This window comes from Alkalibacillus haloalkaliphilus, from assembly GCF_007991275.1.
GTDB classification, from domain to species: domain Bacteria; phylum Bacillota; class Bacilli; order Bacillales; family Alkalibacillaceae; genus Alkalibacillus; species Alkalibacillus haloalkaliphilus.
Map to the genome: position 1 here is coordinate 57672 of NZ_BJYA01000003.1, position 57369 is coordinate 115040.

Below are 57369 nucleotides of genomic sequence, written 5' to 3' on the forward strand. Positions count from 1 at the left end.
GTTCCGTAATGTGGTTGCTATATAGTTCTTCAAATTGCCCACTCTCCCAAAGAGATATGTAATTAGACAACTCATCATATGGTGTAATCACTTCTTCTTCGTCATCACCGAAACAACCGACTAAAAGAAACGTTAAGCCAAGTAATAAAATCACTAACTTCTTCACTTAGCACTCCCCCCTCTATACTAATTATATAATAAGTTCTTCCAAAAATTAAATCTCCGAATTCGATCCGGAGATTTAATTTCATTTTATCGGTAATTATTAAGTACATTTTGCAATTTCAAAGCGTAAGTTAAGTCCCCTTTTGCTTTAATTTTACCCATCATAAAAGCTGAAGTCGCATTTAAAGTGCCATCTAACAACTTTTCAAAATTACTTGCGTTCATTCTTAATAAGCAATCAGCATCCTCTAGTAGAGACTCTGATAGTTCAACTTGTTCAGGTGATACTTTTACACCCCACTCCAAGTGATCTTCATCTGTAATGTCAAAAGAATAAGTCGCTTGTAACCCGTTTAATCCACTAGAGTCCTCGTTCATTTTCGTGACTAACGTCTTTAACTTTTCTTCAATAGCCATATAAACTCCCCCTATTTGTTTCTATCTATTATTTTATCAAAAAAGTAATGTAATAGAAGGAATTTTTTAAAAATTAGTTTTAAATTATAGTGCGTGGGAATTATATAATTAAGAGGTGATTAGATGCTTTGGACAATTATAACGGTCATATTAATCATTTGGTTAATAGGTTTAGTCCTAGAAATTGCTGGTGGTCTCATTCATTTATTACTCGTAATCGCTGGTATTATTTTTATTTATCAATTACTAACTGGAAAACGTAGCTTATAACGGCTAACTTTATGTTAGTCGTTATTTTAATATCGTTTACTTCCCAAAATGATTGTCGATTGCTATAATCGATTACAGTAATAAAGGAGTTGATAAACGATGAGTCAATTAAAGCGCGCGACTTTTGCCGGTGGCTGCTTTTGGTGTATGGTTAAGCCTTTTGATCAATGGGACGGTGTCCACAGTGTCGTATCAGGTTATACAGGTGGACATGTCGACCAACCAACATATGAGCAAGTTAAGCAAGGAACAACAGGCCATTATGAAGCGGTTGAAATTACATATGATCCAAATAAAATGGCTTATGAAACAATACTAGAATTGTATTGGCAACAAGTTGACCCGACTGACCCAGATGGCCAATTTCACGATCGAGGGCCGCAATATCGCACTGCGATTTTTTACCATGATGATGAACAAAAACAACTAGCTGAGCAAAGTAAACAACAGTTAGAAGCATCTGGAAAGTTTAACGCACCTATTGTCACTGAAGTCTTACCTGCCGCAACGTTCTATCCTGCAGAAGAGTATCACCAAGATTATTATCGTAAAAATCCTAATGAATATAAAGAAGACCGTGAAAAATCAGGTCGAGATGAATTTATCGACCAACATTGGTCATAAGAAAAGCCCCAGTTTAGTCATGTTTCTAAACTGGGGCTTAAATATTATTTCAAGTAACGATCGAACCATCCTACAATATGATTCAATCTTTCAATTCTTAAGTTCGGCTTACCTGTGCGTGATAAGTTGTGATCTGACTTTGGAAAGCGTACAAATTCTGTTTCTTTCTTTTGATATTTTAAGGCGATATATAGCTGTTCTGCTTGTTCAATTGGACAGCGAAAATCTAGCTCATTATGAATAATTTTAAGTGGCGTTTCCATCTGATCGACATAAGCAATTGGCGAATGCTTCCACATTTTATCAAGGTCACTAAAGTCAGCCTTGATCTGCCAGTCGTTAAAGTAATAACCAATATCACTTACACCGCGGAAACTGATCCAATTTGAAATACTTCGTTGCGTGACAGCGGCCTTGAACCGGTTCGTATGGCCTACAATCCAATTCGTCATAAAGCCACCATAACTACCTCCAGTAACGCCTAGACGGTTTTCATCGATCCAGTCGTATTCATTTAAGACATAATCAACGCCATTCATTATGTCTAAATAGTCGCCATTACCGTAATCACCACGTACAGCATCAACAAACTCTTGACCATAACTATGACTTCCACGCGGGTTTACATATAATACAGCATAACCACTAGCTGCTAAATACTGCATTTCATGAAAGAACGAATTGCCGTAAAAAGCATGTGGTCCACCGTGAATATTAACGACCATTGGATACTTTTGACCGTCTTCGAATCCAGCTGGTTTCATGAACCAACCGTGCACTTGCCAATCATCTTTACTTTTATAACTGATCGGCTCTGGCTCAACTAACTCAACTTCATTCATAAATGATTCGTTGAACTGAGTTAATTGTTTAAGGTTACCATTCGTTAACTCAAGTTCGTATAATTCACTTGGATTTGTTGGTTTACTGATTGTCAGTAGTGCTGTTTGTTCATTCGGATTAATATCAAAACCGAAAACGTGTAAACGCTCATTAATAGCTGGATACAAACTACCGTCAATGTGACCATAATATAAGAGTACATTTCCTTGATTTGACACTGGAAGATAAAACTCTTCATTACTCGTCCAAATAACAGGCTTTAAGACGGGTTGTTGTTGTATATCTGCAACGATATAGTCACCAACTGGTGCATCAAAACCTTCTGTTAGACAAGCTGTTACACCAGAAGATATGTGATAAGCATACAATTCAGCATGTGTTGCATTTTCATATGTTCGTCCCATATGAGCAAACAGAAGGTGTTCACCATTTGGCGATACTGTAAAACCTGATGCATACCCTTCTTCTGTAAACAGTTTTAAATCTGTTTTAGACTTTAAATTGTAAATGTATGATTCATGATTAAAGTTAAAATCTTGATCGTTTGAATCATCTGTTGAATAGATGATTTGTGAATCATTTACCCACGTCTGGAAAATGAAGTTTTGTTCGCCTTGTTTAATTGTCTCAACGTCTTCACGATCAAAGTTAAACAGTTTAATGACTTGATACTTTTCCTCAACTACTCCTGCACCATCTGCTTTATATTTCATGCGATTAATAACAGTCGGCTTAAGTAGTTCATCATCTTGCTTCTCTTCATCATCATCTTGTTTATTTAAATCATCTTTCTTAACAGACGTTTGAAGCATAATGCGTTTACCGTCAGGAGAAAACTCTGCACGGCTAACACCAGCTTCTTCATCTGTTAGCTTCTGTGCTTCGCCGCCAAAGCGTGCGATCTTGTAAAGCTGATTTTTATCATCTCGATTTGATAAGAATATAATAGAGTTCCCATCTGGTGACCAACGGGGATTAGATACTTTACCGTCTCCAAACGTCCATTGGTTTACTTCGTTCGACTTTATGTCAAAGTGAAATAAGTTTGATACGTATTTGTTTTCTTTCTCGTTAAGTTCAGTTTTTATAAATAGAGCTTCTGAATAATCCGGTGAATACCTCGGATCTGATACTGAACTAATGTTAAAGAGATCTTCTGCTTTTACGTTACGTTTAGTTGTCATCGTCTCCCCCTACAAACATTACTTTTATAGTGCTAGCTCTTTATATCTTTATTAAACTAGCAATTATACTTATCATAAAATAATTTGTTAGAATTGTCGAATTAAATTGAAAATAAGCAGAGATTACGTGTTCGTCAATGTTTCTTTCACTTGCTTTAGTTTAGATTTTTGTGATTCATCTTGATAGATTGATTGTTTAGATGCAATCATCGACTCAACATGGCTAAGGTAAACTTCGATTTGATGTTGTTGATATGACACAAACTGGTCATTGTAGTGTGATTTGAAGACTTGTTCAAACTGGTGTACAACTTTTGCTAAATATTGATCAATTTGCTGTTCTAATTGAGTAAACAACTCTTTAATGCGATTTTGTTCAAAGAAGTCTTTTTTATTTTTATAGATTGAAACGAGTTCTTTAAGACTAATTTCATCACTTAAGTTAGTTAACTCAGGCATTTCTACTTGATCAATCACTTGTTCTTCAAAATATAGTTGATCGAACTCACTATCTTGTTCGACATCATTATTAATATCTTGAATGAACGTATTCGCAGCTGAGTTAAAATGATAATCTAATAAAATATTTGTTGAATGAAATTCTTTATTCAACTTTTGCTGAACTTCAATAAACAGTTGTTTGATAGCTGTCTTAAGTTCTTCTTGACCCTTACGACCATTTTGAGTAATTGTAGCTGGATTAATTGTATCTTTCATTAAGTCGATTAATTGGATATTCGTACGTTCACGAACGTAATGGATCAGTTCATCAACTTGTTGGTGAATGTGCTGTACGTATATCGTTGGTTCAATGGAATTCAACCGCTCATGAAGTCGTGCTAAGTCGTCTTTATATTGCGTAATTAAACGATCTTGTTCTTCTTCGTTTTGATCGATTTCATAAACTGTTTTCTCAACAAAAGACGTTAACGTTTCTATTTCTGCTTGTAAGTTATGAGCAATCATAACCTTAGCATCATGTTCGATAAAGTGATTAAATCGATTAAAAAACGCAATGGCATCCTCATCTTTCTCTTTAAGTTCTGGTTGTTCAATTAACTGCTTACTAGATATAGGATACGTTTGTGGATATTGGATTCCATATTGTTGTAATTGATCTTGTAAATAAGAAATGACCATTTGTAATTCATTGTCATTTTGAGCTAGGTCAGCAGCATTTAACACGAAGAACATCTTATCCATTGTAAATGCGCCTTTAACACGGCCTAACTGTTTCAAAAATTCACGGTCAGCTCTTGCAAAAGCATGGTTGTAATAATTGACATAAACTAATACGTCTGAATGTTTTACGTAATGCATTGATACATTCGTATGTCTCGCATGAATTGAGTCTGCCCCTGGTGTATCAACTAAAGTGACACCAGAACGCGTTAATTCACAATCGTAATAAATAATAATTTCATCAACGAAACACGACAGTCTTTCAACTGTTACATACTGCCTGAAATGGTGCAGGTCAACATGTTTTTCTTCACCTAATAATGGCTCACACTCTTCTAAACCAGCACTAAATGCTTCAATAAATGAAGCGTCCGTTTTCGAAAGTTGCTCCGTAAGTTTCTTATTATTTTTATTAATAAACTTACTTAAGGCGGTTAATGAACGAAATGGCTCATCTGTATACGGTGCTAAAATTTGATTAACTTGGTCAACAATCGCTTGTTCTGTCTTAAAAGTCACAATGACATCTTCATGATTGAACTGCTCATTAATCGGAGCGATCTTATTAATGGCTGCCGTTGTTGGATTTGGTGAAACAGGTAATACGTTAGCTCCGATCCAAGCATTTGCAAATGAAGACTTTCCTGCACTAAATGCTCCGAATAGGGCAACTGTATAAGTCATATTTTGGATTTGTTGTTGCTTTTGTTCGACTTGAACTCTATATTGATCAAGAATTGGGACATTAACAGTTTCTGCTAAAATTTCTTCAGCTCGATCAGTCGTCTCTGTGACAGACAACGTGTAGCTTGAGCTTACATTTTCTTCATCTTGATTTGCCTCTTCTACTTCATCATGTTTAGTCAACATTTCATCGACGTTAACTTGATGGCGTTGTTCAACTTTCGTCTGTAAAGCTTGCTCTACATGTTCATCAGTTGAACCCTCGCTTAATAAATTGCCTTTCATTGACGATTCAAACTGTTTCATTTCTTTAGAGCTTTCATGAGATTGCTGTGACTGACCTAATTGGTCTTCTAACTCACTTAACTGCTCCTTTAATGGAGGTAATTGTTGATCAATCAACGGTTGCAACGACTTATAAATGTCGTTTAAATCACTCGTCAACTGGTGCTTAACTCCGTTTGAAATTGATTTTTGTAGCGATTTTGTAAATAATAATACATAATCCCCATTTACTTCAGCTGATGGGTTTACATTATCAAGTAACAATTGTTCAGTTACGACGAACTCAAACTGTTGTAATTGTTGTTTTAAGTCGTGGTCTTGAACATCGTGCTCATCTAAAATAGATACTAAAAACTCTCTTACATGCCAATTGACTTGGGTTTTCACACGCTCATTTAAGTCAGTTAAAAATTGTTCAAGGCGACGTTCTTTCTCTTCTAAAGTTTTCTTTTTAGAAAATAACCCGCCAACTTTGAACTTTGGCTGTACAGACTCTAAGTATTCTTTAGCAAGCTCACGCATTTCGAAGGTCATTAAATACGCCTCGTCAACAATCTTACTAACTGACTTCATGTATGAAGCGTTAAATTGTTGGTTGTCTTTATTCAATACTTCTACACGATCTTTAATTTTGTCATACTCTTCTTCTATTTGTTTTAGCTCTTCTTTTGAAGTATGCTCCGTATAACTGCCATACTTCTTTTCGGCGATGACTTCAATTAAACTTTTAAGTTCCGTTTTAACTCGTTCTTCAACTATTTCTTCTTTACGATCAATAATTGTTTGTAAATGCTTCTGTAATTCATTCAACTGATTATGTGGATGTTGATCGTCCATTAATGAGGTGAACAATGTTAACTGAGGCGATAAGTTCCAGTTCTCACAACTTTCTTCTAACGCACGCTTATACTGATCCATCGTTAATTCGTCTTCATTATGCTTATCGACTTGGTTAACAACAATAATATAAGGGATTGATTTCTTTTCAAGCTGTTGTAAAAATTGAAAATTAACCTCTGACTGAACGTGGTTATAGTCTACAACATAAATAAAATAGTCAATAAGATGAACACGAGATAATGTACGGTCGAACTCTTCATCGTCAGCAGAATCGATTCCCGGAGTATCCATTAAAACTGTATTTTTAATAGCTGGTAATGGTTTTTGAATCGTAATTGAATCGACTTCTTGACCATTCCGAGACAGCTGTTGAATTTGGTTAATATTAATTTCTGAATCATTAGCAAATTGCTGTTCATTAAAATGATAAGTAACTTTAATCGGGCCGTTGTTAATCTCTACAATGTTAGCACTTGTCGGGATCGGACTAGAAGGTAATAGATCCTCTCCAACAAGAGCATTAATCATCGTTGATTTTCCAGCAGAAAAGTGGCCTGTGAAGCCAATGATAGAAGACTTTTCTGACCACTTTTCATAAAGATCGATTAACTTTTTCTTTTCACTTTCCAAACCAAGCTGTTGTATCTCTTTATAAATTAAATCAAAGTTAAAATCCTGTTTAACAATCGTTGTCATCTACTATTCCCCTAGCTTTTAATTGCTTGTTTAAATGTTTCATCAAAAACGGCTCTGTTTCTTCCCGATGCCTTTGCCTGATGTAGACAACGGTCAACACGTCTTAATAACTCATCTCGATCGTCAGATTCCTTCAATGACGCAATGCCATAACTTAATGTGACGTACTCATCACTTAAGTCTTCAATCATTTGGACATGTTCTGCGAAATAATTATTCCATCTTTCAATGTTTTGTTCGATTTTACTTCGTTTTTGACCGAACAAAATAATCGTAAATTCGTCGCCATTATAACGGAAAGTATAGCCTTCTCGTGGCTCAATCCAAAAGTCTAACGTACTTCCTAAAATAGCTAACACACGATCACCCATTTCATAACCGTACGTGTCATTTAACTGTTTGAAGTGATCAATATTTAATTTAATAAGGGTAAATTCTTTATCTTTTTCCACTAGTTTCGTTAACGTGTTTTGAAAAGAACGATGGTTATAAAGCCCTGACACATAATCTTTCATCGCTTCTTCTTTATAGTTGATATGGTCGATCGATGAGGCTTCTTTTCTTGATGATAACAAGTAAGCAAATACGCCAATTAAACTAATGAAAATGACATGAGCACCAAACAATAATAAATAAGAATTTATAAATAATTGCTCAAAATAATACGCAATAGCTGCGTAACTTCCTATAGCTAATAAAGTAGCTAACAACACTCCTTTAAAGTGCCATACTAACGCTACATGCATAAGCCAAACCAAATAAAGTGGCATAAACAAGCTACCGACTCCACCAGTTAAAACAATTAAAGCCGATATGAAAAAGAAGTCAAAGACTACGCCCAATTGAACGAAACGCAATTTAGCTTTCGTATAAGTATTTAACTTCCATAAAGCGATTTGGATGGCTAAGCTATATAAAGCTCCAACCCCCGCTATGTAAAGTAGTTCAAGCAACGTTAAATTGAACACTAACCCACTTGGCAATGTGAAATATAGAGCAATGATGGCAACGAGTATTAGCCACCGAGTAACAGAAAAAATTTGTGCTACATAATCATCCTTCTTATTGAGCATGTCCCATTCCCCTACTTTATAATGACGCCCTCTATATATGATGGTCGCATTATTTTATCGTTTTAAATTGTTGCAAAAAAGAGGCTGAATACTTAAATCCAGCCTCTTGTGACGTATTCGTTATTCTTGGAAGAACTTCCTATTTATTTCAATATATGCGTTCTCTTCTTCTGGAAGCTCGTCCTCATGATAAATAGCCTCTACTGGGCATACCGCTTCACATGCTCCACAATCGATACAAATATCTGGATCTATATAGAACATGTCTTTACCTTCTTCAATACAGTCAACCGGGCATACATCTACACACTCTGCAGCTTTCTCGTCCTTACAAGGTGATGAAATAATAAATGCCAAGGTAATCCCTCCTATAATAATAATGTTTACTGATATAATATCATTTATTTCGTAGAATAACCACGTGTATGTAGAAATTCTACCCATCATTATAATGACTTTTCATAAAATGTGCAAATTCACCAGTCCGTAATCATACAATTATGATGTAAGGGGGACGACTATAATGAGACTTAATCGAATCATTCATGATGAACGTTTTTATACATTTAGACAGTTTGAAGAAGACTTGTTCACTCTTCAAGCCACATACCCTCAGTTTGCGTTAAATACGATTGGGCATTCAATTATGGGAAGACCTATTTATGAGGTCGTTATTGGAAATGGTGATCAACACATTCATATAAATGGATCTTTCCACGCTCACGAGTCAATTACAACTAATGTGATCATGCGATTTATTAATGATTATTTACACGCTTTATCAACTAATGAACCGATCAGAGGCCATAATATGCACCACTTTTTTAACGAAATCACATTAAGTATCGTACCTATGGTTAACCCTGACGGCGTCGACCTCTTAAACAATGGCCTACCTGAAAACGAACGATTTCGTGAACTAGTATTAGACATTAATAATCAAAGTACGAATTTCGATCAATGGAAAGCGAATATAAGAGGAGTAGACTTAAACAACCAATACCCAGCCAATTGGGAAATTGAGCAGCGTAGAAAACCAAAGCAACCCGCACCTCGAGACTTCCCTGGTTACGGTCCTTTAACTGAGCCAGAAGCGTTAGCTATTTACGATTTAACTTTAATGAAAGATTTTGACCGTGTATTAGCGCTTCACACACAAGGAGAAATCATTTTTTGGGGTTATGAAGGATTAGAGCCTCCAATTTCTCGTGATATAGCACAAGAGTATGGTCGTGTCAGTGGTTATCGCCCGATTCAATATGTAGACAGTCATGCTGGTTATAAAGACTGGTTTATTCAAGATTTTAGAAGGCCTGGTTTTACATTAGAGTTAGGCCAAGGTGTGAACCCATTACCGATTACTGATTTAGACCATATATACGAAGAAACACTTGGTATCTTTTTAGCGAATATATATGTTTAAAGATAAGTTTAACTTTAATCACCGCTCCATCAAAATGCTTCGCTTTTACCCACAGGGCACAAGTGCAACATCTGCTCAAACTCCCTACGGTCGTTTGTCGCAGTGTTTTCTATGCAGGGGCGGCTGGTGAGCCAAGCTACTACTTCGAGTGACTTCCTTGCGCTTTGCACCGAGGAAGCCTACTTCGAAGCTTAGCTAGAAGACGCAGGTGCATCCTGGGGTCTCACCCAGGCCTTTGCTCCCATGACGACCTGGACGGTCTAATGTCGGCGTTGGTCACAGGACGTGACCGTTTTTAGCCGACCAGGAGTCTACGCATTTTGATTCCGCTAATTAACTGCATAACTAACAAACAACTAAGTAACAATATGACTTCTTAAAATCCCAGTTTGGTTTGTTTAGTCTAAACTAGGCCTTTCACCAGCTTTACACTTCTTCAAAGTATTCTTTATAAAATCCGCCCATTTTGCCTGAGTCATCAATTACGAAATAAAATTCCTCTGATTCATTTTTTACATCATATGTCTTCTCTGTTGTTAACACATTGTTGACTGTAAACTTTTTAGCATCAGTGTGAACACACTTAATTTGTTTTATCGTTTCGTTGTTTTCCCACGTTTTATGGATCATCTTAACACCTTCCTAAAATATTTAATCAAACGTTTGATTAACTTTTGTTATTCAAACAATTGAATATATTTTCCATACCCTTCTTCTTCTAATCGTTCTTTTGGAATGAACTTAAGTGCTGCAGAGTTAATACAGTAACGCATACCACCTTGATCAGCCGGGCCATCGTCAAATAGATGCCCTAAGTGAGAATCAGCGTACTGACTTCTTACCTCTATTCGACGCATACCATGAGACGTATCTAGGTCTTCTTCTAAAGGCGCAATGGGTTTTGTAAAGCTTGGCCAACCACACCCTGCGTCATATTTATCTTGGGAAGAAAACAGTGGCTCTCCACTAACGATATCGACATATATTCCTTCGCCTTCATGATCCCAATATTCATTTCTAAAAGGAGGTTCAGTTGCATCTTCCTGAGTTACTTTATATTGCATTTCAGAAAGGTTTTGACGTAAAGCTTCTAAATCTTTGTCTTCTGACCAGTGATCTTTAATAAACCCTTGCCTGCCAGAGCCCTTTTTATAAAGCTTATAATGGAACGGATTTTTCTTATAATAATCTTGGTGGCCTTCTTCAGCTCGGTAAAATGTAGTAGCCTCACGAATTTCCACAACTATAGGGTCTTTAAACTTACCACTTTCTTCTAAAGACTGTTTTGATTGTTCAGCTAATTGCTTTTGCTGTTCATTGTGATAAAAAATTGCTGGCTTGTACGACTCACCGCGATCATTAAATTGACCTCCCGCATCTGTCGGGTCAATTTGTTGCCAGAACAGTTCTAGTAGCTGGTCATATGGAAAAACGTCCTCGTCAAATGTGATTTGGACAGCTTCCAAATGACCAGTCGTATTAGAACACACTTCTTCATATGTCGGATTAGTTGTATGTCCACCTGTATAACCAGATACAACTTCATAAATTCCTGGTCGGCGGTCAAATGGTTCAACCATGCACCAGAAGCACCCTCCAGCAAATGTAGCTTGACTTAATTTCGTACTCATCGAATCACTCCTATGAGACATCTAAATGTATAACTTTGGTTGAGGTAAGCCTTTCGGTTGATGTTTTGATTTCGATGGGATTTTAACTTCTTCTTTTGATTGTACTGCCACGTCCTCCTCATCGAGCATCTTCATTATTTGGTCTTCATCCAATTTATGATCATCAGCCGTTTGCTCTTTTCCTTCATCCTCTTCCATCATTAATTTTACCATATCAATGAACATCGGTGCATTCTTTATAAGTGGACCATACTGTTTCCATAAAGGTAGTACTTGTTGAACCATACCTAAACCTTTCTGAATATGATTTAAAGTGTCGTGGAAATTATGATATTTAGACGCCGTCATTTGAAAAGGGGCATGTGGTGTGTGTATTGGTGCTTTACCACCTGGACCTTTAAGTTTGGTTAACAACTGCTGAACAATGTTAGGTCTTTGAAAACCTTGATGCCTTGTAGGTTGGTGAAACCCATGCTGTGGCGCTTGTTGACTCCGATAATCATGATGCTGCCGTACAGGATACATACTTATTCCTCCTTCATTCAACTATTATAATGTACGGGATAAATGCGTATCCTGTATAGGCTAATGCTAATAACACCAATTAACGGGCGCTTGCCCATGCTCAGTTAAGGCTTGATTCACTTGACTAAATGGTTTACTTCCAAAAAAACCTCTATACGCAGATAGCGGACTTGGGTGAGGAGCATGTACGATTGTATGACGCTCATCGATCATCGCCTTATTTTTATAAGCTTGTTTTCCCCATAGAACAAAAACTACATGGTCCTTCTCTTCACTTACAATTTTTATAACTGATTTTGTGAATTCATCCCAATGTAACGAATGATGTGCATTTGCTTCACCTTTTTTAACAGTTAATGAAGTATTCAAAAGTAACACACCTTGATTTGCCCAATGAGTAAGATCACCATGTTCTGGATAACAGCCGCAATCTGATTCTAATTCTTTAAAGATATTTTTTAATGATGGAGGGAGTGCTTGGTCTTTATGTACTGAAAAGCTTAATCCATTCGCTTGCCCTTCACCATGATAGGGGTCTTGACCTACGATCACAACTTTAGTTTCTGAAAATGGAGTTTGGTTAAACGCGTTAAACATTTCTGAATAAGGTGGGTAAACCGTTTCTTGTTCATAACGCGCTTTCACATTTTTAATTAAACTATTAAAGTAAGGTTGTTTGAATTGTTCTGTTAATACTTCATTCCAATCGTTTTTAATCTCCATTCTTAAACCTCCCTAAAAATAAATTCAAGACATTTATACAAGTCTCATTATGATAGCCTATACACACGCACACAAGGGTGCATAAGTTAACAGTGAAAACAAAACAGGGCTAAGGAGTGATTCTTTTATGAGTAAAGGTTATTACGGAGGCGGTTTCACTTTAATTGTTGTTCTATTCATTCTACTAATCATTGTAGGTAGCTCTTACGCTTGCTAATTGAGCTAAACGAAGAACGATAAGTTAATCCGCTTACTTTCACCAATACCAAATAGACAAAAAGCCAGGCGAACTTTCACCTGGCTTTTTGTCATATTGAATTCTCTTTATAATCATCCCATAATTCATCAAACGTTTTTAAAGCGTTTGGAAATGGTACTTGCATTTCTAAATACCTTGTAATCTCATCATAACTGACTGATTGTTTTGGAAAATCATGATCATGAAACATCCAGTCGGCTAACTGTTTTCGTTCATCTTGTTTATTTTTGACTCCACGATATTGCATCGCAAAGTGATAAAAAGACTTCATTTGAACACCTGCTTCTATAATTCTTCATCAGATTGTTGGTTCAACTCTTCTAACTTTTTCATCCGTTTACGATAAACGATTCCTGACGTAATTATAGCGAGCTCATATAGAAAGATCAACGGAGCTGCTACTACTAACTGTAAAATAAAGTCAGGTGGTGATAACATCGTTCCAATAACGACAAGAATTAAATAAGCGAACTTTCTCGTCTTCTTCATAAAAGCTGGTGTTAAAATACCTAAACTCGTTAAAAACATCGCAATTAGCGGAACTTCGAAAAAGAAAGCAAAAGGTACTGTTATTTGAAGAATAAATTTAAAGTAATTATTTACAGTAAACATTTCATTTACTAAACCGTCACTTAAGTTTAGTAAAAAGTTTAATACTAAATCTTTTATGATGAAATAACCAAACGCTAAACCTAATATAAACAAAATAAAAATTGCGGGAATATATAGTAAACTTACCCTTTTTTCATGCTTTGTTAACCCTGGTTTTATAAATAGCCATAACTGAAACGCTAGAAATGGCACAGTTATAATTAAACCAACCATTGTTCCGATAATGACATAGACCCAAATAATATCAAAAGGGCTTAAAACTGTTAGTTGAAATGGGACGTCATTTGCAATATATAAGTATATTTCTTCACGAAAATAAAAACCAACACCAAATGATAACGCAAAGACAATGAAACTCCAGAAAAAACGTTTCCTTAGTTCACCTAAGTGCTCTGTCCAATCCATTTCATTTTGGCTAATTTGTTGGTCATTTGCCATCTCGTTCACCCTCTTACATTAACCAAGTTCATATTTTTTAAGTAAAAGTTCCATAAAAGAAGATGTAAGGGGCTCCCTTACATCTTAATCATGCAAGCTTATTGATTGTTCGAATCTGAGTTGTTTTTCTTTGAACTAGAATCATTTGAGTCCTCTGAAATTAAACCGTTCGTTGCCTTTTTAAATTCCTTTAAAGAAGAGCCGAACGCTTTTCCAATCTCAGGTAACTTTGATGGGCCAAATACTAGTAACAGAACAAGTACAATTAATATTAATCCCGGTAAACCGATGCTGCCAATGCCCATAATATCACTCCAATACTTAGACGTTATTGATGATCAATTGTCTTTTTCGATTGATCATCTTGATCTGATGTTAATTCATTAGTTGACTTTTTGAATTCTTTTAACGTTTGCCCTAAAGCTTGCCCTAACTCAGGTAGCTTTTTCGGACCGAATATAATTAATAGGATTAAAATAATTAATATTAACCCTGGAACTCCGATTGTCATCTAAACACCTACCATTCGTAGACTAGTCCTTACATTATTGTCGCTTATTTATCCTGTTTTTGCAAATATTAATGCATTCTGTTACAAAATGTTCACTTATTTACGCGACGGTATACTAAAAACGTATGATCATGTTTGTTCTTCTCATCTAGTTCTCCTAATTGTTCACTTACTAATGTCCAATCATCCCAATTGATCGTTGGAAAATAAGTGTCACCGTCAAATGATTCATATATTTTAGTAATATACATAAAATCCACTTGGTTTAAAGCATCTTTAAACAATTCTGAACCACCGATAATGAAAACTTCTTCTTCACCTTTCACTAATGGAGGTAACTCTTCCCAATGATGAACAACTGAACACCCTTCTTGAGTGTACTGTTCATTCCGCGTCATGATGATGTTATGACGGTTCGGTAATGGTCGTCCTATTGATTCAAACGTTTTTCGCCCCATAACAATTGGCGAGCCTGATGTTACTTTTTTAAAGTATTTTAAATCGTTAGGTAAATGCCAAGGCATATCATTATTTAAACCAATGACTTGATTGTCATCCATCGCTACGATTAATGAAAGTTTCATTCTCTACCTCCTAAACCGCAACTGGTGCCTTAATAGCAGGGTGCGGATTGTATCCTTCTACAGACAAATCATCAACTTCATAATCAAAAATTGACTGCTTCTCACTATTAAGTTTAAGTGTTGGGAACTGTTTCATATCACGGCTAAGTTGTTCATTAACTTGATCAAAATGATTATGATAAATATGCGCATCACCAAACGTGTGAACGAACTCACCTACTTCAAGTCCACATTCATGTGCAATTAAATGCGTTAATAGCGCGTAGCTTGCGATATTAAATGGAACACCTAGAAAAATATCACCGCTTCTTTGATAAAGCTGACACGACAATTTACCATCTTGCACATAAAATTGAAACAGCGTATGACAAGGTGGCAAGGCCATTGTCGGTATGTCCTCTGGGTTCCAAGCTGACACAATAAGTCTTCTTGAATTAGGGTTATTCTTAATATCGTGGATCACTTGCTGTATCTGGTCGATTGTTTCACCTTTTGAATCTTGCCAATGACGCCACTGTTTACCGTAAACATCACCGAGATGTCCGAACTCTTCAGCAAACTGATCGTCCTCCAAAATTCTCTTCTTAAATTGATCCATCTGTTCTTGATATTGTGCGTTAAATTGTTCATCTTGTAACGATCGGACTCCAAAATCAGTCATGTCAGGCCCGTCATATTGATCACTTTCAACCCAATTTTTAAAAGCCCACTCATTCCAAATGTTATTGTTATGTTGTAATAAGTAACGGATGTTTGTATCGCCTTTAATAAACCACAGCAGCTCACTAACGATTAATTTAAATGGGACTCGCTTTGTCGTTAATAAAGGAAAACCTTCTTGTAAGTTAAATCTCATTTGGTGTCCAAAAATTGATCTCGTTCCAACACCTGTACGATCACCCCGGTCACTACCATATTCAAGTACATGTCGACATAAGTTTAAATAGCCTTGCTCATTGACATTATCCATACTATTTCACCCCTATAATTTTTTCGTAACATTTTTGTAATTCATAGTTTTAAAAATCAGCACATATATTTCGAACAGATAACAATGAAATGAAAAGGTGTTGGTAAAATGATCAAACGGAAACCGACGAGAACTTTCATGATTGGCGCTATGGCGGGTAGTTTAGCACTAAGTTCTCCGTTTGTTTTTCATGTGCCAGTTGACGCATATACAAAACAACAAATCAAAGAAATGAATCAACTTTCATATGGAGACCATGGTGATTCAGTGGTACTACTTCACCGCAAGTTGAAGACTGCCAATTATTATCCAGGCGAAGAGACTGACCGCTACAATGCCTTAACTGAATTCGCTGTTAAAAGCTTTCAAGGTGATTACAATTTAACACCGAGTGGTGAACTAAATGACCAAACGATTGAAATGCTTAACCAAGTTATTTATGACCAATATATAAGTGTGATCAATGATTTGGCTGAAGATATTAACTTCGGAGAGCAATCACAAAATGTTAGACGTGTTCAGTCAGCTTTATCTGGATTGGGCTTATACCATGATCGTATTGATGGCGATGCAGGCCAAAATACGAAACGTGCGTTACTTTATTTTAATCAATTAAACGATAAAGAATTAGATTTATCTAGTTTGGATCAAATTATAACAGTGTCTCATCAAACGACGACTGAACAAACGAACCGATCAGCAAATACGAATACGCAGTCCAATCAGTCACAGTCAAATCAGTCAGAGATTCAAACATCATCGACTACATATAGCAATGCTGCTTCTACAGCAAGGTCTTATGTCGGAACCCCATATGCATGGGGTGGTACGTCACCGAGCGGTTTCGATTGTAGTGGATTTTTACAATATGTATATTTTCAACATGGGGCGTCTTTACCAAGAACAGTCAATGACATATGGAATGTAACAACATCAGTTTCTCAACCAAGTGTTGGTGACATTGTGTTTTTTGAAACTTACAAACCTGGCCCATCGCACGCTGGTGTTTACATTGGTGACGGGCAATTCGTACATGCAGGAACAACAAGCGGTGTAACTGTTGCGAACATTTCAGACCGTTATTGGCAAGCACGTTACTTAGGTGCTCGCTCCGTTAATTAATCAGTAAACAAATCAATTTGTTTAGGGTTTAACCCTTCATAAGTTAAATTTGACATTCGTTGGAACCTTTTAGCATTTTCATAAGCATGGCCACCTGAGTTATTGTTAAACAATATAGTCATTTGTTTAACTTTTTGCTTCAAAAGGTCAATTCGACTTTTCCATTCTTCTAGTTCTTGATCAGAATAATTATAAAGAAATCGCACTTCACGCCAATTATCTTGACCATTATTATTCCAGCCATAAATGTTACGGCCGTGAAAACGGATTAATGATTGTTCTTCGTTTGTTACTTCTGGAACAATTGGAACAGAAGACTTACCAGCTTGGGGTTCATCACAAATCGTATGAATCCACTGATCATCTTTTAAATATTGTAACGTATGTTCCTTAATATGCTCATCATACCAACTTCTATTGCGAAATTCTATAGCAATTGGATAATCTTTAAACTGATCACGAATAAATTTTAAGCGCCTAATATGGTCTTGATTCACATCAAACCAAGGCGGAAACTGAAATAAAATGTTTTGCAATTTCCCTTCTTTAACAAGAGGGGAAATTTGTTTTTGATATAGTGAAAATAACTCCTTCATTTCTTTTCGCGTATATTTTTTTCGGTCATGTCCAGTAAACGCTTGGTAAGCTTTCACGACAAACGAAAAATTGCTTGGCGTTTGATTAGACCACTTTTCATATTGACTATGATCGATAATGCTGTAAAATGCACTATCTAATTCAACGACCGGGAAGTGAGCCGCATAAGACTCGAGTTTATTTCGAGTTGTGTGCTCTTGGTCATAAATATCAACATGATCACCCCACCCTGTCAGCCCAATTAAAATTGTCACATTTCATCATCCTTACACATATATTACATATATTGTACTTCTTCTCTATTGACTTTTTCAATAAGTTTCAGTATACTTAAAAGTGCAATAGAGATGTGAAGAATCATAAAGAAAGTCAGGTAACTTCTATAGAAGTGAAAGATGCTTTTGTGATCCTTCATTTCTATAGGAGTTACCCTTTTTTTATCTTTACATCTATTGTGAAATAAACCATCTAGAATTTAGGTGGATAGTTTTTAGGAGGATTTTTTAAAATGCAAAACGGTGTAGTAAAATGGTTCAACGCTGAAAAAGGTTATGGTTTCATCCAAGTTGAAGGTGGAGACGATGTATTCGTACACTACTCAGCAATTCAACAAGACGGGTTCAAAACTTTAGAAGAAGGTCAAGAAGTTGAATTCGAAATCGTTGAAGGCGACCGTGGCCCTCAAGCTTCTAACGTAAATAAAAAATAATAAAAACCATATAAATATTCGGCAACCATTAAATGGTTGCCGATTTTTTGTTTAGCACTATTATTCCTCTTCAAAAGTCATGACTTCATTATCTTCATTTGTAATCCAGTCACTAAAGCTACCTACGTATAATTTCACATTATTGTACCCTGCTTCCCATAATGCAATTACATTCGGAGCAGCTGTAACGCCCGAGCCACAGTATACGATAATTTCTTTGTACATCTCTAAAGAACTAAAGTAAGTTTTTAGTTCGTCTTCATGTTTAAACAAACCATCTTCTTTAAACAAGTTCATCCAATCAAAGTTTTTCGCAGAAGGAATGTGGCCAGCTTTAACATCAATCGGTTCTACTTTCCCGATAAACCGGTCATAATTTCTTGAATCAATTAATGCTATTTGCTCATCTTCTATGTGACGTCTTACATATTCTTGTGTTGCAATTAAGTTTTCATCAAACACCCAACTTTGTTCACTTGTTTCAATAGAGCGTTCTACTTTTTCGGTACTCAAAGGGTAACCCATATTTCGCCAAGCTTTAATGCCTCCATTTAATATATAAACTTGTTGATGACCAATCGCTTTCATCATCCATGCAAAACGAGAAGCAAAGGCATGGTTATCGTCATATGCGATTATAACCGTTTCATCATCGATCCCTTTAGCCTTAAGTGTTTGAACAAAACTGTCTAGATGCGGTAACGGATGTCTTCCCCCTGTTGCTTCTACTGATCCGCTTAAATCTTGCTCTAAATGAAGGTAAACGGCACCTGGCAAGTGAAACGCTTCGTAATTTTGAAAGCCAAGTTGATCATCTTGTAAGTCAAACCGACAGTCAACGAAAGTAGCACCTAACTCCTCATACATCGTTTTAGCTTCTTGAACCGAAACAAGCATAATCCCCCACCCTTTTTAAACATTATTATTGAGTATACTTTTTTAAAGCTTCATTCTCTAACGGAATACGTTTTGTCATTAACAACACATGTGCAACCGGGAAGATGACAGTAGTTATATAAGCGCCAAATAGTAACGGAATGGTTAACAGTTCGAAAAAAACTACCCAATAATTAGGGTGTTTCACATACTTATATAGCCCTTTTTTCACTAATCGTCCACCGTTTGGATTAATGATTACTTTCGTATTCCAATAGCGCCCTAAAGATAAAATAACCCAAAATCTTAAAACTTGCAAAATTATAAAAATAATTAACAAACTAACGGATAAAGATTGATTAAACTGGTGTGACATATAGCTTTCAGTTATTAAACTGATAATAAAAAGTACATGAACTGTCACGATCAATGGATAGTAGCGGTCGCTAACAACAACCGCTCCACGGTCTATTTGATAACGCGCATTAGACTTAGCAATTGCTAGCTCCAACAATCTTAAGCTAATTAAATATATTAACAATAATATATAGATCATTTAAATAACCTCCATTAAAACAACTTCAGAAGCAAACCCTGGCCCTAGTGCCGACAATAATGCATACCCTTTTTCTAAATCTTTCTTATCCATCACTTCTTGTAAAACAAACAGCACTGTTGGAGATGACATATTGCCATACTGTTTCAATACATTTCTAGAAGGTTTGAGTAGATTTGGGTTAGGAGTTAACCGTTCAATTTCTTCTATAATTTTTCTACCACCAGGATGTGCTACAATATGCTTTATTTCTTCCATTGAGAGATCTTTGGCCTTTAATAAACGGTCTACATGCGGTTTCCAAAACGGTTCTATTAACTTCGGAATTGTTACGTCAAAGATAACGTGAAACCCATCATCTTTTACATCCCACCCCATGACGTTCATCGAGTGCATCTTCACTTTTGAATCCGTTGCCTTAATGACCATTTTCCTATTTAAGTCGTTTACTTTCGGATGTTTTTCACCAAGGAGTAACGTCGCCGCTGCCCCATCGCTAAAAATCGCTGCACCTACAATGTCTTTAGGTCTTAAATTGAAAGGGTGAAAAGCGACTGAAGCTAACTCACACGAAATCAGCAACACGGCTTGCTCAGGGTTTCCTTTTAAATATTCAAATGCTCTCGATAAACCAATAGCACCGCCAGCACAACCCAACCCGAAAAGTGGCATGCGTTTTATGTAAGGAGAAAAATTAAGCTCATTTAATAAGTGAACTTCCATTGATGGTGTTAGAATACCAGTACTCGTAACAGAAACAATAGCGTCAACGTCACTTAGTTCGAAATCGTCACCTAAACAACGCCAAACGGCTTCTTTAGCTAGTTTGACCCCTTCTTCGAGCCACAACTTATGACGCTTTTCTAACCCATGATTTGTTTTAAACCACTCCTCATTTGAGACGAAATATCTTTCTTCAATTGCTGCTTCATCAAATACTGATAAGTACTTCTTTAAAGAATTAGATTGTGTTAGTCCACTAACAACATCTTTAGCAAATGTTTGAGTAAATTTATTCTGAGGAACTGATGTACCAACTGAGGCAATAACCGCCATGGAAGTTTCATCCTTTTTTAAATTAAGTTACCCTTTCAGCCGTTTATTATGTATTAGAACTGCACGTATAGTTTAAGTTTAAACGATCAAAAAAAGTCCCGGTTTGCTACCGAGACTTTGAAATCCATTATTATTTTTTCTTTCCAAAAAACTGATAGTAGTCAGTTTTAATAAACCCATTAAATAACTTCCTCTTCTTAGAAGCTGATGTACCATAGTGTTTCTCGAAATCTTCATGGGAAGTCATGACATAGACACTCCATTTTGGATAATCCTTCATAATTCCACCAAGCGCATTGTAAATAGACTCGACTTCTGGTCGGTCTTTTAGCCTTTCACCATAAGGTGGATTTCCAACTAAATAGCCGACGTCTGTTTGTGGTTTAAAGTCTTTTACATTCATTTGCTTCCACTTGACTAAATCAGCAAGGCCAGCTTCTAATGAATTATTTTGCGCCATTTCTATCGCTCTATGATCAACATCAAAACCTTGAATGTCTAATGGTTGATCATAATTCGCTAAATCTTCAGCTTCTTCAAGAGCTTCGTCCCATATATTCGGAGGTAGAAAATCCCACTCTTCAGCTGCAAACTCACGGTTAAAACCGGGTGCAATATTTTGACCAATTAAAGCAGCCTCAATCGCGATTGTACCTGAACCTGTAAAAGGATCGACAAACGGCTGATCAGGTGTCCAATTTGTAAGTTTAACTAAAGAAGCGGCTAACGTCTGTTTAAGTGGCGCTTCCCCTTGCTCTATACGATAACCTCGCTTATGAAGCCCTGCACCTGTTGTGTCAATTGTCATAGTTACTTTATCTTTTAAAATGGCTACTTCTATCTTGTAACGAACACCAGATTCTTCAAGGTTCGTATAAACTTTATACTGATCTTGTAGTCGTGATACAATGGCTTTCTTTACAATTGACTGACAATCGGGTACTGAGTATAAAGTTGATTTATGCGACTTACCGACAACATGGATAAAAGCATCCTCAGGTAGCCAGTCTTCCCAAGGTAAAGCTTTTGTTTGTTCGAACAATTCGTCGAAGCTATAAGCGTTAAACTCTCCGACTAGCAATTTAACGCGGTCAGCTGTTCTAAGCCATAAATTACTTCGCGCAATTCCTTTATAGTCTGTTTTATATGTAATTTTACCGTTTTCACTTTTAACATCTGTATAACCAAGGTCCATAACTTCACTTTTCACTAAAGTCTCTAAACCCATAGCAGCTGTTGCGATTAGTGTTACATCATTTGTTGTCACTATAAGACAGTCCTTTCAAACCAATAGTAAACTTTATTATGTACAATTATTTATAAATTAAGGCATAGGTAAGAATGACCCATAAATGTCTTGTAAGCCATGTTCTGTCCTATCGTACTGCAAACGGCGGTCAACCTCGTACTCCAGGCGTAATCATCTATCTACAAGTGAAAGATCACTTGTCTTTTTGCTAGGTTGAATTCCCTGCAAAAAGTGCCCCTACCATAATTTGGGTTGCTCACTCGTGGGGTTTACCGCGTTCCACCTTAATTGTTTCCAATTAAGTTCGTCACTGTGGCACTTTAAAGGTAGTTTGACCATACTTTGAAAGCTACAGGTCATTTCCCTGCCGTTAGCTACCTCATTGTAGCTACCTTGACTTATCGTTTCGTCAAGCACGAACACTACGAGCATCTCAGCTCGTGTGAGCATGGACTTTCCTCTCAAATGAGTCATTTGAGCGATTACATAGACATTTATGAACTCTTACCTATGCCCGAATAAAACATTATAGCACAGTAGAACATTGTTTGCTAGTGCAATAATTGGCAATTACTCAGTGCGCTTTCTACCGAAAACAGCTTTTTCTAAATTAGATAACCTTTGAAGTACATCAGCATTAACTTGTGAACGACTTTGGTTATTTTGATATGTAGAATTAGTGTTAGACCCTGTTGCATTCTTCAGCCTTTCTAATTCTTCATTTAAACGTACAACCTCTTTTTCAAAGTAATCATAGTCTTGAATGACAACATCTAAAAATTCGTCAACCTCATCTTGATTATAACCTCTCATCGAAGTTTTAAACTCTTTGTCCAAAATTTCTTGATTCGTTAATTGTGCCTTTTTCATTATGAACATCCCCCTCAATCTTTTATTCTAACTGGCCGGATTCTTGTAGGTCCCGTGCCACTTCTTCTAATTCAAAAGAATTAATAACAGTGATTTCATAATCATGCTGTTCTTCAAATTGTGTCACTAAACGATGGAAAAACTTAGGTGAACCACCATACTCCTCTTCAAATAAGATCATGCAGCCATCTGTTTTTTCGATCAACCAACGATCACGTGTTTGATACTGCTTAGGGCTTTCATATTCCTTTTCACTTAAAGGTTTAGAGAAGTCAGCTTGTGAGATCATTTGTTGATATTTTCTCTGTTTTTCTTCATTCCATACTTTATCTTGATTAACAAAAGGTGGTATTACAGCTATTTTAACATGATAATCAGGTTTCAGCGATTGAATCACGTCAAATGCCCACATTTCAACACCAGGTTGTCCAGAAATGACTACCCATTCTAACCCTTCTTCTAGATACGGAACAAGTCTTCTTTTAATCGTTTCTTTAATAACTGTAATTTTAGTATCTTCTTCATTAAATATATTCAGTTCGTGTGGTTTATAACCGGTAATTGTTAAAGATTTCTTTTCCATATTATATAGTATATCAAAAAAAGAGCTAGTTTTGACTAGCTCTTTTAAAATCTTACTAAATTGTATTCAATTCATTTAAAACTATTCGCTTCCCGACTCTAAATCATCAGGTGTAAATGAAAATGGTAACAACTCCTGAACTGTTGTTTCTTTCACTTCCATGTCTTTACTTGTAATATAAACTTTCATACTAGGGTCGAAAAATTCGCTCATGACTTGTCTACAAGAACCACAAGGTGGCACTGGACGATCTGTGTTCGCTATAACTGCAAGGGCTTCGAATTCTCTTTCGCCTTCAGAAACAGCCTTGAAGATCGCGACACGTTCAGCACAACAAGTCACAGGGTATGCCGCATTTTCAATATTACAACCTTGATACACTTTACCATCTTTCGTCAATAGCGCTGCGCCGACTGGAAATTTAGAGTAAGGTACAAATGCTTTGTCTAACATCTCTTTTGCTGACTGTACTAACTGACTTTGCTCCATCTAATAATTCTCCCTTAACCTAATTTTAGTACTCATTATTATACATAAGTTATATTTATTTTTCATCATTGATAACGAGATCTAAGTTATACATAACTGACTGGTATAGTTCCATAAACCTCTTTTTCCTAACATCATGAAAATAGCTATGCAAAATCATAATCTCAAGGTTATCTTTTGTATTTTGAATTTGATTTGGGAAAATTGCGATTTTATGAACGATGGCTTGAGCTTCCTCCTCCCATTTCTCTATCTTTTCAAAGAGAGGCAAAGTTTCAGCTTTTACTTGATTAAAATCGTCATAATTTTTACGATCGAACTTCTTACCATGTTCATAACGATTCAAACAATCTTCTAAAATAACGTTTCTAACTTCATTTGTAAGTTGCATAAATTGTTGCATAACGACCACCCTTCTTTCCCCCTAAATGTATCATGAAATTATGCAACTTACTATAAATTTAATTTGCTTTTTCTTTAGTCGGGTCATAAATTCGTGTTTGTAATCGATCTAAAGCGATTTCTAGTTGTCCTAACGACTGAATTAATTTTTCTTTCGTGGAGTGTTCATGCTCTTTCGTATTCATATTCATGAGCAATCCTCCTTTCACTTTACTAATTCAGCCTTCACTTTAAATCTCCTTCACACATGACAAAACTAGAAATGATGATACAAAACTTCTATCTAGTTACTCTTTTTCGACAGGTGACGGGGTTAATTTGTTCTTAACGGATCCGATTTTTGTCATTTGATTTCTTTTTTCGTAAAATTCATCAGCAAATGGTTCAAGCACCTTTAAGTTAGGCTCTTTCCACCATTTTCGTTTAATTTTTGTATAATTAGACCAATCTGTTTGTGGGACGGTAATTTCATGTTCAGTATTTCGGTAAATATCAGTTAATGGTTTTGTAGTTAACGGTGACTGTATATTTAAAAATTGCTCATATTCTTTACGTTCTCCAGTTGCAGGAACATTGTTTGCAAAACTATGAAACAACGGATATAAATAAGGGTAAAACAAAATTGCGGCGATCTTTTTGCCAAACTTAATTCTTTTTGACACATGTGTAAAATGTGGAACAAACTCACCATAAACCTTCCCTTGTTCCGTTGGTAATAACACTGCGTTTAAGTGCAACAATTCTTGTAATCTGTAAGGCAATGATTTGAACACTGTTTGCCGATACGGATTATGTTTAATGATAGGTTGTTGAATAATGTTTTGTTCATTTACGATTTGGGAATACATTAATCTATTTAGATCTCTATTTTGATAAAATTCATACCATTCTCGTTCCATAAATGAAGATATGTGAAAATACTTAAAAAGAAAGAACAAAGGCTTTTGTTGCTCTTTTGACATTTTATAAATAAGTAATTGCGGATAAGCATCCTGGAATATGTACCAATTGATACTCTCATATGTTAAGTACAACGATTTCAGCTGCTTCTCTGAAAGTAGTGACTGATAAGCTTCAGAATCAAGGTCAGTCATATTCCATCCTGCATTTCTTGATACAATACTAGCTAGAAACGCCCATTTGATTTCGGGGTTTTCATTATAAAACTGTAAATATGCCTTTGTTCTCGTTACATTATTCATGTTATGATTATGCGTCTGTTCTTTAATATAATTAACCATTAAAGGGATCATAGTTACATTCCTTTATGTACTTTTGTGTCGTATATTGCTCACTATATTCACAGTATATCCAAATCTTTTTTATTTAAAATTTGATATAATAGGATTGTTAGGAGGAATCATGTTGAAGTACCCAAAAGGTAGTCGCCAAAAGCGTCAGAATCACACACCTAAAAAACAATCCTATAAAACAAACGACGCTTTTGCCAACAGGGGAATGACCCTCGAAAAAGAAATAGTAGAAACGAATAAATATTACTTAGAATCGGGTAAAGCAGTTATTCATAAAAAGCCGACACCGGTTCAAGTTGTGCAAGTCGATTATCCAAAACGAAGTGCAGCCGTTATTAAGGAGGCATACTACCAAAAACCATCTACCACTGACTTTAACGGTTTATATAAAGGAAAGCATATTGACTTCGAAGCAAAAGAAACGAAAAATAAACAGTCGCTTCCTTTTACCAATATTCATTCACACCAGGTAGAACATATGAAGCGGATTGAAGAGCACGGTGGAGTGACCTTCTTTATTATTCGCTTCACTGCAATAAATGAAACTTATTTATTGCCGCTTTCACCTTTTTTAACAAAGTGGGAAGAACAATTTAACGGCGGAAGAAAGTCACTTCCTTATAACTTTATAACTGAACATGGATATTTAATTCCATTTCAACTTCAAGCTAAAGTTAACTATTTACAGATAGTCGACGATGTGTACATTAACGGAGGAGATTGCAATGACTGAACAAGTTAAAAGTCGTAAAGCTAAAAAACAAAGCAAAAAACAAAATAGAAAAATCAACTGGAAAAAAGTCTTTATAAGTCTACTAATCATCGGACTCGTTACATTTGTGATTGGTTTAGGTGTTCTATATTCCTATATTAGTAATGCACCTGAATTAACAGCGGAAGAATTAGAAGTGCCTGCTAGTACAACGATTTTAGATCGAGATGGTAATGAAGTAGCTGACTTAGCAGCCGAAAATCGAACTATTATTGATTATGAAGACTTGTCCCCTATTATGGAAGATGCTGTGCTAGCCGCTGAAGACGTCAGGTTCTACGACCATAGCGGAATAGACATGCGACGTATTGGTGGAGCAGTTATGGCAAACATAACGGGTGGATTCGGTTCACAAGGTGCTAGTACGATTACTCAACAAGTAATTAAAAACTTCCTTCTTACAAATGACAAAAGAATGGAACGTAAAGTCCAAGAACAATATTTAGCATTACAACTAGAACGTGAGTATTCAAAAGAACAGATCTTAATGATGTATTTAAATAAAATTTATTACAGTAATGGTATTTATGGTGTTCAAAAAGCAGCTGAAGTCTATTTCGGTAAGGATGACCTTAACGATCTAACTCTAGAGGAAGCGGCATTGTTAGCCGGTATGCCACAACGTCCAAACGCATACAACCCAATCGAAAATCCTGACCTAGCTGAACAAAGAAGAAACACTGTATTAGATTTAATGGTAAGACACGAAAAAATCACTGAAGAAGAAGCTGAAGAAGCAAAAAGTGTCGCAGTTGAAGACATGATCCAAGAAGACTACGAAAGTGAACTTAAATATTCAGCCTTCATTGAAACTGTTTATGATGAAGCTGAATCGCTAATCGATGATGATGACATGAACTTGTATACAGCAGGTTTAACGATTCATACAACATTAGACCCAAATGCACAGGAACATGTTGAACATTTATTAAGTGATGAAGGTCCAATTGATCATCCTGAAGGCCAAGAAGCAGCTGTTGTTGCAATGGACACTACAACCGGTGAAGTACTGGCGATAGGTGGAGGAAGAAACAAAGATGACTTCCGTGGTTGGAACTATGCTACTGATAGTAACCGTGGGCCTGGTTCAGCCATTAAACCTATCGTAAGCTTTGGACCTGCGATCGAGCAAAACGAATTTTCCACTTACCATCAGTATAATGATAGTCAATCTGAAGCTTATTATTCTTGGGATGGTGAAGGTGAGCAGTCTTTCCGTAACTTTGGAGATAGTTATAACGGTTGGGTTACCATGCGTGAATCATTATACCGTTCATTAAACGTTCCGGCTGTACAGAATGTTCGTGATGAAATTGACCGAGCAGAAGCTGGGGAGTTCGCTAGGTCACTTGGAATTTCTTCAATTGAAAATAGTGTAGCCGAATCATACCCTATCGGTGGCGTGAATGATATTCAAACTAACCCATATGAAATGGCTGGAGCATTCGCTGCCTTTGGTAATGAAGGTGTTTATAATGAACCACACACGATTAAAATGATCGAATTTAGAGACGGTCAGACGATGGAAGTTGATCGCCAAGGAGAGCCAGCCATGTCTGATTACACGGCTTACATGATTAGTGATATGTTAAAAGATACAATTGCTCATCCTAACGGTACCGCAAGTGGTTTAAACTTCGGTGGCATGCCAGTTGCTGCAAAAACCGGAACCAATGAGAACATAGACTCATGGCTTGTTGGATATACAACAAACTATACGGTTTCAGTATGGAATGGATTCCCTTCAAATGATGAAGGTGGTGTTCAGAGTCGAACTAGACCACTATTCCAAAGTATGATGGAACAACTTTCTAATGGTGTAGAAACATCAGACTTCTCACGCCCTGATTCAGTTGTTGAAGTCGATATTGAAAGAGGTTCTCGTCCAGCGATGTTACCGAGTGAATTTACACCAGATGATCAAATTATAACTGAGCTTTTCGTAAGAGGTAATGAACCTTCTGATACATCGGATGAATACGATATGGTTGAACCAGCTGAATCACTCAACCTGAATTTCGATGAAGAAGAGCAAATTATTGAAGCTACGTGGAGTCATCCTGGCTCTGAAGACCGTGACATTGAGTTTGAATTAACGATCAGTGAAAACGGTAGTGAGATTGACCAAATTGACTTGTCAGAATTCGACTACACATTCACTGACGTTGAACTAGGTGAAACTTATACGTTTGAAATCGTTGCTTATGATGCCGATAATGATGAAAATCGTAGTGATCCTATCTCTGAATCCATCGATATTCCTGATGAAGAGTCCGACTTCTGGGAAGACTTCTTCGGTGAGGATGAAGATGAAGAAGAACCACCTGAAGAAGATGAACCAGGAGAAGGTAATGGAGACGGAAACGATAATGGTAACGGTGACGGTAATGATAACGGTCAAGGTAACGGAAATGAAGAAGATGACAATGGTGAAGGCGATGAAGAAGATGAAGATAATGAAGAAGATGAAGAAGATCCAATTGACGACGAAGATGAACCCGGTACAAATCCACCAGAGGATTCTGAAGAGGAAGACCAAGAGGAATAATATAATAGCGAGCAACCTATAAACTGTACCATAAAATGCGGACAGTACTAAAACACACAACTAAAAGGTGATCCCGATTCTATCAGGGGTCACCTTTTTTATGTTCACTATCGATCATAAACCTACTTGCTAAACAGGAAGTTTAACCTAGCAGTGGAAATACACGAAGACTCCAATGGGAACAGCGCGAGCTGAAAATCACCCAAAGCGACACGGCAGCGAGTTTGGGGAGTTGAGGCCATGCCAATGGAAAGTGAAGTGTATTTCCACCGCGTTATGATTAAGTCTGACTTTGATCAATTTGTTAATATTCCTATTAAGGAGCAAGACAACAATTGACATAACAAACCCCAGCTAGAGGACTTATTCGGTCTTGTCCCTAGCTGGGGTATAGATATAATATATGGCACTATCTTTTATTTTGCTTGATGTTTAAGTTTTGCAATCGCATACTTCTTCTTCATCTCTTTATACATTTCATTCAACTGAATGTAACCATGACGATGATGACATCTCGTCTCAATAAACTGTAATCTCTCACCTACATTAATCGGCGCATATTGTAACTGATCAAAATAATCCTCACTAACATCAGAAGGATTCAATTGATTACACAACAAGATGATTTGTTTTAATTCTTCCAAGTAAGTTAAAACATAACTCTTCGTTTCTTTAAACTGTCTAGATTCAGCTAACTCCTCTACATGAGTAGAGATCTCTTCCCAACTTGAGAACTTACTTTCGATTTCCTCCACATTCATAGGATTAGCCTCTTTTCTTCATTCGCTTCTGACCTTCGCGACAAATGTCTAATAAAGGACATTCAGGACAATTCGGTGTTTTCGCCTGACAATGATAACGTCCAAAGAAAATCATGCGATGGTGTGTTGCGCTCCACTCCTCTTCAGGCAGCTTCCGCATTAACGTTTTCTCTACTTCTAAAACGGAATCTTTCCAACGGCAAATACCTAATCTCTTTGAGACACGCTCAACGTGCGTATCAACTGCTATTGCTGGTTGCCCAAATGCAACTGATATGACGACATTTGCCGTTTTGCGACCAACACCAGCTAAATTAATTAACGCATCATAGTCGTCAGGTACTTTTCCGTCATATTTTTCAATTAAATCAGCACATAATTTACGAATATTTTTAGCTTTATTTCTATAAAGTCCTATTCTTTTGATATCATTTTGTAGCTCTTCTAATGGAACATTCACATAGTCTTCTGGTGTTTTATATTTAGCAAATAAACCTGGTGTTACTTTATTGACTAATGCATCAGTTGCTTGTGCTGATAAAACCACAGCAATCAACAATTCGAGTTCATTTTCATGCGTCAATTCACAGTCTGCATCAGGGTACATATCTGCTAACGTGTCTAAAGTAAAACGAATATCTTTTTTCGTTAACACCCTTTTCCCCTCCCCACTATTCTTCTAACCAATTATAATAAACTGATGTATCACGCTTTTCTTTTGGTGCTTGTTGATTTTGTTTTTGCTGAGATGATTGTTTAACATCATTAACGGAACGAACACCTTTTTTCTTCCATTCATTCAAAATACGATCAATATAACGGAAATTAAGCTTTCCCATGAGAACAGCCTCTCGTAAAGCTGCTTTTATTAAAGGTGGTTTGAATTGATCTTCATCTAACCAATAACTAACGGTTTCAATTTCAATCGGTGATAAAGTGCGAGCGAACTCTTGTTCAAATAACTGAAATAATTTGCCTTCCTCTTCTTGCGTTGATTCTTGTTCTACTTCAAATAGCGCCTCAAACAATGGTGATAAACAATACCACTCATGTTGGCCGTTTTGTTCATCAGTTATTTGTTCAATTTGTAAATAATTGTTGTTTCTTAATTTCTTAAGTACATTCGCAACTTCATTTGCATTGATCGTCATATGACTCGCAATTTGGTCAAATGACGGTAATAACTCGCCTGATTTTTGTAAGTTCATAATTTGCAAGATGACTATTATATCTTCTTCATTTAAACCAAGCTCATGGTAATCGTTTAACAGTTTACTCGGGATATTAATTTGTTCAGTTAAAAGTCTTTGATAGGAAAATGGTAGTTCCATACAATCTCTCCCTTAAGTTCGAATAGAAAAGATGACTCAATCAAATTGAGTCATCATGTAAGTTCTATGGGTATAAACGATTTAATAAGCGTGGGAAAGGAATCGTTTCACGAATATGTTCAATTCCAGTAATCCATGCAACGGTACGCTCTAACCCTAGTCCGAAACCTGAATGTGGAACTGAGCCATATTGGCGTAACTGTAAGTACCACTCATATGCAGGCCCATCAAGTTCGTGCTCTTTGTAGCGCTCAGCCATTAATTCATAATCATCAATACGTTCTGAACCGCCAATAATCTCACCATAGCCTTCAGGAGCAATTAAGTCAGCACATAGCGCAACATCCGAATTGTCCGGATCTGGCTTCATGTAGAATGCTTTAATTTCAACAGGGAAATGAGTGATAAACACCGGTTTGTCATGAGCCTCTGCAATGGCTGTTTCATGTGGTGCACCGAAGTCGTCTCCCCAATCAATATCATCGAAGCCTTGATCTTTTAAGAATTGAATCGCCTCAGTATAAGTAATTCTAGGGAATGGCGCTTTTATCTTTTCTAATTGAGCCGTATCTCTTTCTAATGTTTCAAGCTCTACTTTACAATTTTCAAGAACTGATTGCACGACATATGCAACGTACTCTTCTTGCATTTGTAAGCTTTCTTCATGGTCCATAAACGCCATCTCAGGTTCAATCATCCAAAACTCAATTAAATGTCTTCTCGTTTTAGATTTTTCAGCGCGGAATGTTGGACCGAATGAGAATACACGTCCTAATGCCATCGCAGCTGCTTCCATATAAAGTTGTCCACTTTGAGATAAATAAGCATCTTCATCAAAATATTTCGTATGGAACAATTCTGTTGTCCCTTCTGCTGAAGCTCCCGTTAAAATAGGCGGGTCAACTTTAACAAAGCCTTCTTTGTTAAAAAATTCGTATGTTGAACGGATGATTTCGTTACGTACTTTCATAATGGCATGTTGTTTCGTTGAACGTAACCATAAGTGACGGTGGTCCATTAAAAACTCGGTACCATGTTCTTTTGGAGTGATTGGATAATCAACCGCTTCTTGGATCACTTCTAAATCAGACACTTGTAACTCATAACCTAATGGGCTACGTGTATCTTCTACTACTTTACCTGTAACGTAAAGTGACGTTTCTTGTGTTAAATTTTTCGATTGCTCAAAAGCTTCTTCTGATACAGCTGCTTTAGCAACGACACCTTGAATAAAGCCAGAACCGTCTCGTAGTTGTAAAAAGGCAATTTTACCACTTGAGCGTTTATTATGTAGCCACACACCTATTGTGACTGTTTCATTTACGTGTTTATGAACATTTGCTATTGTTGTTTTCAAAACGACTTCCTCCTAACTATACTTCTCAACAAAACGTTTTAGTCTTGCTGCTGCTTCTTCTAATTGATCTAACGAAGTTGCATAAGATAACCTTACATTATCCTCTGCACCAAAGCCTGACCCAGGTACTATTGCTAGCTTTTCTTCTTCTAACAGCTGTTTTACCCATTCATCTACAGAATCAAACGGTGATTGTTCAACAACTGCTTTTACATTCGGGAATAAGTAGAACGCACCATCTGGCTTAACACATGTTACATTAGGAATTTCCAACAACCAATTATACAACTTATTTAAGCGCTCTTCAAAAGCGACCTTCATTTTGTCAATCTCTTCTTCAGAATGGTTATATGCAGCAATCGCAGCATATTGTGCAATTGATGTTGGATTAGACGTGGCATGAGATGCTAAGTTCGTCATAGCTTGGATAATCGTTTGATTACCAGCTGCATACCCAATTCTCCATCCTGTCATCGAATGAGATTTACTTACACCATTAATAATAATTGTCTGTTCTTTAAGTTCATCAGACAATTGCGCAATTGAAACGTGTTCTTTATCGCCGTAAATTAACTTTTCATAGATCTCGTCAGATACAATGAAGATGTTATGCTTTAAAGCTACCTCGCCTAATGCTTTTAATTCTTCAGCTGTATACAACACGCCTGTTGGGTTACTTGGCGAGTTAAGAACTACGGCCTTTGTATATTCAGTAACCGATTCTTCTAATTGTTCTGGCGTAATTTTAAAGCTGTTATCTTCTGATGCTTTAACATATACTGGCTGTCCTTCTGCGAGCTTAATCTGCTCTGGATAACTTACCCAATATGGAATTGGAACAATAACTTCATCACCACGGTTTAACAATACTTGGAACAACGTATATAAGGCATGTTTTGCCCCTGTCGTAACGATGATTTCGTTATCTTTATATTCAACACCTTGATCTCGCTTAAACTTTTGAATAATCGCCTCTTTAAGCTCAGGTAGACCTCCAGATGCTGTATATTTAGTTTTACCTTCTTCCATTGCTTCTTTTGCAGCATCTAGGATATATTGCGGTGTGTTAAAGTCCGGCTCACCAGCACCTAATCCTATTACGTCATGACCTTCAGCTTTCAAAGCTTTAGCTTTAGACGTAATCGCTAAAGTTGTGGATGGGGTTAACGATTGTACGCGATCTGCTAATTCCATATGTATCTCTCCTTATTAATTTTTGCTAAAAGATATCGAGTCATAAAGCTCGCCCGTTTCGAATAAATAAGTTCTAAAATACATGCGATCATCATCTTCGAATACGACTTCCCAAATGGTTCGCTCATTCATGATACCAGGCGTTATATGTAATAGTTTACAGTTCGAGCATTCTTGTTGCCATTCAGAAAGAATATCATCTTTAGAGACGCCCTCACTCTCAAGAACCCAACTGATGTCATCTTCTTCTAAATTGTCTTTCTTAGGAACAAACGTAAAATATCGCTCACCGTCACCAACACCTTGAACAACTGTGTATGTTTGTTCACCATTATAATAAAAATCGTCTTCAATTGTTTCAATTGGTGAATGGTCTACTGCAATATTCGAATAAGTTCGTTGTTCTTCATTGTGCGTCCCTTGAATTTCAAAATAAAAATAAGAAAATAGGACAACTGCGATCATCATTGAAATGGCAAGCACAGTAACAACTAATAATACAATTTTATTGCTAAAAAATTGTTTTAGCGACAAGCACATTCATCCTCTTCATTAAAATAAAAACTAATACTTATTGTTACATTACTTCTTCATTATAACAAGTTTTTACTGTTTTTTAGACATATTTTGAGAAAAACTTTTGAATGTTCAATTACAAAACTTAAACGATTGCTACCTTTATATAGCAATCGCTTAAACAGAACATTATTTGTTTAACCTTTCTAAATAAACATCATAATCACCATCATAAATTGATATATGAATAGCAATAAACTTCTTCAAGAAATAGGTCTCCACCCATGACTCTTGAAATAAGTCGTGCATTTGTCGGTTACGCTGCGGATCGTCTTTTTCATTAATAATTGCCATCTGTGGGTCAATTTTATTAATTTCATCTTGTTGGATCATATTAGCACTAATATAAGATGGGATATAGATGAGTTGAACTTTACCTTTCAATTCACCGTTAAGCTTTTGATCTGTTTCATACCAATAAACAGAAAACACATCATTCGATAAAACAATATTACCATTATCACTATTTTCTTTGGCGATATATTTAATGTAAAAGTCATTACTTAAAGCAATAACATTTTGCTCATTAAGTGATAGAACATTATAGTCTTCATTCGATAAGCTACAAACCATCTCTTTTTCATTAGAAACATAAATATGTTCAACGTCCCAAGACTTTGATATCTTCTCTAAATTTCCGCAGTTCTCCGATTTTGATGAAGTAATTAAAATACCTTTTAACTTCTTATCAGGCCATTGATTTAAAGTCTTTTCAACAGACCTTAAGCTTCTTTCATCTCCTGTATTGATTAGGAACATTTCATCATCATTTAAGTGTAAGATAGCCATGTCACCTGAATCAATAGGTGTAAATATTAATTCTCGTTCTGCAACAGAGCTCATAGTCGAACTCGTCAACAAGACGCTTACGAAAAACATTTTAAGCCAAATGGTCATGATGTCAACACCTATCCATTATTTAATCAAACATCTAACCCATATATTTTGTAAAAGCTTAGCTGATTATGAAAGCCATTTTTTTGCATGAGTAATAATAGACGTTAAATCATCATGTATAACTGTTGTCTCAGGTAATGAATTTAAAAATTGTTTGCCATAACCTTTCTTCATAACTCGCTGATCAAGGATTATAAAAGCCCCTCTATCTTGTTCATCTCTAATAATTCTTCCAAATGCTTGTCTAAACCTTTGAATGGCAATTGGAAGTGCTAAATGTTGAAACACATTATAATTGCCCATCTCCAATTCTTCGGTTTTTGCCAATATGAATGGATGTGTTGGCGTTTCAAAAGGTAATCGAACGAGACATACGGTTTTTGACTTGTTGGCATCAACTAAATCAATACCTTCCCAAAAAGAATTTGTCCCTAATAAAACAACTTGGTCTTCTGTTTCAAACATCTTCTTCAATTTATCTCGGCTGCCGGTCGATATTCCTTGGCCGATGATCGTATTTCCATCCAGTGATTTCATTCGCTTTAAATGTTTAAATACAATTCTTAGCATGTCATAAGAGGTGAATAAAACTAACATTTTCCCATTCACTTGAGTGCTATATCGTTCAATAAAGTCAGCAACATAACTTGTATAATGGTTAACTTTAGTCTTCGATACATCAGGAATGTTATTTGGGATTAAAACTTTCGCCTGTTGTTCGTAATTAAATGGTGAGTCGAATGTTTGGCAGTTCGTTTTTTCAGGCAGCCCTGTTCTTTCCAAAAATGGTTTATATGAATGACCTGTTTTTAGCGTAGCACTCGTGAAAATAAAGTTATCAGCTTTTTCGTAAAATTGCTCTAAATAATGTCTTACTGATACTGGTTCTACATGAATCGTGGCTGCATTTTTAGCACCGTATTGATCAATTTCAATCCACCTAACATCATTTACAGACGGATCAAAAAACGCTTTAAAAGTGTTCATCATTTCATTTAACTGCGTAAAAGCGTGCTTACTAATAATTGTTTGCCACTTGTTAAGTGATTTTTTATTTTTTAGCTCCTCTAAAATGTAGTTAATTGAAATGAATAACTGATTCAAGTGCTCCTTCACTTCACCATTTAGCATCAAATTTAGATATTCTTCTCCGATTGTTAATTGAGCTTTTCCTGTATCGGTTAACAAATCATCTTCACCGTGTAAAAATTCCACTGACTGATAAACTGATCTAAAGAAAGCGTCTGCATAAAAACGAGCATGATCAATCACATCATGGTTAACTACTTTTTGCAGGTCTTGAAGTAAATGAACAATTGTTACATAACTTAAATCTTTAGAAAATTGCTCCCTAGCGACACTTTCGAATTGGTGAGCCTCATCAATTACGGCATGGTTAAATTTTGGAATTCGACCATGGCCATATAACGTTGAATTTAATAAAAACGCATGGTTCACAACGACTAAACTAGCTTGTTCACTTTGACGTAAAGCCTCATAAAAGAATGAACCATCACGTTGATTTTGATGATAACAATTAATATATTTCCAAATATTAACGCCATTTGATGGAAGGTGTAACTCATCAATATCACCTGTTTTTGTTTCCGTTAACCAAACAATAATCATTGCCAAAGTTAAGACGGCATCATAATTGTCCAATTCATTAAAGTGATCTAAATAAGTTTTAAATCGTTTTGTATCAATGTAATGTTTTGGACTTTTTAAAACTGATATCGTGATTGGTTGTTTTAATTTCAATGATAATAAATCGGCTTCTTTTATAATTTGGTTTTGCAGCTGGATTGTACTCGTACTTACAACCGTTCGTTTACCTTGCTTAGCTGCATTATACAAACTTGGGATTAAATAACCGATTGTCTTACCTAAGCCAGTCCCAGCTTCTATGACAACATTTTCTTGAACCGACATTTGATCATATATTAATTGAGCAATTTCTTTTTGGCCTGACCTTTTCTGTTTAAGACTATTTTCAAAGACATGTTCAACAAAATCTTCATAATGGTCCGGCAATAAAGGCTGTTCTTCTTGTTGATCAACTAAATGACGCACCATTAAACCGTGTTGTTCTACTAAGTTGTGGTGTTGGCTATAATTATGGCGTTTTGTCTCTATTAACGCATTAAACCAACCCTCTAATTCACTATGTAAACTTGGAATAAAATGAATTAAGTTCTCCAATGTTTTAAAAGGCAATAGTTGTAATTTATTTTTTATTTCTAACCATAATAAAGCTGTTACATAAGCATCACTTAATGCTCGGTGTGGCGAAACGTGCTCGATTCCTAAATACTGAGTAATCTCAGATAATTTATATCCAGGAGACTTAGGAAAAAGTATTCGAGACAACTCAACTGTATCGATCGTTAAACAGTTTAAAGGCTCATGCCCAGATGCTACTAGTGACGCATTCAAAAATTCATAATCAAATTGCACTTGATGAGCTACGAAATAACTATTGTTAAACATAGGGATTAAATCGTGAATAATTTCACTAAAATAAGGTGCATCAGTTAAGTCTTCATGGTGTATACCTGTTAAATTAGAGACAAAGACAGGAATTTCTGTTGTGGGCTTTACTTTTGTTGCATATTCTTCAACTATCTCATGACCTTCTAATACAACAATGCCAATTTCAATAATTTCGTCACCTTTTTTAACAGAATGGCCTGTCGTTTCTAAATCAACTACTACATAACGATCCACTTTTAATCCCCCTTTCTATGTATTCTAAAATAAAAATAACTCCCTAAACCAAGGGAGTTATAAGACAGTTAGGGGTGGCTCTTCTACAATAATTTCCCCGATTTGGTTATCGTCATCCATAATCGCAATCTTTGGCTGATGTCCTTCTAATTCATCACTTGATAGTGTTACATATGAAATAATAATAACGGTATCACCTTTTTGAACGCGTCTTGCAGCAGCACCATTTAAACAAATAACACCACTATGTCTTTCACCAGCGATTACATACGTCTCAAAGCGCTCCCCATTATTATTATTAACAACTTGGACTTTCTCATGAGGTAAAATACCAACTTGTTCAAGAAGATGGGCATCTATTGTAATACTACCTACGTAATTTAAATCAGCCTCGGTTACTGTAGCACGATGAATTTTACTATTTAGCATAGTACGATACATTAAGTTTCACTCCTATATTTAACATCACCTGATGGGGTTAATATAATATTGTCAATTAATCTTGCATTTTGATATTTTACTGCAACCGCAATTATTATATCATGTTTTTCTGTAATTTCACGAGTTAAATCAGGATATGTTAAACAATCGACATAATCTACTTGTCCTGATAACGTATGTTTTAAAAAGTTGTCAATCTCGTCTATTACATCTTGTCTGGTCCAGTTACTTGCTTGGATAAGTTGTTGACCTTCTAATAAAGACTTATAAATGTGATGAGCTTCTCGTCGTTCATCAGTTGATAAATTAACATTTCGACTGCTCATCGCAACACCATCTACTTCACGGACTGTAGGAACTGGGACTAATTCAATATTAAAGTTAAAATCATTAATTAAACCATCAACTACAGCCACTTGTTGCGCATCTTTTAATCCAAAATAAACACGGTTCGGATTAACAATGTTAAATAACTTTGTTAATACCATTAATACTCCTTCAAAATGTCCCGGTCTTGTTGCACCGCATAGCACATCTCCACGTCGATTTAAACTTAGATCAATCGACAACGGCTTTGGGTACATCGCATCGCTTGAAGGGTAAAAGACGTAATCAACAGCTTCTTCAATTAACAACTTTTCGTCTCGCTCTAAATCACGCGGGTATTGGTCTAAGTCACTTGCTTGATTAAATTGTAGAGGATTTACGAAAATGCTAACGACGACTATATCATTTTCTTTGCGTGCCTCTTTTATTAAAGCAAGGTGTCCATCATGTAAATACCCCATCGTAGGAACAAAACCGATCGATTTTTGTTGTTTATGGAGCTCATCTTGCGTTAACTGCATTTCTTCTATCGTCTTTATTGTCTTCATGATCCCCCGTATAACCCCTTTAATGTTTCTTCATTCATCGAATAAGTATGTTCTTCTTTCGGAAATTGTTGTTGTTTAACTTCTTGAACGTAATTTGAAATACCCTCTACTGCTAATTCATTAACATTAGCGTAAGGTTTAACAAACTTAGCTAAACGTTCGACACCATATTCTAATAAGTCATGGTAAACTAATACTTGTCCATCACAAGATGCACCAGCACCTATACCAATTGTAGGTATGTCGAGTTGTTCAGTAATCATTTCAGCTAATGAAGCAGGAACACATTCTAACACAAGCGCAACTGCACCAGAATCTTGCATAATTTTAGCATCTTCAAGAAGCTTTTTAGCGTCTTCTTCTGACTTACCTTGTACTTTATAACCACCTAAAACATTAACCGTTTGTGGTGTAAGACCAATATGAGCTACGACTGGAATTCCCGCTTCTGTAAGTTTTCTCACCGTTTCAGCCACTTCTCGACCACCTTCTAACTTTAATGCAGAAGGTTCAATTTCTTGGAACATTCTTTTCGCATGAGCTAATGTTTGTTCTATTGAGATGTTGAATGACATAAAAGGCATGTCAACGACTGTAAATGTATTTGGTGCTCCTCTTCGAACTGCCTTACCGTGATGAATCATATCATCTACAGTCACAGGGATTGTTGATGAGTAACCTAACACAACCATACCTAAAGAATCGCCTACTAAAATCATATCAACTTCAGCTTGCTCACTCGTTTTCGCAGATGGGTAGTCATAGGCTGTGATCATCGCGATTCTTTCACCAGCTTGTTTCTTTTGAGATAACATTTTCGTCGTTTTCATATAGACACCTCTATTAGTCTTTTAAGACCATAATATTTCTGCAGAATATAATAAGTGTTCTTGACCTTTTTCATCGACGACTTTAAGCGCTCCGTCTTCATGGATACCGATTAGTTTAGCATTCCATTCACCTTGCGCTCGTACTGTAAGCCATTCGCCCATCTTGTATGCATAACCTTCCCAATCGGACTTGATTGGCTTAAAGCCATGCTCTATAAAGCGTTCATATTGCACTTCAAACTCATGAGCTATTGATTTAAATAATGTATTTAGATTGTAGTGATCTTGTGTATATACTTTTAGCGATGTTGCGTGTTCTAATACAGCAGAGCCAAAATCCGCTTCTTCGTGATTAACGTTCAAACCGATTCCAATAATAATGTAATCGATCTGGTCTTGTTCAGCTTGCATTTCGGTTAAAATGCCTGCCATCTTCTTATCGCCAATAAATAAGTCATTCGGCCACTTAATACTAACTGGGATCCCATACTCCTTCATGACGTTTGCTAATGCAACAGCAGCAACTAAAGTAATTTGTGTTGCATTTTTAGGTTCTAAGGAATGGGGTCTTAAAACTGTACTAAACCATAAACCTACATTAGCTTTTGAGTCCCAATACCGCTTCATACGCCCTTTGCCTTTTGTTTGCTCACTGGCGATGACAACAGTGCCATGCTCAGCACCGTCACGGGCAAATTCATGAGCTAGGTTTTGTGTTGATGTAACAGTTGGATGATAGTGTAAAGTTGAACCTAACCATTTCGTTTCAAGCCCCCACCTTATAGCATCTTCTGATAATGCCTCTGGTACATTTATGATGCGGTATCCTCTGTTCGTAACAGCCTCAACCTCGTAACCAGATTTCTTTAATTCATTCATATGTTTCCAAACGGCAGACCTTGAGATACTCAAAACCTCCGATAACTCTTGACCTGACACGTAACGATCTCGATGTTGAAAAAGAAGATTAATTAATTGCTTTCTTGTTCCTTCCATCTCTTCACCTGTCTCTCTATTTCTGTTCGATTATTTATTAGTTTACTTTGTAAAACGAGCTGCTCGATGTTCGATAAATACTCGCCAATCCATGGGCCTCTTTTCTCATTTGGGAACATACTCATAATATCATGCCCTGTTACTGCTAAATCGCTACGAGTGCGAATCGGTAATTGTTCAAATAATGTTGTTAGTTCACTAGCGTCGATACTTACTTGATCGATAATAAAAACTAGTTCCACAAAATGACCAAAATAATCTGCTGTTAATTGATAGACAAGCGTCTCATTTATTCCATTACGTCTATACTCATCATAACAATTAAGAAGATGCAGACTTTCTTTTTTTAACTTATTAGACAGTTTGTAAGCCTTCACCCAGTTATTTAAATCATGTTCTTGGCTTAATAAAGTAAGCGTTGCAATCATGACATTTTCAAATGGGATCGGATTTTTAACCGTCTCATTTAAACGTGTTAATAAAGAATGTTCTTCTTTGAAAACAGGCAATGATTTATAAAGTTGAGTCGAATTTAAACTATGTAAACCTTGTTTTAATCCGACACCTTTAAACATTTTAAATAACTCAACTTGAATCCGTTCAACTGCAACGTGGTTAATTAGTGGGCCATATTCAATAATTGCATCGTTCACGTCATGAGCAATCTCAAAGTTTAATTGACTTGCAAACCTTACAGCTCTTAACATTCTTAAAGCGTCCTCAGTGAAACGGTCCTTTGGTTGGCCTACTGTATGTATTTCTTTTTGTAATAAATGCTCTTGCCCACCATACGGATCAATTATGTCCCCATCTAAATTCATCGCCATAGCATTAATTGTAAAATCACGTCTACTTAAGTCTAATGTTATATCACGTACAAACTCTACCGAATCAGGACGCCTAAAATCATCATACTCTCCTTCAACTCGGTAAGTCGTCACCTCAAATTCATGATCACCATCTAATATTAACACTGTACCATGTTCAATACCGACAGGAACTGTTCTTTCAAATAGGCTTAACATTTCATCAGGCTTAGCATTTGTAGCTATATCAATATCACCAACTGGCACATCTAATAAATAGTCACGTACTGACCCACCAACAAAGTACGCTTCATAACCATTGTCTTCTAATACTTGAATGACATTTCGAGCTTTTTTAAAAGGTTCTCCTAACATAACGACCAATCCTATTCTAGTACGCGATCATATACTGATTCATACTGTTTTACAATTTGTTCTGTTTGAAACTGTTGTTCTACAATATCTTTTGACTGACTTGAAAGCTTGTTCCATAAACTCTCATCAGTTAACAAATTCACCACTTTATCTGATACACAATCTAGATCCCCTAACGGACAAATAAAGCCATTTACTCCATCATCAATGACTTCAGGAATACCGCCAACTTTAGTCCCAACACAAGGAACCCCTTGACTCATTGCTTCTAATAATACAAGTCCAAAACTTTCTTTTTCGGATAATAACAATTTAACATCACTAATCTTCAATAAGTCTTGAATATTATCTTGCCTTCCTAAAAAGATCACGTCGTCTTGTAATTTTAGATCTATTACTTTTTGCCTTACCTTACTATACTCAGGTCCATCACCAACTAAAAGTAGTGTAGATTGAACGTGATCCCTTACTTTACTAAAAGCTTCGACGACTTGGTCAACCCGCTTTACTTTTCTAAAATTAGAAATATGAATGACGACTTTCTCATCCATATTAATTCCTAAGCGTCGCTTTAAATCTTCATCATAAGCTGGTATACGTTCTTCCGAGTCAATAAAATTATGAACAACTTGTATATCTGTATCGGTTTCAAATACATCTTGTGTTTGTGTTTTTAAACTTTCTGAAACGGCCGTAACAGCATCTGATTGTTCAATTGCAAAACGAATCATATTTTGTAAACTATCATCGATTCCTAATACGGTTATATCAGTTCCGTGTAAAGTTGTTACAATCTTCACATCTCGCTTGGCCATCTGCTTAGCAAATAATGAACAAATGGCATGCGGTACCGCATAGTGAGCATGAATGATATCAAGTTGCTCACGATCAACGACTTCAGCAATTTTGTTAGCAAGTGATAGATCATAAGGTGGATGTTTAAACACAGGATAATTCGCTACTTCTACTTCATGAAAATAAATATTAGGATAAAGACGCTTTAGTCTAAATGGCATCGTTGTTGAAATGAAATGAACTTCATATTGTTGCTCGGCTAAAAAGATGCCTAACTCAGTAGCGACTACTCCCGAGCCCCCGACTGTTGGATAACAAACGATCCCAATTCGTTTACTCATTATATATACCTACCGATTCTTTAATCGTACGCCATTCTAGCCACCCGCTATTTAATCCTCGAATAATAATTTCTGCAGTTGCTTCATTCGTTGCAACAGGAATTCTATAAACGTCACACAACCTTAACAATGCCGTTACATCAGGTTCATGTGGTTGAGCTGTTAGTGGATCACGGAAGAATACAACTAAATCTAAATCATCTTCAGCGATTTTAGCACCAATCTGTTGGTCACCGCCTAACGGGCCTGATTGTAATCTTTTCACTTCAAGGCCAACTTCATCCATAATTCGTTTTCCTGTAGTGCCTGTTGCAAATAATTCATGCTGTTGGAAGATAGGTTTATATGCTGTAATAAAATTTATTAAACTTTGCTTTCTATGGTCGTGTGCTATTAACGCAATTTTCATTGAACTCACCTACTATTCCATTAAATTTTCTAAACCATATACGTAATCATCCATTTCCATTACTTGTTCCACTGCAAATTGGACTCCACTCATAAATGAGTAACGATCCATTGAGCTATGGGTGATTTTTAAAGTTTGACCTGTTTGTCCAAACGTGACTTCTTGTTCAGCAATGTATCCAGGTAAACGAACACTATGAATTCTGAACCCATCATACTCTGCCCCACGAGCTCCTTCAATTGTCTCTTTTTCTTCTGGGTGACCTTGTTGTTCTGTTTGCCTTACATCTTGGATCATTTGCGCCGTTTTAACAGCTGTACCAGATGGTGCGTCTAGCTTTTGGTCATGGTGCTTTTCAATAATTTCAACATTAGGGAAATACTTTGCCGCCATTTGAGAGAAGCGCATCATTAAAACAGCTCCCATTGCGAAGTTTGGGGCGATGACAATGCCTGTTTGATTTTCATCACTTAATTGCTTTAATGTCGATAATTGCTCTTCAGAAAAACCTGAGGTACCTACAACTGGTCTAACATGATGTAACAATGCTAAATGAGTGTTATCATAACCAACTTCTGGATTGGTTAAGTCAATTAAAACATCAGCATTTAACTCATCAAACGCCTCACTTGACTCAGTATATATAGGAGCATCAAGATTTGGTAAATTGTCTATATCTTTAACTGATAATCCATTATGTTTACGATCAATACATCCAACTAAGTTAAAATGGTCTGTTCTTTCAATTAGTTTTAATGCTTCTGTACCCATTTTACCTCTTGGGCCTGCTAAAATAATGTTGATTGTTTCTGTCATGATTCATTCTCCTTTTTAGTCCAGCGATTTTGATCTCTTTTTTCAATTTTTGAAATACTTATATCAAATGCTTCATTTAAATCAATGTCTAAAGAATTAGCCATTGTTATGATGACAAATAGTAAGTCACCAAGCTCTTCTTCAAGTTTTTTATCTTCTTCTGACGATTTTTTTGGTTTTTCTCCATAGTAATGGTTCATTTCTCGGGCTAATTCTCCCATTTCTTCTGTCAAACGTGCCATCATAGCTAAAGGTGAGAAATAACCTTCTTCAAATTGACTTATAAATGCATGAACACGTTTTTGCATGTCTTCTGCAGTATGTTGCTCTGCCACTTGAAATCACTTCCTCTATATAATCTAACATAATGTTAGCTAACAAATAAGAATTTGACAAATTATTAATTTTAATTTTTTCACTTTTTTCTTTATCCTGCTAATGAAATGCTCAGTTACTAGAGCAAATTGATGAGTTGGCTAATATTGGATATAATAACTTGAGTGATTACAGCAGACGGAGGGTTATTATGTTAAACGGCATTAAAGCGAAGAATATACTATTTATATTGATCGGAGCTGCCATTTTCTCTTTTGGTATTGTTAACTTTAATATGCAAAATAACTTATCAGAAGGTGGGTTTACGGGGATTACATTGTTATTGTACTTTTTATTTTCTTGGGACCCTGGAATTATGAATTTAATTTTAAATATCCCCGTTTTCTTTGTTGGTTTAAAACTATTAGGAAGAATTACGTTTGTATATACTGTCATTGGTACAGTTGCTGTGTCGATCTTTTTATGGGTGTTTCAAGCCTACCCAGCTTTTTCATTACAAGATGACATGACGCTAGCTGCTTTATTTGCCGGGACATTTATCGGGGTTGGTTTAGGGATTATCTTTAGGTTCGGAGGTACAACAGGTGGTGTAGACATTATCGCAAGACTTGTCCATAAATACATAGGTTGGAGTATGGGTCGAACAATGTTTTTATTTGATGCCATTGTCATTATTGCATCGGTTGTCTTTTACTTAAATGAAGTCGAAGGGATGTATACGTTAGTAGCTGTATTTATCGGGGCAAGAATTATTGACTTCATTCAAGAAGGTGCTTATGCAGCAAGAGGTGCTACTATCATATCTGATCATAGTGAAAAGCTTGCAGAAGGAATTACAGAGCAAATGGATCGTGGCGTTACGATCCTGAACGGAAAAGGATACTACACTGGTAAAGACCGTCAAGTTTTGTATTGTGTTGTAGGTAAAAATGAAATCGTCAAATTAAAAAACATTATTCATGAAATTGATCCCCATGCTTTTGTTTCAGTTTCCACGGTACATGATGTGTTAGGTGAAGGGTTTACATTGGATGAAAACAAAAAGCCGATTGATTAGTTTAAATTTAAGCTTTTAAAACTATGTCGTAAATATTTAGATTAAAGTAAAGCTTAATCATACCGCAGTGGAAATACACTTCGCTTTCCATGGGCACGGCCTCAACTTCCCAAAACTCACTGCCGTGTCGTTTTGGGTGATTTTCGGCTCGCGCTGTTCCCATTGGAGTCTTTGTGTATTTCCACTGCTGGACTATTTTACTTTTGAGTTTAGTCGTAAAACCCAAAACAAATACGACAAAAGGCAAAAAGAAAATTGTTTTATAAGTTGAGACTCTAATTCATTATTTTGTCTAATAGCCAAGTTTCTACAGTAACATCCTGACGTATTAAAAAAATGAGGCTGGGACAGAACTAATTGTTAATACAAAAAAAACCGAACGAAATCATATTTTGACTTCGTTCGGGTTCATCCTTTACCACCGCTCCATCAAAATGCTTCGCTTTCCGTGGGCGGCTGATGAGCCTCCTCGTGCTACGCACTGCGGGGTCTCACCCTGGCCTTTGCTCCCACAGGAGTCTACGCATTTTGATTCCGCTAAGCGACTGTTCACCTAACTAATTGTTCGTATTTCCACCACATTACAAACCTTTTGTCCCAGCCTCATCTATGACTACATAGCTTTTTAAAAATTTCATTTTAATCATTCATGTGCAAGAACATTAGAATGAAACGGATTAGTTCCATTAATGCTACAACCGCACCTGCAACATAAGTCCATGCCGCAGCATCTAACACTTTTTTAGTCTCACGATGTTCTGCACTTCCAATAATACCAGAACCGACCATTTGACCCATCGCGCGATTAGAAGCATCAAATTCAACTGGTAAAGTGACAAGTTGGAACAATACAGCGAACGCCATAAAGATAATACCAACTAAGAACATTTGCATTGCGCCGAATAACAAACCAGCAATAATGAAGAAGAACGATGCATTTGAACCAAAACTCGCAATTGGTACTAAGGCATGTCTAAAACGTAAAAATGCATAGCCTTCTGCATCTTGGATAGCATGTCCGACTTCGTGTGCAGCAACTGCTGCAGCTGATTGTGATGGCTCATGGTAGTTATGTGACGATAAACGAACGACTTTTTTGCTCGGGTCATAATGGTCAGAAAGAAAGCCTTTCGTTTCTTCTATTCTGACGTCATATAAACCATTTTCTTGTAATAATTTCTGCGCAACTTCTCTTCCAGTCATACCAGATGAAACAGCAATTTTCATATGCTTTTTGTAAGTGTTTTTCACTTTGCTTTGTGCCCAAAGAGGTAAAATTAATAAAATCGCAAAGTAAATTAAAAATGCCCCTATACTCATATCGGCTTCCCTCCATCACATTTTTCTCTAAAGTCAATTTTAGTCAAACTACTTTTAGTCGTCAATTTCTTTGCTTGTCGATTGATCCTCTTTATATTTTTTCCAACCAACGTAAAATAATGTTGCAATAATAATGGAAGTGACGAGTGTTATCGTAAAAATGATTTCACTCATATCAACAACAATAGCTAAAGCATATAAAGGGATGAAAAGTATGATCAACACACTTAAACCCATTTTGAATAGCCCCTTTTAACTAATATTTATTATATGCTTATGCTATTTGGGTAGAACGTGTTCTTCTTACAACTAAAAGATACACTAGCGTGATTGATAATAAACTTAGCCAAAATGTAAAGTAACCGATATGTTCTTCAAATTGAGATAACGTCGGATACATCGGCATATGCCCATATACATAATCAATGACATCGTTATGTAATGTCCAAATACCCGCTACGACTAAATGTCGCATTTCAATTTTAAAAAATGGTGAGTATAACAGGGCTTGAATGGCCATTGCGCCGTGAGAGACAATGAGCATTAAGGCCATTATTGAAACTGGCTGACCATGAATGAACGTTAAAATGTTCATAACGACTGCCCAAGTTCCATATTTGAACAGAGTCAACATAGCCAAAGCTTCCATATACTTAAAGTTTTTATTCAGTAAAAACCCGACTAAAACAAACACAAAAAACATGGAGGCTGTAGGACTATCTGGTACAAACGGGATAAAGATCGTTGGAGTAATTTCTAATTGGTAACGATACCAATAGAAACCATAAATTGATCCTAAAGTATTTATAATTAACAACAATACAAGAATACGTCGGTCCATTAATAAATAAATCATGTTATTACCCCTATAAATTCCGTCATATGTAAGCAAAAAGCTGACTTAAAATAAGTCAGCTTTTTGGTCATTATTCTTCTGTATCTTCGTCTCCACCTTCACCATCATCAGTGTCAGTGTTCTCTACAATAAAGTTAGCTAATTGCTGTAGTTCCTCATCAGTACCATCAAACATACCAGCAGGCATATCTCCAATACCTTCAACTGAAATTTCAGCAATAGTATCAGCAGTATGTGGTAAATCTAGAAGATCAGGACCTAATCCTGGTTCACCTTCTAATACGCCACCGTGACAACTCATACAGTTTTGAGCATAAACTTCATACCCTGGATGGGTCTCATCCACCTCATGCTCTACCATATTATCTACTGAATACTCTTCACGCGTTTCCCAATCTACAGCTACAACCGACTCGTAAGTTAACCAAATAGTAGCAAGTACACCGATTAACATCATACCAGTTGCAATTGGTCGCTGAGATGGACGACGACCTGGTTTTGTATCTAAGAATGGTGCTAACAATAACGCACCAAACGCTAAGCCTGGAATACCGACTGTACCAATTACGATGTACTCCGCGGCAGCAAACTCATACTTTAACAATTCATATAAAAACAAGAAGTACCAGTCTGGTAAAGGAATATATGCAGCGTTGTTAGGATCAGCTTGTTGCTCTAATGATACTGGTGTTACAGCAACATAACATAAAAAACCGATTAAAAATACCGCACCTACTAACCACTCTTTCAATAAGTAGTTCGGCCAAAAGGCTTCCGTTCTACCAGGATACTCAGAGTAATCTTTTGGAATCGTATTACGTTGTTCTTTGTCTTGGACACGTGAGTCTCCGACAAATTTCATTCCTTTTCCTCTATGCACAGTGTTCCCTCCTTATCATCAGTTTTCTTCTTATAGTGGACCTGAGATTCCTTGACGACGAATCATAATAAAGTGTAATGCCATTAGCCCGAATAGAGCTGCTGGTAAGAAGAATACGTGAATCGCAAAGAATCTGGTTAGGGTCTGTGCACCGACAATATCTGGATCACCTGCAAGTAATGTCTTAATATCTGTACCAATAACAGGAACACTCTCTGCAATTTCAAGACCTACTTGAGTTGCGAAGAACGCTTTGTTATCCCATGGTAATAGGTATCCAGTAAACCCTAGTCCAAACATTACGAAGAATAGTAACACACCAACAATCCAGTTTAATTCACGTGGTTTCTTATAAGCACCTTGGAAAAATACACGTAATGTATGTAAGAAAATCATTACGATTACGACACTAGCTCCCCAGTGGTGCATACCGCGAACAATCTGTCCATGTGCCACTTGTGATTGTAGATACTGAACTGAATGCCACGCATTCTCAATATCTGGAACATAGTACATTGTTAAAAACATACCTGATAATACCTGAATGACAGTAACAAAGAATGTTAAACCACCAAAGCAATATACAAATGCTGAAAAGTGGTGTGCTGGGTTTACGTGCTCAGGTACTTCGTGGTCAGCGATATCGCGCCAAATAGGCGTAATATCTAGCCGTTCATCAACCCAGTCATATAACTTTTGTAGCATCAATTACGCCCCCTCTCGTGGATTCGCTCTACCTAGATATAGTCGACCGTCTTCAATGCGATACTCATAGGCATGCAACGGCCCTTCTGGTGGTGTACCTGGAATGTTAACTCCGTTCTTGTCATAACGTCCATAGTGACAAGGACAATAGAATTCATTGTCATGGTCACCTGTCTCCCAGTCTACAACACAGCCTAAGTGAGTACAGATAGGAGATAGTGCTAAGATGTCTCCATTTTCGTCTCTATAAATCCATGCAGTACGTTCAGCTTCTGTATCGTACCAACCGTCTTGTTGGTCAATGTAGAATGTCTTACGTTGCGGCTCGGTAGTAATTTCATCAACGTCCATTACATACTCATATTCATCTGAACCATCAGCTTTTAATAACGGATCGACAGCCATACCAACCATTGGTGCTACAACAGCCGCACCCATGAAGCCACCTACACCTGTTAGCGTGTAGTTTAAGAACTGCCTACGAGAGACTTGATTGTTTTTCTTTTCGCTCATGTCTTTCCCCCCTCTATCCATCTGATCAACGAACAGGGTTTTTTTCACATATTTATTAGGACAATATAATGATAGCGTATCCCTCAACATCGGTCAATAAAAACAACAGATAGAATAGAAAAATGTCACAATTTCTTTACAAGATTGTCATATTTTCATTCGCCCCATTGTTCTTTAATTAAGTCTTCAATTTCACTGACTTGTGATTGAACTAATTGTTGGGTTTCTACTTGGTTTAAATCACCTTGTTGAGGAGCTGGTAACCAAATTAATTCTGCATCAATTTCTGAGTTGTATTTTCGCCACTTTTTATCAAAAGTAAACAAAAATATATGTTTGAATGGCTGCTCATTAACATGGTTAACAACTGTTTCTAATCGCTCATATTCATCTTCTAGTTTGTTTTGTTTAAGGTAATTATATACAGGCAATAAAAAAACACGGCCTTTTAATTGCTTTTCAATTTGAGTCATAAAGATTTGCATGACCTCATGTTGGTAAGCCAGCTTACTTAACTCATCATCATTTTCAAATGAGAATGGTATTAAAGGCATAATGGCAGAATCAATATACTCTTTAGCTTTAGTATAATTCTGCACATCTTGATGCATCCATTTCATATCAGCTACCTCCTATTTTGATCCTCTGCTTGCTGGTTATTTAGTAAGGAACTGTAAAAATTAAAAGATTTCAAATCTCCTTCATCTAAAGCTTGGTCAATTTTCGATTTTAATTCTAAAATGTATTGTTCATTTGCTACATAGTTTAACAGTAGATCAATTTCCTTGTAATCAGAGTCTTCCAAATAGTAATCATCAGGTAGAAACGGATTATCTTCTAGTACAGAAATATACTCCTTTGAATTTCTAACCCCTTCGAAATTCATTTCTACATATAAAGGTTCTCCATGATTCATCCTAATATCATGAAAAGCCTTTTCGACCTCATTAGTTACAACATGTTCTTTGTAAAAACGAAACGGTCTTTCTTCACCCTCTTGAACAGATATAATCATGCTCCTTGGGCATAGATGAGCCTCGAATACAAAGTGCAAGTTATTTAACAACTCATCACGCTTTAATAAATAATCAAAAAGCCATACAATTTCACGCTTAGGTAAATCATAATGGTCTAAAAACCAATCAATAAATGCCTTTTTCTGTAATGGTGAGATTTCCATATCGTCCCCCCTCTTACTTACTGTTCTTGCATTCTCATAATGAACTCCTGAACTTCCTCATCATCTGGGATGATTGTTAAGTAAGCATTCAATAATTTTAACGCCTTTTGAAGATCACCTTCTTCAACTAGAAACATACCATATTCTTTTAAGAAATCGGGTTCTTCACGATAAGTAAGTTCAGCTTGTTCAAAATGTTTTTTAGCAAGGTCAAATTGCTCTAACTCATTATAAACTTGTGCTGCCCTCCAATTTAAGACAACCGGATAACCTTCATAGCTCATTAACTGATCAACCAAATCTTTGGCTTGTTCATACTGCTCATTTTCAAAATAAATATTTAATAACAACTCTACTCCGTCTTCATAAGCAGGATCAATTGCTAATGCTTCTTGTAAATAAGTAACCGCTTCTTCCTGCTTATTTAACTTCAACGCATATTGAGCAGCTAATAAATATAATTCATTGTTATGCTCATCTTTATTAATACCTTGTACTGTTGTATCAAAAGCTTCTTGCAATGCCCCTTCTTCATAAAAAGCTCTAGCTAACATTGGATAAACACTCGTATACTCTGGGTCTAAATCAATCAATTGATCCCAAACTTTAGTACAAATATCAAATCGTTCAATTTGATAGGCTGTGTAACCGTACTTAAATAATTGGTCAGGTGTCTCTAGTTCAATTAATTCAAAATAATTAAGTGCTTCTTCCCAGTCACCAACTGAAGATAACGATTCAGCCAAACGTTCTTTAATGTTAACAACATCAATACTTGGTGCTTCCTTGTCCACTTTTTTATAAAAAGGAATTGACTTTTGGTATTCACCATTAGAGAACGCTAATTCTGCTAATGCTAAATCAATGATTGGCTCTTCAGAATCAATTGACTTAGCTTCTTTGAGCTTTTGTTCAGCTACTTCAAATAAACCTTGAGACTGATAAAAGTCAGCTAATTGAACTAAGGCTGTCGTATAAAACTCTGAGTCTTCTTTAATTTCTCCGAGAGTTTCTAATACTAGCTCGTCTTCACCTAAGTCAGTATAAATTTCAGCTAGCAGCAATCTAATTTGGTCATCATCTGGGTATAACAGAAGCATATCTTCATAAACATCTCTTGCATCATTTAGCAAGCCCCACTCATGAAGTAATTGCGCAATATCGAATCGCTCTGCATCTTCGGCTTCTGCAACATAACTCTTTAACAGTTGCACAGCTTCGTTAACTTTTCCTTCCTCTTTAAGTGTCAATGCTTCGCTAATTGTTTCCATAACTTAAATTCACCTTTCTATTTTCACAGTTCAATTTCCTTCATGATTAGTCTCATATCTTCAAAAAACGTTGGATAGGAGACATTAATACAATCCGTTTCATCAATTGTAACAGGTTCATCACTTATGATTGAAGCAATAACAGCCATCATAGCCATACGGTGGTCATTCTCAGATTGGACAGAACCACCTTTTAATTGTGTAGGACCTTTAACTACAATTTGATCTTCTGATGAAAAGACTGTTGCCCCAAGGTTTTGTAATATGCTAACTGTCGCCTCAATTCGGTCTGTTTCTTTATAACGTAATTCTTTAATATGGTTAATTTTCATTTCACCTTTAGTTTGAGTTGCAATAAGAGCTAATAAAGGTATTTCATCAACCATACTTGGAATCTCCTGTTCTGTAATAGTTGTCGGAATGAGCTCTGAATATGCCACTTCTATTGTACCAACAGGCTCGTCTCCAATATAACGTTCAACGGAAACGTTAATATTAGCTCCCATTCGCTTTAACACATTCACAAGTCCCATTCGTGTTGAGTTAACCCCTACTTCTTCGAGGATTAAATGGCTACCTGGTGTTATAACTGCAACTGCGATCCAAAATGCAGCTGATGATTGGTCGCCAGGTACAGTAATATTCGTTGATTTTAATGATTGTTTACCACTAACCTTAATGTGTTGTCCGTCAACTTCAACAGAGCCTCCAAAAGCTGATAACATTTTTTCTGTATGGTCTCTTGTCGGATTATTTTCAATGACTGTAGTCGTTCCGTTTGTTAGTAATCCAGCTAACAAGATCGATGATTTAACTTGAGCACTGTCTACTGGTAAACGATAAGTAATCGGCTGCAACTGTCCACCTTTTACTTGCAACGGTAGTTTGTTTTCATCTTTCATTGGGAAGAATTGAGCACCCATCTCTGTTAATGGGTTAAGGACTCTCCCCATAGGACGGTTAATTAATGATTCATCACCATTTAAATGGGTGTTAAAAGGTAATGCTGACAACAATCCAATTAAAAGTCTTGTTGTCGTGCCCGAATTACCCATATCTAGTGTAGTATTAGGCTGTCTTAAGGAGTTGACACCTTTACCTAATACTTTAACTTGTTCACCATTTTCACTAATATGTACCCCCAACGATTTAAACGCTTCAATCGTCCTTCGACAATCTTCTGAGTGTAAAAAACGATCAATGACTGTTTCCCCGTCTGCGATTGAAGCTAACATAACAGCTCTATGAGAAATCGATTTATCACCAGGAACTTTAACCTTCCCATTGATTAATCCACCTTTATAATGAAATTGCTCTGCCAAATGATCCCTCCTCACCTCTAACATAACGCCTTTACATTTGGGGTTTGTGATATATAACTAATAAACCCTTCTAAATAGGATTCGATTACTTTTTGATCAAAATGTTTAACATAAGGGTTTCCATACGTTGTTAACAAAATCAGTGCGATTTGTTGATTATCATTCTTTTTATCCGCTAACATGGATTTGATTAACTTTTCACTTTCCCAATCATTAATAGTTAATTTATATCCTAATGATGTTAACCAATCAATTAATGATTGGTTGAGTAAGTTAGATTGACCTCTTTCATTCTCTAGATCAGAAACGTATAAGTCGAACAGAATTCCAATCATAACAGATTCACCATGGGTTAGAGAATAACTTGAATAAACTGATTCAATTGCATGACCTAATGTGTGTCCTAAGTTTAAATATTGTCTAATATTAGACTCACGTTCATCATTTTCTACTATTTCTCGTTTAACGTGTATCGAGTCTTCGAGAATATTAGAAAAGTCAGGGTCATGAATAGAAATTTGCGATTTATTCAATAAGCTCTCAAGTAAAGAACCATTTTGAATGAAACCATGTTTAATAACTTCAGCTAAACCTGATCTAAATTCTCTGTCACTCAACGTCGCTAACATGACTTGGTCATAGATTACGAGGTCAGGTTGGTAAAACTGACCGATTACATTCTTTACATTAGATAGGTTAATCGCAACTTTGCCCCCAACACTACTGTCATGCGCTAACAACGTGGATGGCATTTGTATGAAGCCGATCCCTCTCATATATGTTGAAGCGACAAAGCCAGCCAGGTCACCGACAACACCTCCACCTAATGCTAATACAGCTGAATTACGATCCAACTGCTCATCTAGTAAAAATTGCTGAATTCGTTCAAATTCAGCGAACGACTTGGAACGTTCACCTGCTTGTACTACATAGTTAACAGTTGAAACGTGTGGAGACAGCGCATGTGTAACATCATCCAAATAAAAGTTCGCTACATTTTCATCTGTAATAATAGCGACTTTGTTGAACTGAAACGATTCGATGAGAGTGCCAATCTCATATCTTAAGTTTGAACCGATCAAAATACGATATCCTTTAGAAGTATTAACGTTAATTTCTCTCATTAAAACGTTCTAATCCTTTCTCGATACTCATTTACAGATTGCTTTAATTGATCCATGTAATCTGATGGAAACTGTTCAATAATAGAACTTGCAACTTCCCAAGCGACAACATGTTCCATAACCACAGCTGCTGCAGGTACAGCACAGCTGTCAGAGCGTTCAATGCTAGCTTGAAACGGTTCTTTCGAATTAATATCTACACTTTCTAAAGGCTTATATAAAGTTGGGATTGGTTTCATAACCCCTTTAACAACAATTGGCATCCCTGTCGTCATACCACCTTCAAAGCCACCTAAATTATTCGTTTTACGATAGTAACCACGTTGCTCGTCATAACCGATTTCATCGTGTGTCTCACTACCACGTGTACGAGCTGCTTCAAATCCAATGCCGAACTCAGCACCTTTGAAAGCATTAATGCTTACAACAGCACCAGCAATCTTAGAATCTAATTTCCGGTCATATTGTACGTAGGAACCTAAGCCTGCCGGTACTCCTTCTACTGTTACTTCCACGACTCCACCAATTGAATCACCATCTTGTTTTGCTTGATCGATGAAGTGCTTCATTTCTTCTTCTTTTGAATCATCAATGACACGTACTGGCGACTCGTTAGATTTCTTGATCTTCTTTTCAACTGACATAGGAATATCACTAGCCTTTATGCCATGTATCTCTTTTACGTATCCTACAATATTAATATCTAGTTCTTTTAATATCTGTTTAGCAATTGAACCAGCCGCAACACGCGCTGCCGTTTCTCGTGCTGATGAACGCTCTAACACGTTTCTCATATCACGGTGATTATATTTTAAAGCACCATTTAGATCAGCATGTCCAGGTCGAGGTTTTGTCACTTGACGTCTAATATGTTGATCTTCTTCAATTGGGTCTTCACCCATAATATCTTCCCAGTTCTTAAAGTCGTCATTTGTAACCGCAAGTGTAATTGGTGAACCTAGTGTGTAACCATGTCGAACACCACTTAGGATCGATACTAGGTCCTTTTCAATTTTCATACGGCGCCCTCTTCCATAGCCGCCTTGCCTACGAATAAGCGATTCATTCACATCTTCTTTAAGTAAATTTAATTGTGCCGGTATACCTTCTACGATTGTCGTTAATTGTTTACCATGTGATTCTCCAGCTGTTAAATATCGCACTTTAAAACACCTCTTAAATTATTGTTTTTCATAAAAGAACGTTTCAGCTACTTCAAAGTTAAAGCTTTGGGGGTTAAAGATTTGCTCGGTACTACCGACAAACAAGACTCCACCTTCTACGAGCGATTGTGAGAACCAATCATATACTTGGTTTTTCGCATCTTCTGTGAAATAAATTAATACGTTTCGACAAACGATCAAATCGTAACTTGAACGATAACAGTCAGCTAATAGATTATGTTTACTAAATTGTACGCAATTCTTGATTTCTTCTGATAGCGAATAGAAATTACCCTTTTTGTCAAAGTACTTTTCTTTTTTGTCTCGCGGAACCTCTTTTAAAGATCTCTCCGGATAAACGCCTTCTTTCGCTCTTTGTATAGCTAACTCATCGATGTCTGTTGCATGAATCGTGATCTCTTCCAATGGGAAGTAATCACTTAAGATCATGGCAATCGTATAGGGTTCTTCACCCGTTGAGCAGGCTGCACTCCATACTTTCAAGCGATCTTTACCTTCCTTTAATGTAGGAAGAATCTTTGTTCTAAATGTTTCCCATCTATTAAAGTTACGATAAAACTCTGAAACGTTAATTGTCATACGATCTAAAAACTCAAAATATAATTGTTCGTCTTGTATTAAAGCTTTATAGTAGTCATTGAAATTAGCAAAGCCACGCTTATCTCTTAACGTCGTTAGTCTTCTTTTCATTTGTTTCTCTTTATATAGTGCTAAGTCGATCCCCGTTCTTTTCTTTATATCAGATATAAACGTTATGTAATCATCCCTCATAATACCTCTCCCATCATAACATCCATTATATAATAGGTCTTATGCCTAATGCTAGAAATTACGGTTTTATTTCAAATGTTGTGGTGAGAGGATTTACACCACACACTTATTAACATTTTAACGAATATATTTATCACCGCTCCATCAAAATGCTTCGCTTTCCGCGGGCACGGCTCGAGCCTCCTCGGCCCAAAGAACGGAGCCTGTGGGGTCTCGAGACTCGTGCTGTTCCCGCAGGAGTCTACGCATTTTGATTCCGCTTAGTAAAGATCACATAACCCAAATGTGAATATGTACTTTTA

At 36.4% G+C, this 57369-nt stretch carries 66 protein-coding genes and 1 other RNA gene (1 of these 67 cut by a window edge); 9 read left to right on the forward strand and 58 right to left on the reverse strand.

Annotated features, from left to right (window positions below; genetic code table 11):
- Positions 1–166, reverse strand: partial view of a penicillin-binding transpeptidase domain-containing protein gene (locus AHA02nite_RS04295; RefSeq protein WP_146814734.1) — the 5' end (the start) only. 1877 nt of this gene lie to the left of the window's left edge; 166 of the gene's 2043 nt are visible here — the first part of the coding sequence; the start codon lies at positions 164–166; its stop codon lies beyond the left edge, outside the window.
- Between the two features lie 86 nt (positions 167–252).
- Complete coding sequence (locus AHA02nite_RS04300) at positions 253–582, reverse strand: SCP2 sterol-binding domain-containing protein (protein ID WP_146814736.1); 330 nt, start codon at positions 580–582, stop codon at positions 253–255.
- A 123-nt stretch (positions 583–705) separates the two neighbouring features.
- Between AHA02nite_RS04300 and AHA02nite_RS04305 the strand changes: the two genes are divergently transcribed.
- Together AHA02nite_RS04305 and msrA (AHA02nite_RS04310) are read left to right on the forward strand one after the other, a co-directional pair.
- Positions 706–852, forward strand: a complete 147-nt coding sequence (locus tag AHA02nite_RS04305; protein ID WP_146814737.1) for a lmo0937 family membrane protein — start codon at positions 706–708, stop codon at positions 850–852.
- Positions 853–951: 99 nt separating this feature from the next.
- Positions 952–1476, forward strand: a complete 525-nt coding sequence (msrA, locus tag AHA02nite_RS04310) for a peptide-methionine (S)-S-oxide reductase MsrA (protein WP_146814740.1) — start codon at positions 952–954, stop codon at positions 1474–1476.
- Positions 1477–1520: 44 nt separating this feature from the next.
- On the opposite strand, the gene AHA02nite_RS04315 is transcribed toward msrA (AHA02nite_RS04310), so the two are convergent.
- The 4 genes from AHA02nite_RS04315 to AHA02nite_RS04330 form a co-directional block, all read right to left on the reverse strand.
- Complete coding sequence (locus AHA02nite_RS04315) at positions 1521–3503, reverse strand: S9 family peptidase (RefSeq protein ID WP_146814743.1); 1983 nt, start codon at positions 3501–3503, stop codon at positions 1521–1523.
- A 123-nt stretch (positions 3504–3626) separates the two neighbouring features.
- Positions 3627–7190 carry a dynamin family protein gene (locus AHA02nite_RS04320; protein ID WP_146814745.1) on the reverse strand — a complete coding sequence of 1188 codons (3564 nt, stop codon included), beginning with the start codon at positions 7188–7190 and terminating at the stop codon, positions 3627–3629.
- Positions 7191–7201: 11 nt separating this feature from the next.
- The gene (locus AHA02nite_RS04325) at positions 7202–8263 is read right to left on the reverse strand and encodes a GGDEF domain-containing protein (protein ID WP_146814747.1); all 1062 of its coding nucleotides are present in this window, start codon (positions 8261–8263) and stop codon (positions 7202–7204) included.
- A 120-nt stretch (positions 8264–8383) separates the two neighbouring features.
- A complete protein-coding gene (locus AHA02nite_RS04330) occupies positions 8384–8620 on the reverse strand; it encodes an indolepyruvate ferredoxin oxidoreductase subunit alpha (protein WP_017187309.1) in 237 nt (78 codons plus the stop codon).
- Positions 8621–8786: 166 nt separating this feature from the next.
- Between AHA02nite_RS04330 and AHA02nite_RS04335 the strand changes: the two genes are divergently transcribed.
- Positions 8787–9686 (forward strand): M14 family metallopeptidase, encoded by a 900-nt coding sequence (locus tag AHA02nite_RS04335; protein ID WP_146814749.1) that lies wholly within the window; start codon positions 8787–8789, stop codon positions 9684–9686.
- A gap of 426 nt (positions 9687–10112) precedes the next feature.
- Here the strand turns inward: AHA02nite_RS04335 and AHA02nite_RS04340 are convergent, their stop codons facing one another.
- From AHA02nite_RS04340 to AHA02nite_RS04355, 4 genes are all read right to left on the reverse strand, one after another.
- Positions 10113–10316: a DUF6501 family protein gene (locus AHA02nite_RS04340; protein WP_146814751.1), complete on the reverse strand. Its 204-nt coding sequence runs from the start codon at positions 10314–10316 to the stop codon at positions 10113–10115.
- 47 nt (positions 10317–10363) lie between these two features.
- A complete protein-coding gene (gene msrA / locus AHA02nite_RS04345; RefSeq protein ID WP_146814753.1) occupies positions 10364–11317 on the reverse strand; it encodes a peptide-methionine (S)-S-oxide reductase MsrA in 954 nt (317 codons plus the stop codon).
- Positions 11318–11338: 21 nt separating this feature from the next.
- Positions 11339–11842, reverse strand: a complete 504-nt coding sequence (gene vrrA / locus AHA02nite_RS04350) for a VrrA/YqfQ family protein (RefSeq protein WP_146814755.1) — start codon at positions 11840–11842, stop codon at positions 11339–11341.
- A gap of 66 nt (positions 11843–11908) precedes the next feature.
- The gene (locus AHA02nite_RS04355; RefSeq protein ID WP_146814757.1) at positions 11909–12565 is read right to left on the reverse strand and encodes a uracil-DNA glycosylase; all 657 of its coding nucleotides are present in this window, start codon (positions 12563–12565) and stop codon (positions 11909–11911) included.
- A 127-nt stretch (positions 12566–12692) separates the two neighbouring features.
- Here AHA02nite_RS04355 and AHA02nite_RS04360 point away from each other — a divergent pair, with 127 nt between their 5' ends.
- Positions 12693–12782 carry a YjcZ family sporulation protein gene (locus AHA02nite_RS04360; RefSeq protein ID WP_083834301.1) on the forward strand — a complete coding sequence of 30 codons (90 nt, stop codon included), beginning with the start codon at positions 12693–12695 and terminating at the stop codon, positions 12780–12782.
- A 91-nt stretch (positions 12783–12873) separates the two neighbouring features.
- Here AHA02nite_RS04360 and AHA02nite_RS04365 read toward each other — a convergent pair whose 3' ends face one another.
- The 6 genes from AHA02nite_RS04365 to AHA02nite_RS04390 all read right to left on the reverse strand — a co-directional run bounded on the left by AHA02nite_RS04365 (position 12874) and on the right by AHA02nite_RS04390 (position 15939).
- Positions 12874–13095, reverse strand: a complete 222-nt coding sequence (locus AHA02nite_RS04365) for a YozE family protein (protein WP_146814759.1) — start codon at positions 13093–13095, stop codon at positions 12874–12876.
- Between the two features lie 14 nt (positions 13096–13109).
- Positions 13110–13874 (reverse strand): twin-arginine translocase subunit TatC, encoded by a 765-nt coding sequence (tatC, locus tag AHA02nite_RS04370; RefSeq protein ID WP_146814760.1) that lies wholly within the window; start codon positions 13872–13874, stop codon positions 13110–13112.
- 98 nt (positions 13875–13972) lie between these two features.
- Positions 13973–14179: a twin-arginine translocase TatA/TatE family subunit gene (gene tatA / locus AHA02nite_RS04375; protein ID WP_017187150.1), complete on the reverse strand. Its 207-nt coding sequence runs from the start codon at positions 14177–14179 to the stop codon at positions 13973–13975.
- A 23-nt stretch (positions 14180–14202) separates the two neighbouring features.
- Entirely contained in the window at positions 14203–14385 is a 183-nt protein-coding gene (gene tatA, locus AHA02nite_RS04380) for a twin-arginine translocase TatA/TatE family subunit (protein WP_146814762.1), read from the reverse strand.
- A 92-nt stretch (positions 14386–14477) separates the two neighbouring features.
- Positions 14478–14969 carry a dihydrofolate reductase gene (locus tag AHA02nite_RS04385; protein ID WP_146814764.1) on the reverse strand — a complete coding sequence of 164 codons (492 nt, stop codon included), beginning with the start codon at positions 14967–14969 and terminating at the stop codon, positions 14478–14480.
- 10 nt (positions 14970–14979) lie between these two features.
- On the reverse strand, positions 14980–15939 hold the full coding sequence (locus AHA02nite_RS04390) for a thymidylate synthase (RefSeq protein WP_146814765.1): 960 nt from the start codon (positions 15937–15939) through the stop codon (positions 14980–14982).
- 108 nt (positions 15940–16047) lie between these two features.
- On the opposite strand from AHA02nite_RS04390, the gene AHA02nite_RS04395 reads away from it, so the two are divergent.
- Complete coding sequence (locus AHA02nite_RS04395; protein WP_146814767.1) at positions 16048–17061, forward strand: C40 family peptidase; 1014 nt, start codon at positions 16048–16050, stop codon at positions 17059–17061.
- Here AHA02nite_RS04395 and AHA02nite_RS04400 read toward each other — a convergent pair.
- Positions 17058–17912 (reverse strand): DUF72 domain-containing protein, encoded by an 855-nt coding sequence (locus tag AHA02nite_RS04400; RefSeq protein ID WP_146814769.1) that lies wholly within the window; start codon positions 17910–17912, stop codon positions 17058–17060. The genes AHA02nite_RS04395 and AHA02nite_RS04400 overlap by 4 nt on opposite strands.
- 254 nt (positions 17913–18166) lie before the next feature.
- On the opposite strand from AHA02nite_RS04400, the gene cspD reads away from it, so the two are divergent.
- Positions 18167–18367 (forward strand): cold-shock protein CspD, encoded by a 201-nt coding sequence (gene cspD / locus AHA02nite_RS04405; protein ID WP_146814771.1) that lies wholly within the window; start codon positions 18167–18169, stop codon positions 18365–18367.
- Between the two features lie 60 nt (positions 18368–18427).
- On the opposite strand, the gene AHA02nite_RS04410 is transcribed toward cspD, so the two are convergent.
- From AHA02nite_RS04410 to AHA02nite_RS04455, 11 genes are all read right to left on the reverse strand, one after another.
- Complete coding sequence (locus tag AHA02nite_RS04410; protein ID WP_146814773.1) at positions 18428–19264, reverse strand: sulfurtransferase; 837 nt, start codon at positions 19262–19264, stop codon at positions 18428–18430.
- Between the two features lie 25 nt (positions 19265–19289).
- Positions 19290–19799 (reverse strand): isoprenylcysteine carboxyl methyltransferase family protein, encoded by a 510-nt coding sequence (locus AHA02nite_RS04415; protein WP_146814775.1) that lies wholly within the window; start codon positions 19797–19799, stop codon positions 19290–19292.
- Complete coding sequence (locus tag AHA02nite_RS04420; RefSeq protein ID WP_146814777.1) at positions 19800–20855, reverse strand: type III polyketide synthase; 1056 nt, start codon at positions 20853–20855, stop codon at positions 19800–19802.
- 130 nt (positions 20856–20985) lie between these two features.
- The gene (locus tag AHA02nite_RS04425; protein ID WP_146814779.1) at positions 20986–22122 is read right to left on the reverse strand and encodes a THUMP domain-containing class I SAM-dependent RNA methyltransferase; all 1137 of its coding nucleotides are present in this window, start codon (positions 22120–22122) and stop codon (positions 20986–20988) included.
- Between the two features lie 88 nt (positions 22123–22210).
- An RNA gene (rnpB, locus tag AHA02nite_RS04430) (RNase P RNA component class B) lies at positions 22211–22598 on the reverse strand.
- Positions 22599–22674: 76 nt separating this feature from the next.
- On the reverse strand, positions 22675–22974 hold the full coding sequence (gene gpsB, locus AHA02nite_RS04435) for a cell division regulator GpsB (protein WP_146814781.1): 300 nt from the start codon (positions 22972–22974) through the stop codon (positions 22675–22677).
- 22 nt (positions 22975–22996) lie between these two features.
- Positions 22997–23557 carry an SLOG family protein gene (locus AHA02nite_RS04440; protein WP_146814783.1) on the reverse strand — a complete coding sequence of 187 codons (561 nt, stop codon included), beginning with the start codon at positions 23555–23557 and terminating at the stop codon, positions 22997–22999.
- 81 nt (positions 23558–23638) lie between these two features.
- A complete protein-coding gene (locus AHA02nite_RS04445; protein WP_146814785.1) occupies positions 23639–24046 on the reverse strand; it encodes a cytidine deaminase in 408 nt (135 codons plus the stop codon).
- Positions 24047–24101: 55 nt separating this feature from the next.
- Positions 24102–24449, reverse strand: coding sequence for a DUF1798 family protein (locus AHA02nite_RS04450; protein ID WP_246118816.1), 348 nt, complete (start codon positions 24447–24449; stop codon positions 24102–24104).
- A 58-nt stretch (positions 24450–24507) separates the two neighbouring features.
- Entirely contained in the window at positions 24508–24639 is a 132-nt protein-coding gene (locus tag AHA02nite_RS15360; protein WP_281284090.1) for a hypothetical protein, read from the reverse strand.
- A gap of 96 nt (positions 24640–24735) precedes the next feature.
- Positions 24736–25701 carry a DUF2515 family protein gene (locus AHA02nite_RS04455; RefSeq protein ID WP_146814789.1) on the reverse strand — a complete coding sequence of 322 codons (966 nt, stop codon included), beginning with the start codon at positions 25699–25701 and terminating at the stop codon, positions 24736–24738.
- Positions 25702–25813: 112 nt separating this feature from the next.
- Between AHA02nite_RS04455 and recU the strand changes: the two genes are divergently transcribed.
- Positions 25814–26434 carry a Holliday junction resolvase RecU gene (recU, locus tag AHA02nite_RS04460; protein WP_146814791.1) on the forward strand — a complete coding sequence of 207 codons (621 nt, stop codon included), beginning with the start codon at positions 25814–25816 and terminating at the stop codon, positions 26432–26434.
- Complete coding sequence (locus AHA02nite_RS04465; protein WP_170235967.1) at positions 26427–29021, forward strand: transglycosylase domain-containing protein; 2595 nt, start codon at positions 26427–26429, stop codon at positions 29019–29021. Before recU ends, AHA02nite_RS04465 begins: the two co-directional genes overlap by 8 nt.
- Before the next feature lie 416 nt (positions 29022–29437).
- On the opposite strand, the gene AHA02nite_RS04470 is transcribed toward AHA02nite_RS04465, so the two are convergent.
- The 17 genes from AHA02nite_RS04470 to AHA02nite_RS04550 all read right to left on the reverse strand — a co-directional run bounded on the left by AHA02nite_RS04470 (position 29438) and on the right by AHA02nite_RS04550 (position 44856).
- A complete protein-coding gene (locus AHA02nite_RS04470) occupies positions 29438–29782 on the reverse strand; it encodes a YpoC family protein (RefSeq protein WP_146814794.1) in 345 nt (114 codons plus the stop codon).
- Positions 29783–29786: 4 nt separating this feature from the next.
- Positions 29787–30437: an endonuclease III gene (gene nth / locus AHA02nite_RS04475; protein WP_146814796.1), complete on the reverse strand. Its 651-nt coding sequence runs from the start codon at positions 30435–30437 to the stop codon at positions 29787–29789.
- A 16-nt stretch (positions 30438–30453) separates the two neighbouring features.
- A complete protein-coding gene (locus tag AHA02nite_RS04480) occupies positions 30454–31113 on the reverse strand; it encodes a DnaD domain protein (RefSeq protein WP_146814798.1) in 660 nt (219 codons plus the stop codon).
- Between the two features lie 64 nt (positions 31114–31177).
- Positions 31178–32470: an asparagine--tRNA ligase gene (gene asnS / locus AHA02nite_RS04485; protein WP_146814799.1), complete on the reverse strand. Its 1293-nt coding sequence runs from the start codon at positions 32468–32470 to the stop codon at positions 31178–31180.
- Positions 32471–32482: 12 nt separating this feature from the next.
- A complete protein-coding gene (locus tag AHA02nite_RS04490) occupies positions 32483–33664 on the reverse strand; it encodes a pyridoxal phosphate-dependent aminotransferase (protein ID WP_146814801.1) in 1182 nt (393 codons plus the stop codon).
- 15 nt (positions 33665–33679) lie between these two features.
- The gene (locus AHA02nite_RS04495) at positions 33680–34198 is read right to left on the reverse strand and encodes a hypothetical protein (RefSeq protein ID WP_146814803.1); all 519 of its coding nucleotides are present in this window, start codon (positions 34196–34198) and stop codon (positions 33680–33682) included.
- Positions 34199–34369: 171 nt separating this feature from the next.
- On the reverse strand, positions 34370–35137 hold the full coding sequence (locus AHA02nite_RS04500; RefSeq protein ID WP_146814805.1) for a hypothetical protein: 768 nt from the start codon (positions 35135–35137) through the stop codon (positions 34370–34372).
- A 66-nt stretch (positions 35138–35203) separates the two neighbouring features.
- A complete protein-coding gene (dinG, locus tag AHA02nite_RS04505; protein ID WP_146814807.1) occupies positions 35204–37864 on the reverse strand; it encodes an ATP-dependent DNA helicase DinG in 2661 nt (886 codons plus the stop codon).
- A 57-nt stretch (positions 37865–37921) separates the two neighbouring features.
- Entirely contained in the window at positions 37922–38305 is a 384-nt protein-coding gene (gene panD / locus AHA02nite_RS04510) for an aspartate 1-decarboxylase (RefSeq protein WP_146814809.1), read from the reverse strand.
- Positions 38305–39180 carry a pantoate--beta-alanine ligase gene (gene panC, locus AHA02nite_RS04515; protein ID WP_146814811.1) on the reverse strand — a complete coding sequence of 292 codons (876 nt, stop codon included), beginning with the start codon at positions 39178–39180 and terminating at the stop codon, positions 38305–38307. Before panC ends, panD begins: the two co-directional genes overlap by 1 nt.
- Positions 39177–40010, reverse strand: a complete 834-nt coding sequence (gene panB, locus AHA02nite_RS04520; protein ID WP_146814813.1) for a 3-methyl-2-oxobutanoate hydroxymethyltransferase — start codon at positions 40008–40010, stop codon at positions 39177–39179. Before panB ends, panC begins: the two co-directional genes overlap by 4 nt.
- A gap of 21 nt (positions 40011–40031) precedes the next feature.
- A complete protein-coding gene (locus AHA02nite_RS04525; protein WP_146814815.1) occupies positions 40032–41006 on the reverse strand; it encodes a biotin--[acetyl-CoA-carboxylase] ligase in 975 nt (324 codons plus the stop codon).
- On the reverse strand, positions 40982–42187 hold the full coding sequence (locus AHA02nite_RS04530; protein ID WP_146814817.1) for a CCA tRNA nucleotidyltransferase: 1206 nt from the start codon (positions 42185–42187) through the stop codon (positions 40982–40984). Before AHA02nite_RS04530 ends, AHA02nite_RS04525 begins: the two co-directional genes overlap by 25 nt.
- An 11-nt stretch (positions 42188–42198) precedes the next feature.
- Positions 42199–43323, reverse strand: a complete 1125-nt coding sequence (gene bshA / locus AHA02nite_RS04535; RefSeq protein WP_146814819.1) for an N-acetyl-alpha-D-glucosaminyl L-malate synthase BshA — start codon at positions 43321–43323, stop codon at positions 42199–42201.
- The gene (mgsA, locus tag AHA02nite_RS04540) at positions 43316–43732 is read right to left on the reverse strand and encodes a methylglyoxal synthase (RefSeq protein ID WP_146814821.1); all 417 of its coding nucleotides are present in this window, start codon (positions 43730–43732) and stop codon (positions 43316–43318) included. Before mgsA ends, bshA begins: the two co-directional genes overlap by 8 nt.
- 12 nt (positions 43733–43744) lie before the next feature.
- Positions 43745–44548 carry a 4-hydroxy-tetrahydrodipicolinate reductase gene (gene dapB, locus AHA02nite_RS04545; RefSeq protein ID WP_146814823.1) on the reverse strand — a complete coding sequence of 268 codons (804 nt, stop codon included), beginning with the start codon at positions 44546–44548 and terminating at the stop codon, positions 43745–43747.
- Positions 44545–44856 carry a nucleotide pyrophosphohydrolase gene (locus tag AHA02nite_RS04550; RefSeq protein WP_170235976.1) on the reverse strand — a complete coding sequence of 104 codons (312 nt, stop codon included), beginning with the start codon at positions 44854–44856 and terminating at the stop codon, positions 44545–44547. The genes dapB and AHA02nite_RS04550 overlap by 4 nt, the downstream gene beginning before the upstream one ends.
- 218 nt (positions 44857–45074) lie before the next feature.
- On the opposite strand from AHA02nite_RS04550, the gene AHA02nite_RS04555 reads away from it, so the two are divergent.
- The gene (locus AHA02nite_RS04555; RefSeq protein WP_146814825.1) at positions 45075–45941 is read left to right on the forward strand and encodes a YitT family protein; all 867 of its coding nucleotides are present in this window, start codon (positions 45075–45077) and stop codon (positions 45939–45941) included.
- 639 nt (positions 45942–46580) lie between these two features.
- Here AHA02nite_RS04555 and AHA02nite_RS04560 read toward each other — a convergent pair.
- The 13 genes from AHA02nite_RS04560 to AHA02nite_RS04620 form a co-directional block, all read right to left on the reverse strand.
- Positions 46581–47261 (reverse strand): zinc metallopeptidase, encoded by a 681-nt coding sequence (locus AHA02nite_RS04560; protein ID WP_146814827.1) that lies wholly within the window; start codon positions 47259–47261, stop codon positions 46581–46583.
- A 54-nt stretch (positions 47262–47315) separates the two neighbouring features.
- The gene (locus AHA02nite_RS04565) at positions 47316–47498 is read right to left on the reverse strand and encodes a sporulation protein YpjB (RefSeq protein WP_146814829.1); all 183 of its coding nucleotides are present in this window, start codon (positions 47496–47498) and stop codon (positions 47316–47318) included.
- A gap of 37 nt (positions 47499–47535) precedes the next feature.
- Positions 47536–48117 carry a lipoprotein heptaprenylglyceryl N-acetyltransferase LhaT gene (gene lhaT, locus AHA02nite_RS04570; RefSeq protein ID WP_146814831.1) on the reverse strand — a complete coding sequence of 194 codons (582 nt, stop codon included), beginning with the start codon at positions 48115–48117 and terminating at the stop codon, positions 47536–47538.
- A 70-nt stretch (positions 48118–48187) separates the two neighbouring features.
- The gene (locus AHA02nite_RS04575; protein WP_146814833.1) at positions 48188–48997 is read right to left on the reverse strand and encodes a menaquinol-cytochrome c reductase cytochrome b/c subunit; all 810 of its coding nucleotides are present in this window, start codon (positions 48995–48997) and stop codon (positions 48188–48190) included.
- A 30-nt stretch (positions 48998–49027) separates the two neighbouring features.
- Entirely contained in the window at positions 49028–49702 is a 675-nt protein-coding gene (qcrB, locus tag AHA02nite_RS04580; RefSeq protein ID WP_146814835.1) for a menaquinol-cytochrome c reductase cytochrome b subunit, read from the reverse strand.
- 3 nt (positions 49703–49705) lie between these two features.
- Entirely contained in the window at positions 49706–50215 is a 510-nt protein-coding gene (locus AHA02nite_RS04585) for a QcrA and Rieske domain-containing protein (protein WP_146814837.1), read from the reverse strand.
- Between the two features lie 155 nt (positions 50216–50370).
- On the reverse strand, positions 50371–50835 hold the full coding sequence (locus tag AHA02nite_RS04590; protein ID WP_146814839.1) for a DUF2487 family protein: 465 nt from the start codon (positions 50833–50835) through the stop codon (positions 50371–50373).
- A 5-nt stretch (positions 50836–50840) separates the two neighbouring features.
- Positions 50841–51395 carry a ReoY family proteolytic degradation factor gene (locus tag AHA02nite_RS04595; RefSeq protein ID WP_146814841.1) on the reverse strand — a complete coding sequence of 185 codons (555 nt, stop codon included), beginning with the start codon at positions 51393–51395 and terminating at the stop codon, positions 50841–50843.
- Positions 51396–51412: 17 nt separating this feature from the next.
- Positions 51413–52666, reverse strand: a complete 1254-nt coding sequence (locus AHA02nite_RS04600) for a tetratricopeptide repeat protein (RefSeq protein ID WP_146814842.1) — start codon at positions 52664–52666, stop codon at positions 51413–51415.
- A gap of 23 nt (positions 52667–52689) precedes the next feature.
- On the reverse strand, positions 52690–53988 hold the full coding sequence (gene aroA / locus AHA02nite_RS04605; RefSeq protein ID WP_146814844.1) for a 3-phosphoshikimate 1-carboxyvinyltransferase: 1299 nt from the start codon (positions 53986–53988) through the stop codon (positions 52690–52692).
- A 17-nt stretch (positions 53989–54005) separates the two neighbouring features.
- A complete protein-coding gene (aroB, locus tag AHA02nite_RS04610) occupies positions 54006–55112 on the reverse strand; it encodes a 3-dehydroquinate synthase (RefSeq protein ID WP_146814846.1) in 1107 nt (368 codons plus the stop codon).
- The gene (gene aroC / locus AHA02nite_RS04615) at positions 55112–56275 is read right to left on the reverse strand and encodes a chorismate synthase (RefSeq protein WP_146814848.1); all 1164 of its coding nucleotides are present in this window, start codon (positions 56273–56275) and stop codon (positions 55112–55114) included. Before aroC ends, aroB begins: the two co-directional genes overlap by 1 nt.
- Before the next feature lie 18 nt (positions 56276–56293).
- Entirely contained in the window at positions 56294–57067 is a 774-nt protein-coding gene (locus AHA02nite_RS04620; protein ID WP_146814850.1) for a CheR family methyltransferase, read from the reverse strand.
- Positions 57068–57369: the final 302 nt, after the last annotated feature.

Excerpts from the sequence above, each read along its gene's own strand:
- cspD (WP_146814771.1), top strand. The coding sequence starts at position 18,167 with ATGCAAAACGGTGTAGTAAAATGGTTCAACGCTGAAAAAGGTTATGGT.
- tatC (WP_146814760.1), bottom strand. The coding sequence starts at position 13,874 with ATGGCAAATGACCAACAAATTAGCCAAAATGAAATGGATTGGACAGAG.
- lhaT (WP_146814831.1), bottom strand. The coding sequence starts at position 48,117 with ATGATTTATTTATTAATGGACCGACGTATTCTTGTATTGTTGTTAATT.
- AHA02nite_RS04465 (WP_170235967.1), top strand. The coding sequence starts at position 26,427 with ATGACTGAACAAGTTAAAAGTCGTAAAGCTAAAAAACAAAGCAAAAAA.
- AHA02nite_RS04560 (WP_146814827.1), bottom strand. The coding sequence starts at position 47,261 with ATGAGTATAGGGGCATTTTTAATTTACTTTGCGATTTTATTAATTTTA.
- AHA02nite_RS04315 (WP_146814743.1), bottom strand. The coding sequence starts at position 3,503 with ATGACAACTAAACGTAACGTAAAAGCAGAAGATCTCTTTAACATTAGT.
- AHA02nite_RS04470 (WP_146814794.1), bottom strand. The coding sequence starts at position 29,782 with ATGAATGTGGAGGAAATCGAAAGTAAGTTCTCAAGTTGGGAAGAGATC.
- AHA02nite_RS04385 (WP_146814764.1), bottom strand. The coding sequence starts at position 14,969 with ATGAAACTTTCATTAATCGTAGCGATGGATGACAATCAAGTCATTGGT.
- AHA02nite_RS04590 (WP_146814839.1), bottom strand. The coding sequence starts at position 50,835 with ATGAAATGGATGCATCAAGATGTGCAGAATTATACTAAAGCTAAAGAG.
- AHA02nite_RS04445 (WP_146814785.1), bottom strand. The coding sequence starts at position 24,046 with ATGGAGCAAAGTCAGTTAGTACAGTCAGCAAAAGAGATGTTAGACAAA.
- vrrA (WP_146814755.1), bottom strand. The coding sequence starts at position 11,842 with ATGTATCCTGTACGGCAGCATCATGATTATCGGAGTCAACAAGCGCCA.
- AHA02nite_RS04365 (WP_146814759.1), bottom strand. The coding sequence starts at position 13,095 with ATGAAGTCTTTTTATCACTTTGCGATGCAATATCGTGGAGTCAAAAAT.
- gpsB (WP_146814781.1), bottom strand. The coding sequence starts at position 22,974 with ATGAAAAAGGCACAATTAACGAATCAAGAAATTTTGGACAAAGAGTTT.
- mgsA (WP_146814821.1), bottom strand. The coding sequence starts at position 43,732 with ATGAAAATTGCGTTAATAGCACACGACCATAGAAAGCAAAGTTTAATA.
- AHA02nite_RS04320 (WP_146814745.1), bottom strand. The coding sequence starts at position 7,190 with ATGACAACGATTGTTAAACAGGATTTTAACTTTGATTTAATTTATAAA.
- AHA02nite_RS04305 (WP_146814737.1), top strand. The coding sequence starts at position 706 with ATGCTTTGGACAATTATAACGGTCATATTAATCATTTGGTTAATAGGT.
- panB (WP_146814813.1), bottom strand. The coding sequence starts at position 40,010 with ATGAAAACGACGAAAATGTTATCTCAAAAGAAACAAGCTGGTGAAAGA.
- AHA02nite_RS04490 (WP_146814801.1), bottom strand. The coding sequence starts at position 33,664 with ATGGAATTAGCAGATCGCGTACAATCGTTAACCCCATCCACAACTTTA.
- AHA02nite_RS04450 (WP_246118816.1), bottom strand. The coding sequence starts at position 24,449 with ATGCAACAATTTATGCAACTTACAAATGAAGTTAGAAACGTTATTTTA.
- AHA02nite_RS15360 (WP_281284090.1), bottom strand. The coding sequence starts at position 24,639 with ATGAATATGAATACGAAAGAGCATGAACACTCCACGAAAGAAAAATTA.
- AHA02nite_RS04395 (WP_146814767.1), top strand. The coding sequence starts at position 16,048 with ATGATCAAACGGAAACCGACGAGAACTTTCATGATTGGCGCTATGGCG.
- AHA02nite_RS04455 (WP_146814789.1), bottom strand. The coding sequence starts at position 25,701 with ATGATCCCTTTAATGGTTAATTATATTAAAGAACAGACGCATAATCAT.
- AHA02nite_RS04555 (WP_146814825.1), top strand. The coding sequence starts at position 45,075 with ATGTTAAACGGCATTAAAGCGAAGAATATACTATTTATATTGATCGGA.
- AHA02nite_RS04565 (WP_146814829.1), bottom strand. The coding sequence starts at position 47,498 with ATGGGTTTAAGTGTGTTGATCATACTTTTCATCCCTTTATATGCTTTA.
- AHA02nite_RS04390 (WP_146814765.1), bottom strand. The coding sequence starts at position 15,939 with ATGGATAATGTCAATGAGCAAGGCTATTTAAACTTATGTCGACATGTA.
- panC (WP_146814811.1), bottom strand. The coding sequence starts at position 39,180 with ATGAAGACAATAAAGACGATAGAAGAAATGCAGTTAACGCAAGATGAG.
- qcrB (WP_146814835.1), bottom strand. The coding sequence starts at position 49,702 with ATGCTACAAAAGTTATATGACTGGGTTGATGAACGGCTAGATATTACG.
- AHA02nite_RS04410 (WP_146814773.1), bottom strand. The coding sequence starts at position 19,264 with ATGCTTGTTTCGGTTCAAGAAGCTAAAACGATGTATGAGGAGTTAGGT.
- AHA02nite_RS04300 (WP_146814736.1), bottom strand. The coding sequence starts at position 582 with ATGGCTATTGAAGAAAAGTTAAAGACGTTAGTCACGAAAATGAACGAG.
- AHA02nite_RS04440 (WP_146814783.1), bottom strand. The coding sequence starts at position 23,557 with ATGGAAAAGAAATCTTTAACAATTACCGGTTATAAACCACACGAACTG.
- AHA02nite_RS04325 (WP_146814747.1), bottom strand. The coding sequence starts at position 8,263 with ATGCTCAATAAGAAGGATGATTATGTAGCACAAATTTTTTCTGTTACT.
- AHA02nite_RS04620 (WP_146814850.1), bottom strand. The coding sequence starts at position 57,067 with ATGAGGGATGATTACATAACGTTTATATCTGATATAAAGAAAAGAACG.
- panD (WP_146814809.1), bottom strand. The coding sequence starts at position 38,305 with ATGTATCGTACTATGCTAAATAGTAAAATTCATCGTGCTACAGTAACC.
- AHA02nite_RS04415 (WP_146814775.1), bottom strand. The coding sequence starts at position 19,799 with ATGATCTATATATTATTGTTAATATATTTAATTAGCTTAAGATTGTTG.
- tatA (WP_146814762.1), bottom strand. The coding sequence starts at position 14,385 with ATGACAATCGGAGTTCCAGGGTTAATATTAATTATTTTAATCCTATTA.
- AHA02nite_RS04525 (WP_146814815.1), bottom strand. The coding sequence starts at position 41,006 with ATGGAAGGAACAAGAAAGCAATTAATTAATCTTCTTTTTCAACATCGA.
- AHA02nite_RS04530 (WP_146814817.1), bottom strand. The coding sequence starts at position 42,187 with ATGTTAGGAGAACCTTTTAAAAAAGCTCGAAATGTCATTCAAGTATTA.
- AHA02nite_RS04550 (WP_170235976.1), bottom strand. The coding sequence starts at position 44,856 with ATGCAAAAACGTGTTCATGCATTTATAAGTCAATTTGAAGAAGGTTAT.
- msrA (WP_146814753.1), bottom strand. The coding sequence starts at position 11,317 with ATGAGTACGAAATTAAGTCAAGCTACATTTGCTGGAGGGTGCTTCTGG.
- AHA02nite_RS04585 (WP_146814837.1), bottom strand. The coding sequence starts at position 50,215 with ATGAGCGAAAAGAAAAACAATCAAGTCTCTCGTAGGCAGTTCTTAAAC.
- dapB (WP_146814823.1), bottom strand. The coding sequence starts at position 44,548 with ATGACAGAAACAATCAACATTATTTTAGCAGGCCCAAGAGGTAAAATG.
- AHA02nite_RS04595 (WP_146814841.1), bottom strand. The coding sequence starts at position 51,395 with ATGGAAATCTCACCATTACAGAAAAAGGCATTTATTGATTGGTTTTTA.
- AHA02nite_RS04360 (WP_083834301.1), top strand. The coding sequence starts at position 12,693 with ATGAGTAAAGGTTATTACGGAGGCGGTTTCACTTTAATTGTTGTTCTA.
- bshA (WP_146814819.1), bottom strand. The coding sequence starts at position 43,323 with ATGAGTAAACGAATTGGGATCGTTTGTTATCCAACAGTCGGGGGCTCG.
- aroB (WP_146814846.1), bottom strand. The coding sequence starts at position 55,112 with ATGAGAGAAATTAACGTTAATACTTCTAAAGGATATCGTATTTTGATC.
- tatA (WP_017187150.1), bottom strand. The coding sequence starts at position 14,179 with ATGGGCATTGGCAGCATCGGTTTACCGGGATTAATATTAATTGTACTT.
- AHA02nite_RS04480 (WP_146814798.1), bottom strand. The coding sequence starts at position 31,113 with ATGGAACTACCATTTTCCTATCAAAGACTTTTAACTGAACAAATTAAT.
- AHA02nite_RS04420 (WP_146814777.1), bottom strand. The coding sequence starts at position 20,855 with ATGGCGGTTATTGCCTCAGTTGGTACATCAGTTCCTCAGAATAAATTT.
- AHA02nite_RS04340 (WP_146814751.1), bottom strand. The coding sequence starts at position 10,316 with ATGATCCATAAAACGTGGGAAAACAACGAAACGATAAAACAAATTAAG.
- AHA02nite_RS04500 (WP_146814805.1), bottom strand. The coding sequence starts at position 35,137 with ATGACCATTTGGCTTAAAATGTTTTTCGTAAGCGTCTTGTTGACGAGT.
- AHA02nite_RS04600 (WP_146814842.1), bottom strand. The coding sequence starts at position 52,666 with ATGGAAACAATTAGCGAAGCATTGACACTTAAAGAGGAAGGAAAAGTT.
- msrA (WP_146814740.1), top strand. The coding sequence starts at position 952 with ATGAGTCAATTAAAGCGCGCGACTTTTGCCGGTGGCTGCTTTTGGTGT.
- AHA02nite_RS04355 (WP_146814757.1), bottom strand. The coding sequence starts at position 12,565 with ATGGAGATTAAAAACGATTGGAATGAAGTATTAACAGAACAATTCAAA.
- AHA02nite_RS04335 (WP_146814749.1), top strand. The coding sequence starts at position 8,787 with ATGAGACTTAATCGAATCATTCATGATGAACGTTTTTATACATTTAGA.